Annotated in this window: 51 protein-coding genes and 1 rRNA gene (2 of these 52 running past the window's edge); 28 read left to right on the forward strand and 24 right to left on the reverse strand. The window is 62.1% G+C overall.

The features are described from left to right. Together N805_RS20055 and tyrS are read right to left on the reverse strand one after the other, a co-directional pair. Positions 1-766: ribosomal RNA gene (locus N805_RS20055) — 16S ribosomal RNA — on the reverse strand; it reaches 771 nt to the left of the window's first position. Positions 767-1,458: 692 nt separating this feature from the next. Then, positions 1,459-2,658 (reverse strand): tyrosine--tRNA ligase, encoded by a 1,200-nt coding sequence (gene tyrS, locus N805_RS20060; RefSeq protein ID WP_019472956.1) that lies wholly within the window; start codon positions 2,656-2,658, stop codon positions 1,459-1,461. A gap of 212 nt (positions 2,659-2,870) precedes the next feature. Between tyrS and N805_RS20065 the strand changes: the two genes are divergently transcribed. Beyond that, the gene (locus tag N805_RS20065; protein WP_019472955.1) at positions 2,871-4,292 is read left to right on the forward strand and encodes a peptidoglycan DD-metalloendopeptidase family protein; all 1,422 of its coding nucleotides are present in this window, start codon (positions 2,871-2,873) and stop codon (positions 4,290-4,292) included. 4 nt (positions 4,293-4,296) lie between these two features. Beyond that, positions 4,297-5,388: an anhydro-N-acetylmuramic acid kinase gene (locus tag N805_RS20070; protein WP_019472954.1), complete on the forward strand. Its 1,092-nt coding sequence runs from the start codon at positions 4,297-4,299 to the stop codon at positions 5,386-5,388. 59 nt (positions 5,389-5,447) lie between these two features. On the opposite strand, the gene erpA is transcribed toward N805_RS20070, so the two are convergent. Then, entirely contained in the window at positions 5,448-5,798 is a 351-nt protein-coding gene (erpA, locus tag N805_RS20075; RefSeq protein ID WP_003255511.1) for an iron-sulfur cluster insertion protein ErpA, read from the reverse strand. A gap of 145 nt (positions 5,799-5,943) precedes the next feature. Beyond that, positions 5,944-6,978: an N-acetyl-gamma-glutamyl-phosphate reductase gene (gene argC, locus N805_RS20080; RefSeq protein ID WP_019472953.1), complete on the reverse strand. Its 1,035-nt coding sequence runs from the start codon at positions 6,976-6,978 to the stop codon at positions 5,944-5,946. 142 nt (positions 6,979-7,120) lie between these two features. On the opposite strand from argC, the gene hemJ reads away from it, so the two are divergent. From hemJ to N805_RS20110, 6 genes are all read left to right on the forward strand, one after another. Then, positions 7,121-7,546 carry a protoporphyrinogen oxidase HemJ gene (gene hemJ, locus N805_RS20085; RefSeq protein WP_019472952.1) on the forward strand — a complete coding sequence of 142 codons (426 nt, stop codon included), beginning with the start codon at positions 7,121-7,123 and terminating at the stop codon, positions 7,544-7,546. Between the two features lie 28 nt (positions 7,547-7,574). Next, positions 7,575-8,531, forward strand: coding sequence for an NAD(P)H-dependent flavin oxidoreductase (locus tag N805_RS20090; protein WP_019472951.1), 957 nt, complete (start codon positions 7,575-7,577; stop codon positions 8,529-8,531). Between the two features lie 67 nt (positions 8,532-8,598). Continuing rightward, the gene (locus N805_RS20095; RefSeq protein WP_019472950.1) at positions 8,599-9,381 is read left to right on the forward strand and encodes an SDR family NAD(P)-dependent oxidoreductase; all 783 of its coding nucleotides are present in this window, start codon (positions 8,599-8,601) and stop codon (positions 9,379-9,381) included. A gap of 63 nt (positions 9,382-9,444) precedes the next feature. Then, positions 9,445-9,783: a histidine triad nucleotide-binding protein gene (locus N805_RS20100; protein ID WP_003255518.1), complete on the forward strand. Its 339-nt coding sequence runs from the start codon at positions 9,445-9,447 to the stop codon at positions 9,781-9,783. Positions 9,784-9,848: 65 nt separating this feature from the next. Further along, positions 9,849-10,496, forward strand: coding sequence for a 2-polyprenyl-3-methyl-6-methoxy-1,4-benzoquinone monooxygenase (gene coq7, locus N805_RS20105; protein WP_019472949.1), 648 nt, complete (start codon positions 9,849-9,851; stop codon positions 10,494-10,496). A 10-nt stretch (positions 10,497-10,506) separates the two neighbouring features. Then, a complete protein-coding gene (locus N805_RS20110; protein WP_019472948.1) occupies positions 10,507-11,547 on the forward strand; it encodes a hypothetical protein in 1,041 nt (346 codons plus the stop codon). Positions 11,548-11,669: 122 nt separating this feature from the next. Here the strand turns inward: N805_RS20110 and N805_RS20115 are convergent, their stop codons facing one another. Beyond that, a complete protein-coding gene (locus tag N805_RS20115) occupies positions 11,670-12,092 on the reverse strand; it encodes an OsmC family protein (protein WP_004376171.1) in 423 nt (140 codons plus the stop codon). 190 nt (positions 12,093-12,282) lie between these two features. Here N805_RS20115 and crp point away from each other — a divergent pair, with 190 nt between their 5' ends. Continuing rightward, positions 12,283-12,927 carry a cAMP-activated global transcriptional regulator CRP gene (crp, locus tag N805_RS20120; RefSeq protein WP_019472947.1) on the forward strand — a complete coding sequence of 215 codons (645 nt, stop codon included), beginning with the start codon at positions 12,283-12,285 and terminating at the stop codon, positions 12,925-12,927. Here the strand turns inward: crp and N805_RS20125 are convergent. The 4 genes from N805_RS20125 to N805_RS20140 all read right to left on the reverse strand — a co-directional run bounded on the left by N805_RS20125 (position 12,924) and on the right by N805_RS20140 (position 16,260). Further along, on the reverse strand, positions 12,924-13,628 hold the full coding sequence (locus N805_RS20125) for a lipoate--protein ligase family protein (protein WP_026034623.1): 705 nt from the start codon (positions 13,626-13,628) through the stop codon (positions 12,924-12,926). The two genes, crp and N805_RS20125, sit on opposite strands and share 4 nt — an antisense overlap. A gap of 149 nt (positions 13,629-13,777) precedes the next feature. Continuing rightward, positions 13,778-14,611 carry an indole-3-glycerol phosphate synthase TrpC gene (trpC, locus tag N805_RS20130; protein WP_016497725.1) on the reverse strand — a complete coding sequence of 278 codons (834 nt, stop codon included), beginning with the start codon at positions 14,609-14,611 and terminating at the stop codon, positions 13,778-13,780. After that, positions 14,608-15,657 (reverse strand): anthranilate phosphoribosyltransferase, encoded by a 1,050-nt coding sequence (trpD, locus tag N805_RS20135; protein WP_019472945.1) that lies wholly within the window; start codon positions 15,655-15,657, stop codon positions 14,608-14,610. Before trpD ends, trpC begins: the two co-directional genes overlap by 4 nt. 9 nt (positions 15,658-15,666) lie before the next feature. Beyond that, a complete protein-coding gene (locus N805_RS20140; protein WP_019472944.1) occupies positions 15,667-16,260 on the reverse strand; it encodes an aminodeoxychorismate/anthranilate synthase component II in 594 nt (197 codons plus the stop codon). Positions 16,261-16,628: 368 nt separating this feature from the next. Between N805_RS20140 and estP the strand changes: the two genes are divergently transcribed. Beyond that, positions 16,629-18,518, forward strand: coding sequence for an esterase EstP (estP, locus tag N805_RS20145; RefSeq protein ID WP_019472943.1), 1,890 nt, complete (start codon positions 16,629-16,631; stop codon positions 18,516-18,518). A gap of 131 nt (positions 18,519-18,649) precedes the next feature. On the opposite strand, the gene trpE is transcribed toward estP, so the two are convergent. The 3 genes from trpE to rpe form a co-directional block, all read right to left on the reverse strand. After that, positions 18,650-20,131: an anthranilate synthase component I gene (trpE, locus tag N805_RS20150; RefSeq protein ID WP_019472942.1), complete on the reverse strand. Its 1,482-nt coding sequence runs from the start codon at positions 20,129-20,131 to the stop codon at positions 18,650-18,652. 69 nt (positions 20,132-20,200) lie between these two features. Next, entirely contained in the window at positions 20,201-21,019 is an 819-nt protein-coding gene (locus N805_RS20155; RefSeq protein ID WP_019472941.1) for a phosphoglycolate phosphatase, read from the reverse strand. Further along, entirely contained in the window at positions 21,016-21,690 is a 675-nt protein-coding gene (rpe, locus tag N805_RS20160) for a ribulose-phosphate 3-epimerase (RefSeq protein ID WP_019472940.1), read from the reverse strand. The genes N805_RS20155 and rpe overlap by 4 nt, the downstream gene beginning before the upstream one ends. A 333-nt stretch (positions 21,691-22,023) precedes the next feature. Here rpe and N805_RS20165 point away from each other — a divergent pair, with 333 nt between their 5' ends. Further along, positions 22,024-22,977 carry an IS110 family transposase gene (locus tag N805_RS20165; RefSeq protein WP_028614143.1) on the forward strand — a complete coding sequence of 318 codons (954 nt, stop codon included), beginning with the start codon at positions 22,024-22,026 and terminating at the stop codon, positions 22,975-22,977. 83 nt (positions 22,978-23,060) lie between these two features. Here N805_RS20165 and N805_RS20170 read toward each other — a convergent pair whose 3' ends face one another. From N805_RS20170 to N805_RS20195, 6 genes are all read right to left on the reverse strand, one after another. Continuing rightward, positions 23,061-23,888 (reverse strand): ABC transporter permease, encoded by an 828-nt coding sequence (locus N805_RS20170; protein ID WP_016497719.1) that lies wholly within the window; start codon positions 23,886-23,888, stop codon positions 23,061-23,063. A gap of 11 nt (positions 23,889-23,899) precedes the next feature. Further along, positions 23,900-25,147, reverse strand: a complete 1,248-nt coding sequence (locus N805_RS20175) for an ABC transporter permease (protein ID WP_019472254.1) — start codon at positions 25,145-25,147, stop codon at positions 23,900-23,902. A 288-nt stretch (positions 25,148-25,435) separates the two neighbouring features. Further along, positions 25,436-26,470: an ABC transporter substrate-binding protein gene (locus N805_RS20180; RefSeq protein WP_019472253.1), complete on the reverse strand. Its 1,035-nt coding sequence runs from the start codon at positions 26,468-26,470 to the stop codon at positions 25,436-25,438. Between the two features lie 40 nt (positions 26,471-26,510). Next, a complete protein-coding gene (locus N805_RS20185) occupies positions 26,511-27,635 on the reverse strand; it encodes an ABC transporter ATP-binding protein (RefSeq protein ID WP_019472252.1) in 1,125 nt (374 codons plus the stop codon). 306 nt (positions 27,636-27,941) lie between these two features. Next, entirely contained in the window at positions 27,942-28,574 is a 633-nt protein-coding gene (locus N805_RS20190) for a response regulator transcription factor (protein ID WP_177313735.1), read from the reverse strand. 7 nt (positions 28,575-28,581) lie between these two features. Continuing rightward, positions 28,582-30,969 (reverse strand): PAS domain-containing sensor histidine kinase, encoded by a 2,388-nt coding sequence (locus N805_RS20195; protein WP_019470219.1) that lies wholly within the window; start codon positions 30,967-30,969, stop codon positions 28,582-28,584. Between the two features lie 95 nt (positions 30,970-31,064). Between N805_RS20195 and N805_RS20200 the strand changes: the two genes are divergently transcribed. Beyond that, entirely contained in the window at positions 31,065-32,063 is a 999-nt protein-coding gene (locus N805_RS20200; protein WP_019470218.1) for an alpha/beta hydrolase family protein, read from the forward strand. A gap of 136 nt (positions 32,064-32,199) precedes the next feature. Here N805_RS20200 and N805_RS20205 read toward each other — a convergent pair whose 3' ends face one another. The 3 genes from N805_RS20205 to N805_RS20215 are packed head-to-tail and all read right to left on the reverse strand — an operon-like array spanning position 32,200 to position 34,656. Continuing rightward, complete coding sequence (locus N805_RS20205; RefSeq protein ID WP_019470217.1) at positions 32,200-32,967, reverse strand: TerB family tellurite resistance protein; 768 nt, start codon at positions 32,965-32,967, stop codon at positions 32,200-32,202. Position 32,968: 1 nt separating this feature from the next. Next, positions 32,969-33,640: an N-acetylmuramate alpha-1-phosphate uridylyltransferase MurU gene (gene murU, locus N805_RS20210; protein WP_019470216.1), complete on the reverse strand. Its 672-nt coding sequence runs from the start codon at positions 33,638-33,640 to the stop codon at positions 32,969-32,971. After that, the gene (locus tag N805_RS20215; protein WP_019470215.1) at positions 33,637-34,656 is read right to left on the reverse strand and encodes an aminoglycoside phosphotransferase family protein; all 1,020 of its coding nucleotides are present in this window, start codon (positions 34,654-34,656) and stop codon (positions 33,637-33,639) included. Before N805_RS20215 ends, murU begins: the two co-directional genes overlap by 4 nt. Before the next feature lie 130 nt (positions 34,657-34,786). Between N805_RS20215 and N805_RS20220 the strand changes: the two genes are divergently transcribed. The 11 genes from N805_RS20220 to N805_RS20270 all read left to right on the forward strand — a co-directional run bounded on the left by N805_RS20220 (position 34,787) and on the right by N805_RS20270 (position 48,807). Continuing rightward, the gene (locus N805_RS20220) at positions 34,787-37,588 is read left to right on the forward strand and encodes an LPS-assembly protein LptD (protein ID WP_026034336.1); all 2,802 of its coding nucleotides are present in this window, start codon (positions 34,787-34,789) and stop codon (positions 37,586-37,588) included. Next, positions 37,569-38,888 (forward strand): peptidylprolyl isomerase SurA, encoded by a 1,320-nt coding sequence (gene surA, locus N805_RS20225; protein WP_033691800.1) that lies wholly within the window; start codon positions 37,569-37,571, stop codon positions 38,886-38,888. Before N805_RS20220 ends, surA begins: the two co-directional genes overlap by 20 nt. After that, on the forward strand, positions 38,885-39,874 hold the full coding sequence (pdxA, locus tag N805_RS20230) for a 4-hydroxythreonine-4-phosphate dehydrogenase PdxA (RefSeq protein WP_019470212.1): 990 nt from the start codon (positions 38,885-38,887) through the stop codon (positions 39,872-39,874). The genes surA and pdxA overlap by 4 nt, the downstream gene beginning before the upstream one ends. After that, a complete protein-coding gene (gene rsmA, locus N805_RS20235) occupies positions 39,871-40,674 on the forward strand; it encodes a 16S rRNA (adenine(1518)-N(6)/adenine(1519)-N(6))-dimethyltransferase RsmA (protein ID WP_019470211.1) in 804 nt (267 codons plus the stop codon). The genes pdxA and rsmA overlap by 4 nt, the downstream gene beginning before the upstream one ends. Positions 40,675-40,873: 199 nt before the next feature. Continuing rightward, complete coding sequence (gene apaG / locus N805_RS20240; RefSeq protein WP_019470210.1) at positions 40,874-41,254, forward strand: Co2+/Mg2+ efflux protein ApaG; 381 nt, start codon at positions 40,874-40,876, stop codon at positions 41,252-41,254. Further along, positions 41,254-42,120, forward strand: a complete 867-nt coding sequence (locus N805_RS20245; RefSeq protein WP_019470209.1) for a symmetrical bis(5'-nucleosyl)-tetraphosphatase — start codon at positions 41,254-41,256, stop codon at positions 42,118-42,120. The genes apaG and N805_RS20245 overlap by 1 nt, the downstream gene beginning before the upstream one ends. Before the next feature lie 14 nt (positions 42,121-42,134). Continuing rightward, positions 42,135-42,467, forward strand: a complete 333-nt coding sequence (glpE, locus tag N805_RS20250) for a thiosulfate sulfurtransferase GlpE (protein ID WP_019470208.1) — start codon at positions 42,135-42,137, stop codon at positions 42,465-42,467. 284 nt (positions 42,468-42,751) lie between these two features. Beyond that, complete coding sequence (locus tag N805_RS20255) at positions 42,752-44,674, forward strand: PrkA family serine protein kinase (RefSeq protein ID WP_016497703.1); 1,923 nt, start codon at positions 42,752-42,754, stop codon at positions 44,672-44,674. 131 nt (positions 44,675-44,805) lie between these two features. Beyond that, a complete protein-coding gene (locus tag N805_RS20260; RefSeq protein ID WP_019470207.1) occupies positions 44,806-46,080 on the forward strand; it encodes a YeaH/YhbH family protein in 1,275 nt (424 codons plus the stop codon). Beyond that, positions 46,077-47,645 carry a SpoVR family protein gene (locus tag N805_RS20265; RefSeq protein WP_019470206.1) on the forward strand — a complete coding sequence of 523 codons (1,569 nt, stop codon included), beginning with the start codon at positions 46,077-46,079 and terminating at the stop codon, positions 47,643-47,645. Before N805_RS20260 ends, N805_RS20265 begins: the two co-directional genes overlap by 4 nt. Positions 47,646-47,700: 55 nt before the next feature. After that, a complete protein-coding gene (locus N805_RS20270; RefSeq protein WP_019470205.1) occupies positions 47,701-48,807 on the forward strand; it encodes a multifunctional CCA addition/repair protein in 1,107 nt (368 codons plus the stop codon). Between the two features lie 227 nt (positions 48,808-49,034). Here N805_RS20270 and folK read toward each other — a convergent pair whose 3' ends face one another. Both folK and folB read right to left on the reverse strand, forming a co-directional pair. Then, complete coding sequence (gene folK, locus N805_RS20275) at positions 49,035-49,544, reverse strand: 2-amino-4-hydroxy-6-hydroxymethyldihydropteridine diphosphokinase (protein ID WP_019471282.1); 510 nt, start codon at positions 49,542-49,544, stop codon at positions 49,035-49,037. Further along, the gene (folB, locus tag N805_RS20280) at positions 49,535-49,891 is read right to left on the reverse strand and encodes a dihydroneopterin aldolase (protein WP_019471281.1); all 357 of its coding nucleotides are present in this window, start codon (positions 49,889-49,891) and stop codon (positions 49,535-49,537) included. Before folB ends, folK begins: the two co-directional genes overlap by 10 nt. 74 nt (positions 49,892-49,965) lie before the next feature. Here folB and plsY point away from each other — a divergent pair, with 74 nt between their 5' ends. Next, positions 49,966-50,535: a glycerol-3-phosphate 1-O-acyltransferase PlsY gene (gene plsY, locus N805_RS20285; RefSeq protein ID WP_019471280.1), complete on the forward strand. Its 570-nt coding sequence runs from the start codon at positions 49,966-49,968 to the stop codon at positions 50,533-50,535. Between the two features lie 17 nt (positions 50,536-50,552). Here the strand turns inward: plsY and tsaD are convergent, their stop codons facing one another. Then, a complete protein-coding gene (gene tsaD, locus N805_RS20290) occupies positions 50,553-51,578 on the reverse strand; it encodes a tRNA (adenosine(37)-N6)-threonylcarbamoyltransferase complex transferase subunit TsaD (RefSeq protein WP_019471279.1) in 1,026 nt (341 codons plus the stop codon). Positions 51,579-51,782: 204 nt separating this feature from the next. Here tsaD and rpsU point away from each other — a divergent pair, with 204 nt between their 5' ends. The 4 genes from rpsU to N805_RS20310 all read left to right on the forward strand — a co-directional run. Further along, positions 51,783-51,998 carry a 30S ribosomal protein S21 gene (gene rpsU / locus N805_RS20295; RefSeq protein ID WP_003255575.1) on the forward strand — a complete coding sequence of 72 codons (216 nt, stop codon included), beginning with the start codon at positions 51,783-51,785 and terminating at the stop codon, positions 51,996-51,998. Positions 51,999-52,301: 303 nt separating this feature from the next. Further along, positions 52,302-54,284, forward strand: a complete 1,983-nt coding sequence (gene dnaG / locus N805_RS20300) for a DNA primase (protein WP_019471278.1) — start codon at positions 52,302-52,304, stop codon at positions 54,282-54,284. Between the two features lie 67 nt (positions 54,285-54,351). Beyond that, positions 54,352-56,202, forward strand: coding sequence for an RNA polymerase sigma factor RpoD (gene rpoD / locus N805_RS20305; protein ID WP_019471277.1), 1,851 nt, complete (start codon positions 54,352-54,354; stop codon positions 56,200-56,202). A gap of 166 nt (positions 56,203-56,368) precedes the next feature. Then, positions 56,369-57,382 carry the beginning of a bifunctional diguanylate cyclase/phosphodiesterase gene (locus N805_RS20310; protein ID WP_019471276.1) on the forward strand. It continues 2,730 nt past the right edge of the window, so 1,014 of the gene's 3,744 nt are visible here — the first part of the coding sequence; the start codon lies at positions 56,369-56,371; its stop codon lies beyond the right edge, outside the window.

Below are 57,382 nucleotides of genomic sequence, written 5' to 3' on the forward strand. Positions count from 1 at the left end.
ACGCTTTCGCACCTCAGTGTCAGTATCAGTCCAGGTGGTCGCCTTCGCCACTGGTGTTCCTTCCTATATCTACGCATTTCACCGCTACACAGGAAATTCCACCACCCTCTACCGTACTCTAGCTTGCCAGTTTTGGATGCAGTTCCCAGGTTGAGCCCGGGGCTTTCACATTCAACTTAACAAACCACCTACGCGCGCTTTACGCCCAGTAATTCCGATTAACGCTTGCACCCTCTGTATTACCGCGGCTGCTGGCACAGAGTTAGCCGGTGCTTATTCTGTCGGTAACGTCAAAACACTAACGTATTAGGTTAATGCCCTTCCTCCCAACTTAAAGTGCTTTACAATCCGAAGACCTTCTTCACACACGCGGCATGGCTGGATCAGGCTTTCGCCCATTGTCCAATATTCCCCACTGCTGCCTCCCGTAGGAGTCTGGACCGTGTCTCAGTTCCAGTGTGACTGATCATCCTCTCAGACCAGTTACGGATCGTCGCCTTGGTGAGCCATTACCTCACCAACTAGCTAATCCGACCTAGGCTCATCTGATAGCGCAAGGCCCGAAGGTCCCCTGCTTTCTCCCGTAGGACGTATGCGGTATTAGCGTTCCTTTCGAAACGTTGTCCCCCACTACCAGGCAGATTCCTAGGCATTACTCACCCGTCCGCCGCTGAATCGAAGAGCAAGCTCTTCTCATCCGCTCGACTTGCATGTGTTAGGCCTGCCGCCAGCGTTCAATCTGAGCCATGATCAAACTCTTCAGTTCAATACTGCTTGGGTTTTTAAGAAACCCTAAACTTGGCTCAGCAATCTCAAATGACTATGTGATTTCTCGCATGGTCACTTGTGATGCTGATAATCTTTTTGACTATCAGTCCGTACTCACAAGCACCCACACGAATTGCTTGATTCGATTTGTTAAAGAGCGTTTGGTTAAGAGCTTTTCGTCTCAACCGAGGCGCGCATTCTACGCTTTCCTCAGAGCCTGTCAAGCGTTTATTTTGAAGTTTTTTGCGAGAAACTCGTTTAGCTTCAAACACTTAACTCGCTGCGATCTCTCGTAGCGGGAGGTGAATCATACAGCGTTTAGAAGCGCTGTCAACCACCGTTTCAACCGCTTGCGATCATTTGATCGTAGCCCTTCCAGCATCACCTTAACTACCTAACTCATTGAATCTCAAGGAGTTTGTCGTTCCGATGTCGCTGGAAGTGGGGCGCATTATAAGGGGATTCGAGAGGGCGTCAACCTTTAATTTCAAGAAACTGAAATATGAGGGAAAAAGACCCTATGAAGGCCACCAGATGTCCGCCACAACACATGCAGCGCCTGGGAGATCGAGCGCCGCGCGGGCGGCGCTCGATCTCCCAGGCGTTGCAAGCCTCAAGGCGCCCCCCCAAAAAACAAAGCGGGGAGGCCTTTCGGCCTCCCCGCTTCTATATAGCTACACCTACAAGCGCTCACTCAGCCTTGAGGGTAACCCGCGCAAATGACTTTTTGCCCGCCTGGCACACATGGGTCGCACCCAGCGCAAACACGAAGTCACGATCCACTACCGCACCATCGACTTTAACAGCGCCGCCACTCAGCAGGTCCCGCGCCTGAGCCGAGTTCTTTACCAGGCCAGCCCGGTTCAGTACGGCAGCAATCGGCAAGTCTTCCGCTGCTGCCACTTCGACTTCCGGCAGGTCTTCCGGCAACTCGCCTTCTTTCATGCGGTTACCTGCACCACGGTGAGCGTTGGCCGCAGCCTCCTCACCATGGAAGCGCGCAACGATCTCTTCGGCCAGCTTGATCTTGATGTCGCGCGGGTTGACACCCTTGGCGACATCAGCACGGAACTGCTCGATCTCTTCCATCGAACGGAAGCTCAACAGCTCGAAGTAACGCCACATCAAGGTATCCGGGATAGAGACCAGCTTGCTGTACATCACCCCCGGCGCTTCCTGGATACCTACATAGTTGCCCAGCGACTTGGACATCTTCTTCACGCCATCGAGCCCTTCGAGCAACGGCATGGTCACGATGTTCTGCGCTTCCTGGCCATAGGCGCGCTGCAGCTCACGCCCCATCAGCAGGTTGAACTTCTGATCGGTACCACCCAGCTCGACGTCCGCCTTCAGCGCCACCGAGTCATAGCCCTGCACCAGCGGGTAGAGGAACTCGTGAATGGCGATCGGCTGGTTGGTGGTGTAGCGCTTGTCAAAGTCATCGCGTTCAAGCATGCGCGCCACGGTGTACTGCGACGCCAGGCGAATGAAGTCAGCCGGGGTCAGCTTGTCCATCCAGGTGGAGTTGAACGCAACCTCGGTCTTGGCCGGGTCGAGAATCTTGAACACCTGCTGCTTATAGGTCTCGGCGTTGTCCAGCACCTGCTCACGGGTCAGCGGCGGGCGCGTGGCGCTCTTGCCGCTGGGGTCACCGATCATGCCGGTGAAGTCACCGATCAGGAAGATGACCTGGTGGCCCAGTTCCTGGAACTGACGCAGCTTGTTGATCAGCACCGTGTGGCCAAGGTGCAGGTCAGGCGCGGTCGGGTCGAAGCCGGCCTTGATGCGCAGAGGCTGGCCGCGCTTGAGCTTCTCCACCAGTTCCGACTCGACCAGTACTTCTTCCGCGCCGCGCTTTATAAGCGCCAGCTGCTCTTCAACCGACTTCATAGACAAACCCGCAAGGCTCAGATTCAGGGGGAGCCAACCATACAAGATCGGCCGCCAAATACAAGTTTCGCAAAGGAATGTGACCCGGGCACGGGCTTGCGGCGTCTACGCGCCCTTGCGTGAAAATGGATTTGGTTATATTTTATACAGTTATTTCATCTTCATCATGTCATTCATCTTTTCCATTTCACTTTTTCAAAGTCACCTTACCCATGACCAACCAACCGCCTAAAGCGCCCCCGCTTTATCCGAAAAGCCATCTGTTGGCGGCCAGCGGCATTGCCGCCCTGCTGAGTCTGGCTTTGCTGGTATTCCCCTCCAGCGAAGTGGAAGCCAAGAAAACCACCCTCAACCTCGAGCTGGAGAGCCCTGCCGAGCAGCTGAAAGACGAATCTCGCGCTGCGCCCCTGGTGCACGCCGAAGGTGAGCAAGGCTCGCCATTCGCCCAGATCGAAGAAGCCGCCCCCAAGACCCAGGCGGCCGAGCAACCCGCCCCTGCCGCCGAACCCGTCGCCGAAGCCGCCAAGGAGCCTGGCCACCGCGAGGTCACCGTGGCCCGTGGCGACACCCTGTCCACCCTGTTCGCAAAGGTCGGCCTGCCGAGCAATGCCGTGCACGATCTGCTGGCCAGCAACAAGCAGGCCAAGCAGTTCAGTCAGCTCAAGCACGGCCAGGTACTGCAGTTCGAGCTCGACAAAGACGGCCAACTGGCCAGCCTGCACAGCAAGGTCAGCAACCTCGAAACCATTCGCCTGACCAAGTCCGCCAAGGGCTACACCTTCAACCGTGAAATCAGCAAGCCCGTGGTGCGCACTGCCTACGCCCATGGCGTGATCAAGAGCTCGCTGTCGGCTTCGGCCCAGCGCGCCGGCCTGTCCCACAGCATGACCATGGACATGGCCCGGGTACTGGGTTACGACATCGACTTCGCTCAGGATATTCGCCCGGGCGACGAGTTCGATGTGGTCTACGAGCAAAAGGTGATGGACGGCAAGGTCGTCGGCACCGGCAACATTCTGTCCGCCCGCTTCACCAACCGCGGCAAGACCTACACTGCCGTGCGCTACACCAACAAGCAGGGCAACACCACCTACTACACCGCCGACGGCAACAGCCTGCGCAAGGCCTTCATCCGTACCCCGGTGGACTTTGCCCGTATCAGCTCGCGGTTTTCCGCTGGCCGCAAACACCCGATCCTGAACAAGATCCGCGCCCACAAAGGCGTCGACTACGCCGCCCCGCGCGGCACGCCAATCAAGGCTGCCGGTGACGGCCGCATCGAGCTGGCCGGGCGCCGTGGCGGTTACGGCAACACCGTGATCATCCAGCACGGCAACCGCTACAAGACGCTGTACGGCCACATGCAGGGCTTTGCCAAAGGCATCAAGACTGGCAGCTCGGTGAAACAAGGCCAGATCATCGGCTACATCGGCACCACCGGCCTGTCCACCGGGCCGCACCTGCATTACGAGTTCCAGGTCAACGGTGTGCACGTGGACCCGCTGAGCCAGAAAGTGCCTATGGCCGACCCGATCACCAAGGCCGAACGCCAGCGCTTCCTGCAGCAGAGCCAGCCGCTGATCGCCCGTATGGATCAGGAAAAGGCCACCCTGCTCGCAGCGAACAAGCGCTAAGGCCATGGCGCTCTACCTGGGGGTGATGTCCGGCACCAGCCTCGATGGCCTGGACATTGCCTTGATCGAACAAGGCGAGCAGCTTGAACTGCTCGCCACCCATTACCTGCCCATGCCCGGCGATCTGCGTCAGGACCTGCTTGCACTGTGCAGTAGCGGCCCTGACGAGATCGCGCGCGCGGCGCTGGCAGAAAACCGCTGGGCCAGCCTGGCAGCCGAAGGTATCCGTGAACTGCTGGCCCGTCAGGGGCTGCAGGCCGATGCCATCCGCGCCATCGGCAGCCACGGCCAGACCATCCGCCACGAACCCGCACGCGGTTTTACCGTGCAGATCGGCAACCCGGCGCTGCTCGCCGAGCTTACCGGCATCAGCGTGGTTGCCGACTTCCGCCGCCGCGATGTGGCTGCCGGAGGCCAAGGTGCACCGCTGGTACCGGCCTTTCACGAAACCCTGTTCGGTCACCTGGGCCAGCGCCTGGCAATCCTGAATGTGGGCGGCTTCAGCAACCTCAGCCTGATCGAGCAGGACAAACCGGTCCACGGCTTCGACTGCGGCCCGGGTAATGTGCTGCTGGATGCCTGGATAGAGCGCAAGCGCGGCCAGGCCTACGATGCAGATGGTGCCTGGGCGGCCTCGGGCGTGGTGCAGGCGGGCTTGCTCAGTGCATTGCTGGCCGACCCGTTCTTTGCTGGCAGCGGCCCGAAGAGTACCGGCCGCGAGGTGTTCAACTTGCCTTGGCTGGATGGCCACCTGGCGGGCCTGCCCGCTTACCGGGACGAGGACGTACAGGCGACATTGCTGGAGCTTACCGCGCGCAGCATCATCGATTCGCTGAGCACTGCCCAGCAGGGCACCGAAGCGTTGCTGGTGTGCGGCGGTGGCGCACGTAATGGCGCCCTCATGGCCCGCCTCGGCCAACTGCTGCCCAAGGCACGTGTCGCCAGTACCGGCGCCCATGGCGTAGACCCTGACTGGGTCGAGGCCATGGCCTTTGCCTGGCTGGCTCATTGCTGCCTCGAAGGCATCAGCGCCAACCGCCCAAGCGTGACGGCGGCCAAGGGCCTGCGGGTGCTGGGCGCAATCTACCCGGCATAACTGCTACGCCAGAAAGCAAAACGCCGCGCAATTGCGCGGCGTTTTCGTACGGCCAGTTCTCAGATCGAGAACGAGGACCCGCAACCGCACGTAGTGGCAGCGTTCGGGTTCTTGATCACAAAGCGCGATCCCTCCAGGCCTTCCTGATAGTCCACCTCAGCGCCAGCCAGATACTGGAAGCTCATCGGGTCGACCACCAGCGACACGCCTTCGCGCTCGACGATGGTGTCGTCTTCGGCCACATCCTCATCGAAAGTGAAGCCGTACTGGAAGCCCGAGCAGCCACCACCGGTCACGAACACCCGCAGTTTCAGACGTTCATTGCCTTCCTCATTGACCAGGTTCTTCACTTTCTGGGCTGCCCCATGGGTGAATTCCAGACCGGTAGGGGTGAAGGTTTCGACGCTCATGTTGACTCTCCCGGCGCAGTTGCCGCCTTAAAACTCGATGACGCGCATTATCCGCTTTCCCGAGAAAATTGGTCAAGAATTGTGCGGCTTTAGTCGCGACTGACAAAAAGGCCCGCGCAAGGCGGGCCTTTCGATCGCTGCTCGCTTACGGCAGCAAGCCCGCGTGGGACAGGCCCATACGCTCGTCCAGGCCGAACAGGATGTTCAGGTTCTGCACCGCCTGGCCGGAGGCACCTTTCACCAGGTTGTCGATTACCGACAGCACCACCACCAGGTCACCGCCTTGCGGGCGATGAACGGCAATGCGGCAGACGTTGGCGCCGCGCACGCTGCGGGTTTCCGGGTGGCTGCCAGCGGGCATCACATCGACGAACGGTTCGTCGGCGTAGCGTTTCTCGAACAGCGCCTGCAAGTCGACCGAGGTATCGACAACATTCGCGTACAGGGTGGCGTGGATGCCACGGATCATTGGCGTCAGGTGCGGCACGAAGGTCAAGCCAATGTCCTTGCCAGCGGCCAGGCGCAGGCCCTGGCTGATTTCCGGCAGGTGACGATGGCCCTTGACCGCATAGGCCTTCATGCTTTCGCCGGCCTCGCAGAACAACGAGCCCACTGCCGCGCCACGACCAGCGCCGCTGACCCCCGACTTGCAGTCGGCAATCAGGCGCGAGGGGTCGGCAAGGCCCGCTTCCAGCAGCGGCAGGAAGCCCAGCTGGGTGGCAGTGGGGTAGCAACCCGGCACAGCGATCAGGCGCGCCTGGCGAATCTTCTCGCGGTTGACTTCAGGCAAGCCATACACCGCGTCCTTGAGCAGCTCTGGCGCACCGTGCGGCTGGCCATACCACTTGCCCCACTCGGTGGCATCCTGCAGGCGGAAGTCAGCCGAAAGGTCGATCACCTTGGTGCCAGCCGCCAGCAGTTCGCCGGCCAGGGCATGAGCAACACCGTGCGGGGTGGCGAAGAACACCACATCGCAGGCAGCCAGCGCTTTGCTGTCCGGCACGCTGAACGCCAGCCCGTCATAGTGGCCGCGCAGGTTCGGGTACATGTCCGCCACCGCCACGCCCGCCTCGGAGCGCGAAGTGATGACCGCCACTTCGGCCTGTGGATGCTGTGCCAGCAGACGCAACAGTTCGACGCCGGTGTAACCCGTGCCGCCGACGATACCGACCTTGATCATAACGCTTGCCCCTTATCAACGAGCCGTCTGGAAAGCGCACGATAATAGGGGCGCGAAGCGCCTGTAACAACTCTTCGGGTGACCCTTCGGGCGCTTGACCACTACTATCTGACGACCGTGAATACCTGAAGGAACTCCCTCCATGCTTTACCTATGGATCAAAGCGCTGCATATCGTCAGCGTGGTCTGCTGGTTCGCCGGCCTGTTCTACCTGCCCCGGCTGTTCGTCTACCACGCCCAGAGCGAGGACAGCGTCAGCCAGGAACGCTTCGTGACCATGGAACGCAAGCTGTACCGCGGCATCATGAACCCGGCGATGATCGCCACCTACGTGTTCGGCGCGTGGATGCTCTACCTAACCCCCGGCTGGCTCAGCCAGGGCTGGCTGCATGCCAAGCTGACCCTGGTCATCCTGCTGACCGGCTACCATCACATGTGCGGTGCCCAGCGCAAACGCTTCGCCGGCGGCAACAACACCCGCAGCCACGTCTACTATCGGTGGTTCAACGAAGTGCCCGTGCTGTTCCTGCTGGGCATCGTCATTCTGGTGGTGGTCAAACCGTTCTGACATAGCCACCCGTTCAAGGAGCCTTGCCATGTCGCTACCTGCCTCGCTCGATCAACGCCTGCGCCTGCCTGTGGTCGCAGCGCCGATGTTCCTCATCTCCAACCCCAAACTGGTACTGGCGTGCTGCGCCAGCGGCGTGGTCGGCAGTTTCCCGGCCCTTAACCAGCGCGACAGCGCCGGCTTCAAGGCCTGGCTGGAGGAGATCGAGGCGGGCCTTGCGCAATTGCAGGCGCCAGCCCCCTATGCAGTCAACCTGATCGTTCACCCGACCAACCCACGCCTGCAGGCCGACCTGGCGTTGTGCGTGGAACATCGCGTGCCGATCGTCATCACCAGCCTGGGGGCGGTCAAGGAAGTGGTCGATGCCGTGCATGGCTACGGGGGCCTGGTGTTCCACGATGTCACCACTCGCCGCCATGCCGAGAAAGCCGCGCAAGCGGGTGTCGACGGCCTGATCGCCGTGGCTGCCGGCGCTGGCGGCCATGCAGGCACCTGGAGCCCGTTCGCCCTGGCCGCAGAGATTCGCCAGTTCTTCGACAAGACCCTGTTGCTGGCCGGCTGCCTAAACCACGGCCACGAAATCCTCGCCGCACAATTGCTGGGCGCCGACCTGGCCTACATGGGCACGCGTTTTATCGCTACTACAGAAAGCCAGGCTCAGGATGCCTACAAGCAGATGCTGCTCGATGCCCACGCCGCCGACATCATTCACACCCCGGCAGTGTCCGGCATACCTGCAAGCTTCCTGCGTTCGAGCCTGGAGCAGGCTGGCTACGACATGAACGCCCTCAAAGGCGGCCACGAGCAAGGCAAGCTCAAACCTATCGACGACGAAGCCAAAGCCTGGAAGACCGTATGGTCGGCAGGCCAGGGTGTCGGCGAAATCCATGACCTTCCCAGCGCCAGTGCGTTGATCGAACGGCTCCACAGCGAGTACCGGGAAGCCCTGGAACGCTGCCAGATTCTGCGCGCCCGCACCTTGTAGCAAAACGCAACACCTTGCCCGGCCAAGCTGTACACTAGGCGCCCTCTTCCGCCCCCAGGAGCCTTGCATGACCCGTTACGCCATGATCACTGGTGCTTCCAGCGGCCTGGGCCTGGCCCTGGCGGAAGCGCTGGCACGGCGCGGGCGCAACCTGATCCTGGTGGCACGTCAGCGGGAAACGCTGGAACCCGTGGCCATCGAGCTGACCCAGCGCTTTGGTGTCGAGGTGCTGTTCCGCGCCTGCGACCTCAGCCAGCCGCTGCGCCTGTCTGGCTTCGTACTCGAACTGGAAGAAGGCGAACGGCGTATCGACCTGCTGGTCAACTGTGCCGGCTTGCGCACCTACGGGCCGTTCCTGGCCCATGAGTGGGCCGACGAACAGGACCTGCTGGAGGTCAACGTTCTGGCCCTGAGCCGCCTGTGCCACGCCATCGGCAACCTGATGGCCGTGCAGGGTGGCGGGCAAATCCTCAACGTCGCTGGCCTGGCCGGGGTGGCACCCGGCCCGTGGATGGCGGCCTATGCCGCCAGCAAGGCGTACGTGCTGAGCTTTTCCCAGGCACTGCGCGAAGAGCTCAAGCGTGCCGGCATCAAGGTCTCGGTGCTGTGCCCGGGCCCAGTACGCTCCCCGCGCCGGCGCATTGCGGGGCTCGATGGCAAACCCCGCTGCCTCAGCCCCGAGGAAGTAGCGCTATACACCGTGCGTGCGCTGGACAAGAACCGCGCACTGATCGTGCCCGGCCGGCGCAACCGCTGGCTGGCGTTTGCCCCGCGCCTGCTGCCGCGCTGGCTGGTGTGCAAACTGGCCGGGGCCATTCACCGCCGCTATTGCCCGGCCGGTATGGAATAGCCACTGGGCGAGCGGCGCTCGGCTGAGTACACTCGGCCCGACCCTCACCATGGAGCAAGTGCTGTGGACGATCTATTCCTCAAAATCATCAACCGGGAAATCCCGGCGGATATCATCTACGAAGACGACCAGATCCTGGCCTTCAAGGACATTGCACCCGCGGCACCGGTACATTTTCTGGTCATCCCGAAAAAGCACATCCGCACGCTCAATGACCTGACCGAAGAAGACAAGGCCCTGGCTGGCCACATCCTGTTCACCGCCCAGCGCCTGGCTGTCGAGCAAGGCTGCGAGGAAGGGTTCCGCGTGGTCATGAACTGCAACCCGAAAGGCGGCCAGACCGTCTACCACATCCATATGCACGTGCTTGGCCAGCGCCAGATGAACTGGCCACCGGGCTGATCCACGGCAAGCGACCCCGCCGCTATTGCGGTAAACTGTCGGGCACATTCTTGCGGAGGTGCCCGATGGCTACCGAACGTCACTACTCGCCGCTCGACCGCTTGTTGCTGCAGGCCGATACCGCCATGCGCACCTTGCTGCCCTTCAGCGGCCAACCCGCCCGCCCATCGCCGGCCATCGTCCAGCCGGACGTCGACCTGGACGAGCAGCAGGCCCGCCACATCGCCGGGCTTATGCGTATCAACCACACCGGTGAAGTGTGTGCCCAGGCGCTGTACCAGGGCCAGGCACTGACCGCCAAGCTGCCCGAAGTACGCAAGGCCATGGAGCATGCCGCCGAGGAAGAAGTGGACCACCTGGCCTGGTGCGAACAGCGCATTCGCCAGCTGAACAGCCACCCAAGCGTACTCAACCCCCTGTTCTACGGCATGTCGTTCGGCATTGGCGCACTCGCCGGGCTGGTCAGCGACAAGGTCAGCCTGGGCTTCGTCGCCGCCACCGAGCACCAGGTGTGCAAGCACCTCGACGAGCATCTCGAGCAGATTCCGCACGAAGATGAAAAGTCCCGGGCCATTCTCGAGCAGATGCGCGTCGACGAAGAGCAGCACGCCGAGTCCGCCCTGGAAGCCGGTGGTTATCGCTTCCCGGCCCCCGTCCGCTTTGGCATGAGCTTGCTGGCCAAGGTCATGACCAAGAGCACCTACCGCATCTGAAGGCATCGCCATGACGGACCGTTTCGACGCCAAGGACCTGGCGCGCGCCGTGCAAGCCGGCATTCTCCAGCCGGGCCAGGACCAGGCCCTGCTGGTATTCCTGCGCCAGCAACCGGCACACCGGGGGAGCTTCCAGCTGGCCCATGTCGCGTTCTATTTTGGCGCCATGCTGATCATGGCGGCCATGGGCTGGTTGCTCACCGAAGCCTGGATGAGCATCGGTGACAGCGCGCTGTTGGTCATCGCCAGCCTCTATATCCTGCTGATCACCTTGTTCGCCCTCAACCTGCAGCGCCGCGGCCAGCCCGTGGCTGCCGGGGTGCTGGCGGCCGTCGCGGTCAGCATCGTGCCACTGGCAGTGTTCGCCATCGAACGCCTGGCCGGCTGGTGGCCACTGGATGACGCGCAAGCCAACTACCACCAGTACTACACCTACGTGCAGGGTGGCTGGCTGGCGATGGAAGCGGCCACGGTACTTGCCGGGTTGCTGATGCTGCGGCTGATTCCCTACCCGTTCGTCGTCATGCCGATAGCCGTGGCCCTGTGGTTCATGTCGATGGACCTGAGCGAATGGTTGTTCGGTTCGCCGTTCAGCTGGGAACAGCGCCGTGAGGTTTCGCTGTGGTTCGGGTTGGCTTTGCTGGTGGTGTTCCTGGTGATAGACGGCCGCACGCGCGAGGACTACGCCCGGTGGGGCTACCTGGCCGGGCTGGCGGCGTTCTGGGGCGGGTTGACACTGGTGGACAGCGGCAGTGAATTGGGCAAGGCCCTGTACTGCCTGATCAACATTGCGCTGATGGGCATGGCGGTGCTGCTGCGCCGGCCGGTGTTCATGGTGTTTGGTGCGCTGGGGGTGGCGGCTTACCTGGGATACCTGTCGTACGAGGTGTTTGCCGAGTCGCTGCTGTTCCCGGTGGTGGTGACCTTGGTCGGGCTGGGGGTTATCTGGCTGGGGCTGGTCTACCAGAAGCGGCGGGAGCGGTTGAGCCAAGTAATGCGAGGATGGCTGCCAGGGTGGGTGCAAGCTGCACTGCCCGCCCTTCGAAGCTGATATTGTCGGGGCTGCTTCGCAGCCCATCGCGACACAAGGCCGCTCCTACAAGGGAGCGCGTACTTCCTGCAGGAGCGGCCTTGCGTCGCGATGGGCCGCGAAGCGGCCCCAAAATCTTGGCTTTAACCCAGCTCTACAATCTCGTACCCATGGGTAATCTCCACCCCGGCACGCTCGAGCATGATCGAAGCCGAGCAGTACTTCTCTGCCGACAGCTCCACCGCCCGCTTTACCTGCGCTTCTTTCAGCCCACGCCCTTTCACCACGAAGTTCATGTGGATCTTGGTGAACACCTTCGGGTCTTCGCTGGCGCGCTCGGCTTCCAGAAACGCCTCGCAGCTTTCCACCGCCTGGCGCGATTTCTTCAGAATGCTCACCACATCAAAGCTGCTGCAGCCACCCAGGCCCAACAGCAACATTTCCATAGGGCGCACACCCAGGTTGCGGCCGCCGGCCTCGGGCGGGCCGTCCATCACGACGACATGGCCACTCCCCGATTCGCCGAGGAACATGGCCTCACCGGCCCACTGGATACGTGCCTTCATCTACCCGGACTCCTGATATTCGGAAAAGGCTGTCAGCTTAGACCTTGTGCGGCTGTGGGAAAAGCACGAGACGTGTCGGTTTAGTACCGAAACATCCGGTGACGTCTGATAAGCTGGCGCCAAATGAATGGCGCTCGCCGCCAGACAGCCTTATAAAAAGCCTCTGCGTCGTATCGAACAGGATTTCGTGATGGTTGCCTCCGCCCTACCCGCCAAGATCAAGAACATCGACAAACTGTTGGTACACTGCCAGCGCCGCCGCTATACCGCCAAAAGCAACATCATCTGCGCCGGCGACCGGGCCGAGACACTGTCGTTCATCATCAAGGGTTCGGTGACCATCCTCATCGAAGACGACGACGGCCGTGAAATGATCATTGCCTATCTCAACAATGGCGATTTCTTTGGCGAGCTGGGGCTGTTCGAGCCGGTTGACGGCCAGCAGCAGCGCAGTGCCTGGGTGCGAGCCAAGACCGAGTGCGAAGTGGCGGAAATCAGCTACGAGAAGTTTCGCGAACTGGCGCGCCAGGACCCGGAAATCCTCTATGCCCTGGGCAGCCAGATGGCCCAGCGCCTGCGTAACACCACACGCAAGGTCGGTGACCTGGCATTTTTCGACGTCACTGGGCGGGTTGCCCGTTGCCTGCTGGAATTGTGCAAGCAACCCGATGCCATGACCCACCCCGACGGCATGCAGATCAAGATCACCCGCCAGGAAATCGGGCGAATCGTCGGTTGCTCCCGAGAAATGGTCGGCCGCGTCCTCAAGGACCTTGAAGAGCGCAGCCTGGTGCAGGTCAAAGGTAAGACCATGGTGGTCTACGGCACCCGCTAGTCCCTGGGCAGGTCTGCAAGCACCTTGGCATAGGCCTGCGACAAGCGCTCGAACCAGGGTGCCGCAGGCGCCACTTCATGCAAGGCGATATGTGCATCGGCGCGGCAGCGCTGCTCCAGCTCGCAGCACTCGTTGAACCGGTTGACCGCCGCCACCATCGACTCACGCTCGTTGTCCAGCAGCAACGCACCGTGCACCAGCACCACCGGGCGCTTGCCACCCAGGCCCTGACGCCAGCGCTGGGCGGTACCTACCAGCTTGCGGCCATTGAGGTTGACGTTGTAGCGGCCATCGCAGAACGCCCCGTCGATTTCACCCACCGACGCCACGCCACCCCACTCGCGCAGTACATCGCACAGCGGCAGGCACAGGCGCTCGTAGGCGCTTTCGATACGGCCGTGATCGCCTTCGCTGCGCGGGGCAACGTAGACCAGTGCGACGTTGACGGTGGAATGGGACTGGGGCACCGGCTCACCGCCAGTCTCGCGCAGCAGCACCGGCCAGCCGGCAATCGCCAGCTCCGCGCAGGCGGCTTCGAAGTTGTCCAGGCGGCTCATGCGCCGGGGCATGACCAGGGCATGGTCAGTAGGGCGCCAGAACAGCACGCCACTTTCGCGTTCGCCGCGGCACACCGCGGCCAGCAGGTCCTGTTCGGCGTGCAGGCCTTGCTCGACAGTCAGGGCCAGGGGTTGATCGGTCATTGATCCACCTTTGATGTTGTTTTTGATGGCCTCTTCGCGGGCATGGCGATCCCACAAGGGGACTCACATCCACTGTAGGCGCGGGCTTGCCCGCGAAGAGGCCCTGGCAGGCATACAAAAAAGCCGGCAAAAACGCCGGCTTCATTTGATCAGTCGAGATGCTGAACAGTCTTCTTCACCTGTTCCGGGAAGAATAACCGCTGCAACTCCAGCCCAGGCTGCTCAGCGCGCATGAACGCCTCGCCCACCAGGAACGAGTAGACCTCGTTGATTGCCATCAGCTCGACATCGGCCCGGTTGAGAATACCGCTCTCGGTAATCGCCAGGCGATCACGCGGAATGCGCGGCAGCAGGTCAAGGGTGGTTTCCAGGCTGACCTCGAAGGTGTGCAGGTTGCGGTTGTTCACCCCCACCAGCGGCGTATCCAGGGTTTTCAACGCGCGCTCCAGCTCATCGCCATCGTGCACTTCCACCAGCACGTCGAGGCCGACGTCTTTTGCGGTCGCGGCCAGTTCGGCCATCTTCACGTCATCCAGCGCCGAGACGATCAGCAGCACGCAGTCCGCGCCCAAGGCCCGGGCTTCGACGATCTGGTAAGGGTCGACCATGAAGTCTTTGCGGATCACCGGCAGCGAAACTGCTGCGCGTGCCTGCTGCAGGTACTCATCGGCACCCTGGAAGTAATCGACATCGGTCAGCACCGAGAGGCAGGTAGCGCCGCCCTTCTCGTAGCTGACAGCGATTTCCGCCGGCACGAAGTGCTCGCGGATCACGCCCTTGCTCGGCGAAGCCTTCTTGATCTCGGCGATCACCGCTGGCTGCTTGCGCTTGGCCTGCTCGATCAGCGCGTTGGCGAAGCCACGCGGGGCATCGGCAACCTTGGCCAGGCCTTCCAGCTCGGCGAGGCTGACGCGCGCGCTGCGCTCGGCCACTTCCTGGAACTTGCGGGCAATGATCCTTTCCAGCACCGTCGGCACACTCATGCTTCGTTCTCCACCTTGAATACTGCAGTAAAGGCGCCCAGTTCCTGCAGCTTCTCCCAGGCCAGGCCGGTGTGCAGTACATCGTGGGCCAGTTCCACACCTTGAGCCAGGGTCATTGCATGATCGGCGGCATAGAGTGCCGCGCCTGCGTTGAGCACGATCATTTCCGCGGCCTTCTGGCCGTTTTCGGTCTTGCGGCGGCCCAGCGCATCGCGGATCAACTCCAGCGACGCCTGCGGGTTCTCGACGGCAAGGCCATGCAAGCTCTGGCTCTTCATGCCGAGGTCTTCCGGTTCGACCCAGTATTCGGTAATTGCGTCGTTCTTCAGTTCGGCAACGAAGGTGGGGGCGGCCAGGCTGAACTCATCCAGGCCATCCTTCGAGTGCACCACCAGCACATGCTTGCTACCCAGGCGTTGCAGTACCTCAGCCAACGGGCGGCACAGGGCCTGGGCGAACACGCCGACCACCTGATGCTTCACTCCGGCCGGATTCGTAAGCGGGCCGAGCATGTTGAACAGGGTACGCAACCCCAGATCGCGGCGCGGGCCGGCAGCATATTTCATGGCCGAGTGATGGCTTTGCGCGAACATGAAGCCGATGCCCAGGCTGTCAATGCAGCGGGCCACCTGAACTGGCGTCAGGTTCAGATAGATGCCGGCAGCTTCCAACAGGTCGGCACTGCCGCTCTTGCCCGACACTGCGCGGTTGCCGTGCTTGGCCACGGTGCAGCCCGCCGCCGCCAGGACGAACGAAGACGCGGTGGACACGTTGAAAATATTGGCCCCATCACCGCCGGTGCCGACGATATCGACCACGCCATCCAGGCTGTTCAGTTCAACCTTGTCGGCCAGCTCACGCATCACCGACACCGCACCGACGATTTCGTCGATGCTTTCACTCTTCATGCGCATGCCCATCAGGAAGGCGCCGATCTGCGCCTCGCTGCACTGGCCGGTCATTATCTGGCGCATGACGTCGCGCATTTCTTCAGTGGAAAGGTCTAGCTGGCCGACGATACGGCTCAACGCGCTCTTGATATCCATGTTCGATCCTTAGCGGCGGCCGCCGGTCTGCTTGAGGAAGTTGGCGAACAGCTCGTGGCCCTGCTCGGTCAGGATCGACTCGGGGTGGAACTGCACCCCTTCGATATTCAGCGTTTTGTGGCGCAGGCCCATGATTTCGTCGACCGAACCGTCTGCATGAGCGGTCCAGGCAGTGACTTCCAGGCAATCGGGCAAGGTGTCGCGCTTGACCACCAGCGAATGGTAGCGGGTCACGGTCAGCGGGTTGTTGAGGCCGGCGAACACGCCCAGGTCACGGTGGTGTACCGGGCTGGTCTTGCCGTGCATCACCTGGCGGGCACGCACCACGTCACCGCCAAAGGCCTGGCCGATAGACTGGTGCCCCAGGCACACGCCCAGGATCGGCAACTTGCCGGCAAAATGCAGGATGGCCTCGATGGACACACCCGCTTCGCTGGGCGTGCACGGGCCTGGGGATACGACGATGCGCTCGGGGTTGAGGGCTTCTATCTGGGCGATGGTCATTTCGTCGTTGCGAATGACCTTGACCTCGGCACCCAGCTCGCCAAGGTACTGAACGACGTTGTAAGTGAATGAGTCGTAATTGTCGATCATCAGTAACATGGTGTTAAACCTCTTGAATTTACTGACTTCAAAATTCGAACCTTCTTGCAGCCGCCACAGGCACGGCTTCGCCACAGGGGGCAGTAAAGAAGAAGGCAAACGGGGGCGGGCCGGGCGGGCCGGCAGGGGATAAAGTCAGGCGCGCCAACGCCAGCGGGCGTGGGCCTTGATTACGCGCATCAAGAGTTTACTGACGATCAACACAGGATAGGTCTCGCTCATACGTTCCCGCACAGTAGCTTACCGGGGCGGCGGGCGCAATATGCCTGTAAACACGGGGAAACGAATGGACTTGGGAGGGATGCACTGCGATTTGCTAAGGTCGATTGCGCAGCCCTTCATAAAAACAAAGAAAAGGATGTTCCCTGATGCGAAAAGCCCCGTTATTGCGCTTTACCTTCGCTTCACTGGCCCTGGCCTGCAGCCAGGCGTTCGCCGCACCCTCGCCCTACTCCACCCTGATCGTGTTTGGCGACAGCCTCGCCGATGCTGGGCAGTTTCCCGACCTGAGTGGCGGTACCTCAGGCCTGCGGTCCACCAACCGCGATGCCGACGGCAACTTCGCCCCGGTGTCGCCGATGATCCTCGGTGGCCGACTGGGGGTCACACCAGACGACCTGAACCCATCAACATCGATAGGCATCCGCCCCGATGGCAACAACTGGGCTGTCGGCGGCTATACCACCCAGCAGATCCTGGATTCGATCACGACCACGTCCAAGACCGTCATCCCGCCAGGGAACCCCGGCGGCGGGCAGGTACTGCGAGAAAAACCCGGCTACCTGGCCAACGGCCTGCGCGCTGACCCCAATGCGTTGTACTACCTGACCGGCGGCGGCAACGACTTCCTGCAAGGCCTGGTGAACAGCCCGACCGACGCCGTGGCCGCCGGTGCCCGCCTGGCTGCCAGCGCCCAGGCTCTTCAGCAGGGTGGCGCCCGCTACATCATGGTCTGGCTGCTGCCCGACCTCGGCCAAACGCCCAACTTCAGCGGCACGCCACAACAAAACCCGCTGTCATTGCTGTCTGGCGCTTTCAACCAGTCGCTGCTCAGCCAACTGGGCCAGATCGATGCCGAGATCATCCCGCTGAACGTCCCCGTGCTGCTGAGCGAGGCACTGGCCAGCCCCAGCCAGTTCGGCCTGGCCGGCGACCAGAACCTGGTCGGCACCTGCTATAGCGGTGATAGCTGCGTGGAAAACCCGGTGTACGGTATCAATGGCACAACCCCAGACCCGACAAAACTGCTGTTCAACGACTCGGTACACCCGACCATCGCTGGCCAGCAACTGATTGCCGACTATGCCTATTCGATCATCTCCGCCCCCTGGGAGCTTACGCTGCTCCCGGAAATGGCCCACGCCAGCCTGCGCGCCCACCAGGACGAACTGCGCAACCAATGGCAGACACCTTGGCAGGCAGTAGGCCAGTGGCAGGCCTTCGTCGCCGCCGGTGCCCAGGATCTGGACTTCGATGGCCAGCGCAGCGCAGCCAGCGGCGATGGCCGCGGCTATAACCTGACACTGGGCGGCAGCTACCGTTTGAACGACGCCTGGCGCCTGGGCCTGGCTGGCGGCGCGTACCGGCAAAAGCTGGAGGCCGGCGCCAATGATTCGGACTACAAACTGAACAGCTACCTGGCCAGCGCCTTCGCCCAGTACCGCCAGGACCGCTGGTGGGCCGATGCTGCGCTGACCGCCGGGCACCTGGACTACAGCGACCTCAAGCGCACATTTGCCCTTGGCGTGAACGAGCGCAGCGAAAAGGGCGACACCGACGGCGAGGCCTGGGCAATGTCCGGGCGGCTGGGCTACAACCTGGCGGCAGACAGCAGCAATTGGCAGCTGGCGCCATTCATCAGTGCCGACTATGCACGAGTGAAAGTGGATGGCTACGACGAGAAGAGCGGGCGCTCGACAGCACTGGGCTTCGACGACCAGGAACGCACGTCACGCCGCTTGGGCCTGGGGTTGCTGGGCAGTGTGCAGGTGCTGCCAGGTACCCGGCTGTTCGCCGAGGTGGCACAGGAGCATGAATTCGAGGATGACCAGCAGGATGTGACGATGCACCTGACCAGCTTGCCCGCCAATGACTTCACCCTCACCGGTTATACGCCGCACAGCGACCTGACCCGGGCGAGCCTGGGGGTGAGCCATGAAGTGGTCGCAGGGGTGCATTTGCGCGGGAACTACAACTGGCGCAAGAGTGATGAGTTGACGCAGCAGGGGGTGAGCCTGGGGGTAAGCGTGGACTTTTGAATTGATGAGGCCGCTTTGCGGCCCTTCGCGGGCTCGCCCGCTCCCACAGGTGCTACACAAACCTTGAAGGATGTGATTTCCCTGTGGGAGCGGGCGAGCCCGCGAAGGGCTGCAAAGCAGCCCCAATCTGTTTATTTAGCCAACGTCTGCTCTGCAAGCGCCACCGCACGGAACATCGCCCGGCGCTTGTTGATGGTTTCTTCCCACTCCAGCGCCGGTACCGAATCGGCAACGATGCCGCCCCCGGCCTGCACATGCAATTCACCGTCCTTGATCACGGCAGTACGGATGGCAATCGCGGTGTCCATGTTGCCGTTCCAGGCAAAGTAGCCGACTGCACCACCGTAAACCCCACGCTTGACCGGCTCCAGCTCGTCGATGATCTCCATCGCGCGAATCTTCGGCGCACCCGACAGGGTGCCAGCCGGCAGGATCGCCCGCAGTGCATCCATCGCCGTCAGCCCTTCACGCAGCTGGCCGGTGACGTTGGACACAATGTGCATCACGTTGGAATAACGCTCGATCACCATTTTCTCGGTCAGGCGCACGCTGCCGGTCGCGGACACACGGCCGACGTCGTTGCGGCCCAGGTCGATCAGCATCAGGTGCTCGGCAATTTCCTTGTCGTCCGACAGCAGGTCGTCTTCCAGCGCGCGGTCGGCTTCTTCGGTCGCGCCACGCGGGCGGGTACCGGCAATCGGGCGCACAGTGACCAGGTTGTCCTCGACCCGTACCAGCACCTCGGGCGAGCTGCCAACCACATGGAAGTCGCCAAAGTTGAAGAAGTACATGTACGGCGTCGGGTTGAAGCAGCGCAGCGCGCGGTACAGGTCGATAGGTGCAGCCTTGAAGTCGATCGACATGCGCTGCGACGGCACCACCTGCATGCAGTCACCGGCCAGGATGTACTCCTTGATACGGCCGACCGCGTTCTCGTAGTCGTCGCGGGTATAGCTGGAGCGGAATTCCGGCTCGGCAGCCTGCGGGCCGCTCAGGTCCAGGCCACGGCGCGGGGTGATTGGCTGACGCAGGGTTTCCAGCAGGCCCTGCAGGCGTGCCTGGCCCTGTTCGAAGGCCTGCTCTTCAGCCGGGTCGACCAGCACGATGGCGTGCATCTTGCCCGCCAGGTTGTCGAACACCACCACCGCGTCGGACACCATCAGCAGGATATCCGGCACCCCCAGCGGGTCCGGGTTGGGGCTGGCGCCCAGGCGCTTTTCCACATAGCGCACGCAGTCGTAGCCGAAGTAGCCTACCAGGCCGCCATTGAAGCGCGGCAGGCCGGGGATGTCGGCAACCTTGTAGCGGTCCTTGAAGGTTTCAACGAACGCCAGCGGGTCTTCGACATCATGGCTTTCCACCTCGATGCCATCTTGCAGGATGCTGACATGGTAGCCGTGCACACGCATCACCGTGCGCGACGGCAGGCCGATCATGGAGTAACGGCCCCATTTCTCGCCGCCCTGCACCGATTCGAGCAAGTACGAGTTGGGCTGGTCAGCCAGTTTCAGGTAAATCGACAGCGGCGTGTCGAAGTCGGCCAGGGTTTCGCAGGCCAGTGGAATGCGGTTGTAGCCGGCAGCGGCCAGGCGCAGGAATTCTTCGCGGTTCATGAGTAGCCTCGTGGCAAGCAGCAATAGGTCAGGCAAACGGACGGGCCGGCACGCGCCGGCAGGCTGAAGTCAGGCGCGCCAACGCCAACGGGCCAGGGCCTTGATGACTTTCATCCAGAATTTGCCAGTAACCACCACGGTGGGCTCTCTGTCTTGTGAGGCTTGAAGGTTGGCCAACGTTATCCCAGTGGCCGGGTCTGCGCAACCGGGCAGCAAAGCGCGCAGGTCGTCGATCACCAGGTTGGGGGATTCGTCGTGTATCGGCCGGCCATGGTTGTAGCCGTAGGTCAGCCCCACGCACTGCACGCCAGCCGCCTTGGCCGCCAGCACGTCACTGCGCGAATCACCGACAAACAGCGACTGCTGCGGGGTAACGCTGGCCATCTGCATGACAAACAGCAAAGCCGCCGGGTCGGGCTTTTTCTGCGGCAGGGTGTCGCCGCCAATGATCCAGCGGAAGTAGTTGCCGATTTTCATCTGGTCCAGCAGCGGGCCGACGAAGCGTTCGGGCTTGTTGGTGATCAGCGCCATTTCCACACCCTGCTTGCGCAGCCAGCGCAGGGTGTCCTGCACACCGGGGTAGACCACGGTCAGCTCATGGCTTTCAGCATAGGCGTCCATGAACAGCGCCAGCGCCTGGTCGGCCAGCGCATCGTCCACGGCGGCGTGGTCAATGCCACCCGCCAGGGCCCGGCGCACCAGCACCTGGGCGCCGTTACCGACCCAGTGGCGTACTGCCTCAAGGCCTGCGGGCGGGCGCCCCAGTTCGAGCAGCATGCGGTCCACGGCGGCAGCCAGGTCTGGCACGGAGTCGATCAGGGTACCGTCCAGATCGAACATCACCAGCCTGGGCAGCGTCCCCGGGAACAGCTGCTCGAAGCCACTCATGGGCGGGCCTGAGCCAGCTCGGCGCGCATCTTGGCGATGACTTCCTGATAGTCCGGTGCGTTGAAAATCGCCGAACCGGCCACGAAGGTGTCGGCGCCAGCGGCAGCGATCTCGCGGATGTTGTTGACGTTGACGCCACCGTCGATTTCCAGGCGGATATCGCGGCCACTGGCGTCGATCAGCGCACGCGCCTCACGCAGTTTGTCGAGGGTGCCAGGGATGAACTTCTGCCCGCCAAAGCCTGGGTTGACGCTCATCAGCAGCACCATGTCGATCTTGTCCATCACGTACTTCAAGGCGTCCAGGCTGGTGGCCGGGTTGAACACCAGGCCGGCCTTGCAGCCGCCGTCCTTGATCAGTTGCAGCGAACGGTCGACGTGCTGCGAGGCTTCCGGGTGGAAGGTGATATAGGTGGCGCCGGCTTCGATGAAGTCACCGATGATGCGGTCGACCGGGCTGACCATCAGGTGCACGTCGATCGGCGCGGTAACACCGTACTTGCGCAGAGCGGTGCAGACCATCGGGCCAATGGTCAGGTTGGGAACGTAGTGGTTATCCATGACATCGAAGTGGACGATGTCGGCACCCGCAGCCAATACCTTGTCGACGTCCTCACCCAGGCGGGCGAAATCGGCGGAGAGGATGGAGGGGGCAATAGCGTAGGGCTGCATGGCGCACCTGTTGGCAGAATCACGGTGGCGCGCATTGTAACTCAGACGAACGGGTAGAGGCTGATTGGTATCAATTGGTGTCGACCAGCTGTTTCAACCTGTGCCGGCCTCTTCGCGGCTAAAGCCGCTTGTATGGTTAGACTTGAAGGGGTGGTGGGACTAAATGCCCGATTCTGACTGTTCACAGCAGTACAGACCGTGGGAGACATCGCCCCACCCCTTCCACCAAAGCGCCGATAAAGAATGCATCGTTTGCAAACGACGATAGAAGCAAGCCAGCGCCTCTTGGTGAAACCCCTTCAAGCCAAAAAACCATAACGTGAGGAGGCTCCCGTGGCAATGCAGGCTGGCAAATTGATCGTGGGTGCGGATGTCGCGAAAGCAGAGTTAGTGATTCATCACGATGATCGCGATGAGATCATCAAGGTGAAAAATACCAAACCGGAAATCGAGAAATGGCTGAAGCAACAGCCTCTCAACACGGCAATTGCTGTTGAGGCGACCAATGTTTACCACCTGGACTTGGTTGAGCTGGCCCATAGCCTGGGTTTCGAGGTCTATGTCATTGATGGGTTCCAACTGAGCAACTACCGCAAAAGCGTGGGTGTGCGGGTAAAAACGGACCCCTCTGATGCTCGGTTGTTATCCCGATTTTTGAAAAACGAGGGGGAAGACCTCCGCCCTTGGACTCCCCCTCCCGCCGTCTACGGCAAGCTTCAGAGCCTTCTGCGACGCCGAGCGGCCTTGGTGACTGCCCGCACGGCGATGACTCAGAGCTGGGCTAATGAAGCCCTCTTGAAAGCCGCCTTCCAAACCTTTGTAAAATCGATAGACCGGCTGGATTTGTTGATCCAAAAGAAAATTAAAGAAGTGCTGCGCGAAGCTGGGCTGCACGAGCAAGTTGCTCGCTGCCAAGCGGTAGAGGGCATTGGGTTTCTCACCGCCACTGCCTTGGTAATGGCCTTTATGCGGGGCGAGTTCAAGAGCAGTGATTCGTACATTGCATTCCTGGGAATGGATCTACGAGTGATTGATTCTGGGCAGAAGAATGGACGTCGCCGCCTGACCAAGCGAGGCTGCTCAGAAATCCGTCGTCTGTTGCATAACGCGGCGATGTCAGCCAGCCGGACGGCCACTTGGAAAGGGATCTACGAACAACATCGCAATGCGGGTAAAGCAACAACCCAGGCGTTGGTAATCCTGGCCAGAAAGCTTGCGCGAGTGGCATTCGCCCTGATGAAGAATCAGGACGAATATGTCTCCAAAGGTGGGAAACCGGCTTGCTGAAAACCATAGAATCTCCCACAGGGGCCGCACAATCCTGTGGGAGCGGCTTTAGCCGCGAAGAGGCCGGCGCAGGCGACCCATCATCAGGCCGGTTGCTGGGTTCTCAGCTTCTCGCTACGCCCACGCAACCACTCCAGGGTCAGCAGCAGCACTACCGAGAAGGCAATCAGCAAAGTCGCCGCCGCAGCAATGGTCGGGCTCAGGTTTTCGCGGATACCGCTGAACATCTGTCTCGGCAGGGTCGCCTGCTCCGGCCCGGCCAGGAACAGCGTCACCACCACCTCGTCAAACGACGTCGCAAAGGCGAACAGCGCCCCCGAGATCACCCCGGGCGCAATCAGCGGCAAGGTCACCCGACGGAAGGCCAGCAACGGCGACGCACCCAGGCTGGCTGCCGCCCGCACCAGGTTGTAGTTGAAACCCTGCAAGGTTGCCGACACGGTAATGATGACGAACGGCACACCCAGCACCGCATGCACCAGAATCAACGAGGTGAAGCTGTTACCCATCCCCAGCGGAGCGAAGAACAGGTAGCTGGCCACACCGATGATCACCACCGGCACCACCATCGGTGAAATCACCAGCGCCATCACCAGCGACTTGCCGGGAAAATCGCCACGGGTCAGGCCAATGGCCGCCAGGGTGCCGAACACCATGGCCAATACCGTGGCCGCCGGGGCGACGATGATGCTGTTTTTCAGCGCCCGCATCCACTCGGCCGAGCCGAAGAAGTCCTGGTACCACTGCAGCGAAAAGCCCTGCAGCGGGTACACCAGGAAGCTGCCACTGTTGAACGACAGCGGCACGATCACCAGCACCGGCAAGATCAGGAACAGCAGAACCAGGCCGCAAAGAATGCGCAGGCTGTAGAACCAGACCCGCTCCACGGGCGACATGTATGGGCTCAGCATGACAAAGCTCCTCAGCTCAGGCGCAGGCGGCTGGCGCCGACCAGCCAGCTATAGATCAGGTACAACAGCACGGTAGCCAGCAGCAACAGCCCGCCCAGTGCGGTGGCCATGCCCCAGTTGATGCTGGTGTTGGTGTAGAAGGCGACGAAGTAGCTGACCATCTGGTCGTTCGGGCTACCCAGCAGCGCCGGGGTGATGTAGTAGCCGATGGCCAGGATGAACACCAGCAGGCAGCCCGCGCCAACACCGGCGTAGGTCTGCGGGAAGTACACCCGCCAGAAGCTGGCGAACGGGTGGCAGCCCAGCGAGATCGCGGCACGCATATAGCTGGGCGAAATGCCCTTCATCACGCTGTACAGCGGCAGGATCATGAACGGCAGCAGAATGTGCACCATGGAGATGTACACACCGGTGCGGTTGAACACCAGTTCCAGCGGCTGGTCGATGATGCCCATGGCCATCAGTGCACTGTTGATCAGGCCACCCGATTGCAGCAGCACGATCCACGCCGCCACCCGCACCAGGATCGAGGTCCAGAACGGCAGCAGCACCAGAATCATCAGCAGGTTGCTCTGCCGGGTCGGCAGGTTGGCCAAGAGGTAGGCCAGCGGGTAAGCCAGCACCAGGCAGATGGCGGTAATCACCACACCCATCCACAAGGTGCGGGCAAAGATATCCAGGTAAATGGCCTGGTCCGGCGTGGCCTTGGCCAACTCGCCCAGGTCGTCGATGCGGTGGTCCACAGAAGCCAGCAGGTAGAACGAGGTCACCGTACTGGTATTGCGGCGTATCGCCTGCCAGTAGGCCGGGTCGCCCCAACGCTCGTCGACGGCCTGCAGGGCGTCTTTATAAGAAGCAGGCTCTGCCTTGAATGGCAGTGCGCGGGCGGTCTTGGTCAACAAGCTGCGGTAGCCGGCCAGTTCCATGTTCAGGCGCTTGGAAAGGTCGCCAAGGGTCTGGTTCTTGCGCGACTCGGCCAGGTCCTGGCTCAGCGCCTTGTACACATCCTCGCCGGGCAGGCTCTTGCCATCCCACTGGGTGATGATGTCGACCGTGCGCGGGAGGCCGGCGACCACTTCCGGGTTGCCGACGCTCTTGTACAGCAGCGCCGCGATCGGCACCAGAAACACCAGCAGAAGAAACAGCGCCAGCGGCGCGATCAACGCCTGCGCCTTCCAGCGGTTGACCCGCTCGGCGTGTTTCAGGCGCTGCTTGAGACTTGGACCTGCGCCTTCGTTGAGGGGCACTGCAATGGCCATGGCGAACTCCGCGATACGAACTGAAAATGGGGCTGCTGTGCAGCCCATCGCCGGCAAGCCAGCTCCCACAGGTACTGCACCGGCTTCGAGATTTCTGATCCCTGTCCCTTACAGCCATTGCACTGGCTTCGAGACTTCTGATCCCTGTTCCTTACAGCCACTGCACTGGCTTCGAGACTTCTGATCCCCGGGCCTTACAGGTACTGCACAGGCTTGCGGGATTACGTGCTCCCTGTGGGAGCTGGCTTGCCGGCGATGGGCCGCATGGCGGCCCTGCTTTGCGGTTTGTTACTTCTTCGCCGCCCAGGCGTTGAAGCGTTGCTCCAGCTGCTCGCTGTTGTCAGCCCAGAAGGCCACGTCGATCTGCACCTGGTTGGCGATGTTCTCAGGGGTGGTCGGCATGTCCTTCTTCACCTCCTCCGACAGCAGGCTCACGGCCTTGGCGTTGGCCGGGCCATAGGCGATGTTCTCGGAGTAGATCTTCTGCTGCTCGGGCTTGACGCTGTAGGCGATGAACTTCTTCGCCTCTTCGACGTTCTTGGCACCTTTAGGGATCGCCCAGGCGTCAAAGTCGTAGATACCGCCGTTCCACACCACCTTGAGGTTGCTCTCTTTCTGCACAGCGGCAATACGGCCGTTGTAGGCAGAACTCATAACCACGTCGCCAGAGGCCAGGAACTGTGGCGGCTGTGCACCCGCTTCCCACCACTGGATACTGGGCTTGAGCTCATCGAGTTTCTTGAAGGCGCGGTCCTGACCTTCTTTGGTTGCCAGCACTTTGTAGACGTCCTTGGGCGCAACGCCATCGGCCATCAGTGCGAATTCCATCGTGTACTTGGCACCTTTGCGCAGGCCACGCTTGCCCGGGAACTGCTTGGTGTCCCAGAAATCGGCCCAGCTGGTAGGTGCAGTCTTGAGCTTGTCGGCGTTGTAGGCCATGACCGTGGACCAGACGAAGAAGCCCACGCCGCAAGGCTGGATGGCACCCGGCACGTAATCGGCCTCGCTGCCGAACAGGGCTGGGTCGAGCTCTTCGAACATGCCCTCATCGCACCCGCGCGCCAGCTCTGGCGACTCAACCTCTACCAGGTTCCACGAGACGCTCTTGGTGTCGACCATCGCCTTCACCTTGGCCATTTCGCCGTTGTACTCACCGGCGACGATCTTGCCATTGCCCGCCTTCTCCCATGGTTCGTAGAACGCCTTTACCTGGGCAGCCTTGTTGGCGCCCCCGAACGAGATCACGGTGAGGTCTGCGGCCATGGCCTGGCCAGCGGCGAACAGCCCCAGGGCCAGGGCGGTCAGTTTCAACTGCTTGCGCATTCTTATTCTCTCCACAGTACAGGGTTGGTGAAGCAATCCATCAATGGGCTTCGGCAATCGGATCGAGCGCGCGGGCGTGCTCCACCTCCCAGCCCAGCGGTACCACATCGCCCACGGCCAGGGCCGGGTCGAGCTCGGCAATCGGCTGTTTCACGAAGAAATCGGCCTTGCCGCAAACTTCCAGGCGCACCCGCACGTGGTCGCCCAGGTAAATGAATTCGGCCACCCGGCCAGAGAAGCGGTTGACGCAGCTTTCGCTGTGGCCATTCAGGCGCACACGTTCCGGGCGGATAGACAGGGTTACCGGCTCGCCGGCCTGGCCGACGTTCACCGCCAGCGCCTCGACCCGTTCGCCGCGCGGCAACTGCACCTGGCAGCGCTTGCCGTCGCTGGCAAGCAGGGTGCCGTTGATACGGTTGTTCTCACCGATAAAGTTGGCGACGAAGGTATTGCAGGGTTCTTCGTACAGCGTGCGCGGGTCGGCGATCTGCTGGATCTCGCCCTGGTGGAACACCGCCACGCGGTCGGACATGGTCAGCGCTTCGCCCTGATCGTGGGTCACGTACACCACGGTCACGCCAAGGCGCTGGTGGATGTGCTTGATCTCCATCTGCATGTGTTCACGCAGCTGCTTGTCCAGCGCGCCGAGCGGTTCGTCCATCAGCACCAGCTGCGGCTCGAACACCAGTGCACGGGCCAGGGCCACCCGCTGCTGCTGGCCACCGGAAAGCTGGCCGGGGTAGCGCTTGGCGAAAGTATCGAGCTGGACCATGTTCAGCACGCGTTTGACCCGCTCGCTGACGTCGGTCTTGCTCAGGTTGCGCACGGTCAGCGGAAAGGCCAGGTTCTCGGCCACGGTCATGTGCGGGAACAGCGCGTAGTTCTGGAACACCATGCCGATGTCGCGCTTGTGCGGCGGCACGTTGTTGATCGAACGCCCGGCCAACTGAATTTCACCGGCAGTAGGGGTTTCGAAGCCGGCCAGCATCATCAGGCTGGTGGTCTTGCCCGAGCCGGATGGGCCAAGCAGCGTGAGGAACTCGCCCTTGCGGATGTCCAGGTTGAGGTCTTTGACGATCAGCGACTCGCCGTCGTAGCTCTTCTGCACACCACGGAAGCTGACCAGCGTTTCGCTGGTTGCAGCGTTCGACTTCGCCTCGCTCATGCCTGCACCTTCTTGTTGGATGACTGCGTAGGCCAAAGAGTAGAAGAGGCGCAAGCGCCCGAAAATCGGGGGCACTGAGAGAATGCCATCATCCAGATGGAAGATTTGTTGTAGGGATTGCCCTACAAGGATGACGCATTCAGGACAAACACATTCCTGTGTAGGAGCGGACTTGTGTCGCGATGGGCTGCAAAGCAGCCCCAGGGTTTCAGCTTAAATGCACAAATTAACGGGGCTGCTCTGCAGCCCTATCGCGACACAAGGCCGCTCCTACAAAAGACCGTGCACGCCAGACTTATGTCGCAATCAGACCAGCTTGTGCTCCATGGCGTACTTCACCAGCTCCGCCAGCGAGTTCACTTTCAGCTTTTGCATCAAGCGCGCCTTGTGGGTGCTGATGGTTTTGCTCGACAGCGCCAGCTGCTGGGCAATGTCGTTGACGTTGGCCCCCTGGGCCAGGCGCTCGAACACCGAAAACTCCCGCTCCGACAGCAGCGTGTGCAATGGCCGGGACTCAGTCAGGCCCACTTCGAACACCATGCGGTCGGCCAGCGATGGGTCGATATAACGCCCGCCACCTGCCACCCGGCGAATCGCCGTCAGTAGCAGCGCCGGGTCACTGTCCTTGGTGGCGTAACCCGCCGCCCCAGCCTTCAGCGCCCGCGCTGCCATCTGTGCCTCGTCGTGCATCGACAGCATCAGAATTGCCGGGGCATCGTGCAACGCACGGATCCGCGGGATCGCCTCCAGGCCATTCACACCTGGCATCGAGATATCCAGCAGCACCACTTCGCACGGCGTGTGGCGCAGGGTTTCCAGCAGTTGCTCGCCATTCCCGGCCTCCCCCACCACCTGCATGTCCTTGGCCAAGCCAATCAACTGCTTGATACCTTCACGGACAATGGTGTGGTCTTCGGCCACCAGTACTCGAATCACGATTGCTCTCCTACTCCAACGGAATGGCCACACTCAGGCTGGTGCCTTCGCCTGGTTCACTGTCCAGCGCCATGCTGCCCCCCAGCATTAGCACCCGCTCGCGTACACCCACCAGGCCAAATGAAGTGGGCCGGGTCTGCTCGTGGCAAAAGCCTTGGCCATCATCGCTGACCGTCATGCGCAATTGCCCGTCTTCACGCACCAGTTCGATCTCCACGCTGTGCGCCTGGGCGTGACGCATCACGTTGGTCAGCGCCTCCTGCAGGATACGAAACAGGCCAGTGGCCTTGGCATCGCTCAATGCAGGCAGATTATCCGGCACTTGCACCAGGCAGGGGATCTGCGTGCGGGCTTCGAAGCGCCGCGCCTGCCATTCGATGGCCGAGGCAATGCCGGCATCGAGGATCGGCGGACGCAAGGCAGTGGCAACATCACGCACCAGCTGGAACAGCTGGGCAATCAGGCGCTTCATGCTTGCCAGGCGCTCATTCAGGCCAGGGTCCAGCTCGGCAAACGCAAGCTCGCACATCGACACCTCCAGCTTGAGCACGGTCAGCATCTGCCCCAGCTCATCATGTACTTCCCGGGCGATGCGCGCTTTTTCTTCCTCGCGTACGCTCTCCAGATGGGCCGACAGATCGCGCAGCTGCTCCTGGGATCGGGCCAGTGCCAATTCTGCCCGCTTACCCTGGGTGATGTCCCATACCACACCGTCCCATACCACCTGGCCGTTGGCCAGGCGCCGGGTGCTGGCCTTGATGTCAGCCCAGCGTTGCTCACCCTGACGGGTCAGGATGCGCCCCTGCCAGGACCAGTCCTGGTCGCTGGCCAAGGCCAGGTCCTGGACCCGGTGGTAGTCGGCGCGGTCTTCGGGGTGAACCAGGTTGCGCAAGCCCATCTGTGGGTGCTGGATCTCCGCCGGTGCATACCCCACCAGCGCCTCGCTGCCCTCACTGATGTAGGGGAATTCCAGCTCGCCTTCGGCCGGGTCACGCTCCAGGCGAAACACCAGCCCCGGCACGTTGCCGGCAATGCCTTTGAGCCGCGCCTCGCTTTCGCGCAGTGCCGCCAGGGCTCGGTGGCGTTCGGTGACATCGGCGAGGTAGACCACCAGGTATTCGGAATCACGAAAGCGCAAAAAACTCAGTGATAGCTCGACCGGCAGCAGGCTGTGGTCGGCCCGCCGGCACTGCGCCTCAAACTGGCCGACACCGCCCTCCCCCGTGCGGGCGCCTTTCCACAACTCCAGCCAGCGGTCCATGGTCAGGCTTGGCTCGAAAGCGCTCAACGGCCGCTCCAGCAGTTCGCCGTCGCCATACCCCAGCATGCGCTCGGCAGCATGGTTGGCGTAGCGTACGTGGCTGTCCCAGTTGACCCAGAGAATGCCCACCGTGCTCTGGTCGATGGCGAACTGGCTCAGGCGCAAGGCCTCTTCACGCACTTGTCGCTCCACCAGGCTTTCCCGTGTGGTCAGCAGGCTGCGCTCCAGCTGGCGCTGCTGCCGGCGCTGCCACACCAGCGTGGCCAAGGCACACAACAGCAACAAACCGAACAGCAAGGCCAGGTTCTGCCAAAAGCCTGGCGACTCGCTAAGGCGTGGGTATTTGGGCTGCAACCAACGTTGGTGCAGCTGCTCCAGCTCCTTGGCCGGCAGCGCCTGCAGGCCGCGTTCGAGCACATCGGCCAGCAGCGGCCAGTCGCGTCGCGAGCCGAGGCGCAGCAGCTGCGGCAGGCCGATATCGCCGACCACCGCCAGCTCACTGAATTCGCTCTCGCGTGACAAGCGGCTGAGCTGGGCTTCATCCAGCACCGCGAAACTGGCCTGGCCACCTACCACCAGTTGCAAGGCCTCACGTTCGTTGGGCACCCCCTGCAGGTTGAGGTTGCCGTAGTTGCCGCGCAGGTAATCGGCCAGCTGGCTGGGCATGCGCACTGCCACCCGCTGCTCGGCTTCAAGCTTTTCCAGCTCCACGGCCATGGCCCCGGTGCGCGGCCCCACCACCAGTTGCGGCACGCGCATGTACGGGTCGCTGAACAACCACAGCCGCAGGCTGGACGGCGTCTGGGTCAGGCCAGGGGCAAAGTCGATTTCACCGCTCTGCAAGGCATGTTCCAGGCTGGCCTGGTCGCTGAAGTTGCGCCAGGTAAGGTCCAGGCGCAGTGCCTGCGCCAGGCTGTTCACCAGTTCTACGTTGGCCCCGTACAGTTGCTGCAGGCGCCGGTCGAACTGGGCATAGGGTGCCTGCAGCACCAGGCCGACGCGCAAGCTGCGGTGCGCGTCCAGCCACTGCTGTTGCGCAGGCTCCAGCGTAACGGTGGGCACCGCCTCGGGCCGGGCCAATGCAATCAAGGGCAGCCACAAGCAGCCGATAACCAACAGGCGACGCACTCGCTTCATCTAAACGCTCGTCTTGGCAAAGGCGGCCATGCAGCATGGCCGTCACGGGCAAATACTATTAGGCTGCCGGTATCATTCTGGCCCTGGGTTGACTCATGTCCACACTTTATCGCACGACGCTGGCAATGTGCTGCCTGGCCTCGATCCTTCCACTCGGCGCCTTGGCCGCCGATGCCGAAAAACCACCCACCTCCACCGAAGCTCCGGCCGCCCAAGCCCCGCGCCCGCCCCTGCTGGAGCGCAGCCAGGAAGATGCCCAGGCGCTGGAACGGCTTGTACCCAAGGCCGAGCAGCAGACCCTGCAGGCCGGTGCCGACAGCTTCCTGGCACTTTGGAAACCCGCCAACGACAACGACCCGCAAGGGGCAGTCATCATTATTCCCGGTGCAGGCGAGACCGCCGACTGGCCAAATGCGGTCGGCCCACTGCGGCAGAAATTCCCGAATGTCGGCTGGCACAGCCTGAGCGTCAGCCTGCCCGACCTGCTCGCCGACAGCCCGCAAGCACGGGTCGAAGCCACACCGCCTGCCGAGCCTGCGAAAGACCAAGGCGAAAGCGCCCCGGCCAAGGATGTGCCGGCCGATGCCAATGCCAACGTCGCCCAGGCCACGGCGGCCGATGCCGATGCGGCAGAAAGCACTGACGCCGAACAGGCCAGCGAGCAGGCGGACCCGGCAGATGCCGAGCGTATCTTCGCCCGCCTGGATGCCGCCGTGGCGTACGCCCAGCAACACAACGCCCGCAGCATCGTGCTGATCGGCCATGGTAGCGGTGCGTATTGGGCGGCCCGCTACCTGAGCGAGAAGCAGCCACCCCAGGTACAAAAGCTGGTGATGGTCGCCGCACAGACACCGGCGCGGGTTGAGCATGACCTGGAAAGCCTGGCGCCGACCTTGAAGGTGCCGACAGCGGATATCTATTACGTCACCCGCAGCAGCGACCGCAACGCGGCCGAGCAGCGCCTGCAGGCCAGCAAGCGGCAGAAGGACAGCCAGTACCGGCAGTTGTCGTTGATTGCCATGCCGGGGAACAAGGCCGCGGAACAAGAGCAGTTGTTCCGCCGGGTACGGGGATGGATGAGCCCTCAGGGTTGAGCTGAAATCGATGGGGTGCCGGGCACCCCCATCGCGACACAAGGCCGCTCCCACAAGTACTGCGCCCCCTCGGGCTTTGCGCGAACGTGTAGGAGCGGCCTTGCGTCGCGATGGGCCGCACAGCGGCCCCATTTTGTTACAGGCCCCGCCGCTTACGAATCATGGCATAGGCCTGATGCAATTCACGGGTACGCTCGGTCGCCTCACGCACCTGCGCCTCGCTGGCACCGGTACCCGCCAGCTTGTCCGGGTGATGCCGGCTCACCAGCCGGCGATACGCCTGCTTGACCTTGTCCGTCTCGGTGTCCGCCTCAACTGCCAGCAAGCGCAACGCTGCGGCATAGGTCATGGCCACCCCTTCCGTTCCGGCGGCCTTGCGTGGCTCGTACTCCAGCGACATCGCCTGCACCTGGCGCCGGCTCAGGCCCAGCTTCTGCCCCCAGTCCAGCAGCAGCTCACGCTCCTTGTTGCCCATCTTGCCGTCGGCCCAGACCATGCGCCAACAGGCGCGCAGGGTGCCTTCAGCCGCATGCGGCTGCTGGCGAATGCGGCGCAAATGGCTGCCCAGCCGGTCCTTGCCCGCCTTGCCGCGGTTGAACGCGGCTATCGCGCGCAGCCGGGCCGCTTCAGCCAAGTCCAGGCGCACCATCTCCTGGCGCGCCTGGCGGATATGCTGCTCGGCCACCCGGCCATCGCACTTGGCCAGGCGCCCGAGCATCACGAACAGCAACTCGTCGTCGCGCAAGGCCGAGCGACCGCCCAGGCGTTCGCGCATGTCTTCCCAGCCTTGCAAGCGCAGGCGGCGGTCCATGGCCTGCCCAAGCAACCCGCCGAGCAAGGCCCCCGGAATGCTGGCAACAGCAAAACCGGCACTCACACCAATCAGCGTGCCTGGCCACCACATGTCAGGCGCGCTCGCCAATCAAGCGCTCAGCCTCGGCCAGGCGCTCAGGCGTACCAACATCCACCCAGTGCCCACGGTAATGCTCGCCAGTGACCTTGCCGTCTGCCATGGCCTGACGCAGCAGCGGCGCCAGCTTGAAGGCGCCGGCCTGGCAACCGTCGAACAGTGCCGGGTGCAGCACCGAAAGGCCACTGAAGGTCAGCGTGCCCGGAGCATCATCGCCATCGACGACCTGCTCGCCCACCAGGCGAAAGTCACCGCGGCCGTGATGGCCAGGGTTGTCGACCAGTACCAGGTGAGCAAGGCCTTGCAAAGGGGCCTGCAGGCATGTGAAGTCGTAGTCGCTCCAGACATCGCCGTTAACCAGCAGGAACGGCGCGTCACCCAGCAATGGCAGGGCCTTGAAGATGCCACCACCGGTTTCCAGCGGCTCGCCCTCGGGTGAATAACGAATGCTCAGCCCGAAGCGGCTGCCATCGCCCAGGTGATCTTCGATCTGCTGGCCCAGCCAGGCATGGTTGATCACCACCTCGGTAACACCCGCCGTCGCCAGGGCGTGCAGGTGGTACTCGATCAGCGGCTGGCCGGCGACCGGGATCAGTGGCTTGGGGGTATGCAGGGTCAGCGGGCGCATGCGCTCGCCTTTGCCCGCTGCCAGGATCATTGCCTTCATGCACGCGCTCCGGCCTGCAACTCGGCAATCAGCTCACCCAGCTCCGCCAATTCGGGCCGGCGGCCGATCACTTCTTCTATATAGGCGAAGAAACGCGGCACGTCGCCCAGGTAGCGCGGCTTGCCATCACGGTGGCAAATGCGGGCGAAAATGCCGATGACTTTCAGGTGGCGCTGCACCCCCATCAGGTCGCTGGCACGCTGGAATGCTTCGAAGTCGCCCTGTACCGGGATGCCGGCCGCCTTTGCCCGCTGCCAGTAGTCTCGCAGCCAGGCTTCGACCCGTGCCTGCGGCCAGCTGAGGAAGGCGTCCTTGAACAGGCAGGTGATGTCGTAGGTGACCGGGCCATACACCGCATCCTGGAAGTCCAGCACACCGGGGTTGGGGGTGCTCTGCATCAGGTTGCGCGGCATGTAGTCGCGGTGCACCAGCACCTTGGGCTGCGCCAGGGCGCTGTCGATCAGCAGTTGGCTGACGCGCTGCCAGGTGGCTTTCTGCGCTTCACTCAAGGCCAGACCAAGCTCACGCCCCACGTACCACTCGGGGAACAGCTCTACTTCACGGCGCAGCAGGGCGTCGTCGTAGCTGGGCAGCGGCGCATCCATTGGCAGACGCTGGAAGGCCAGCAAGGCCTCGATGGCGTCGGCAAACAGGCCATCGGCGTTATCCGCATCAATAATATCAAGGTATGTCTGGTGGCCCAGATCCCCCAGCAGCAAGAAGCCCCGCTCCAGGTCCTGGGCATGGATCAGCGGCACATGCACACCAGCGCTGGCCAGCAGGTGGTCGATGGCGACGAACGGTCGGCAGTTTTCCTGCGGAGGGGGTGCGTCCATGATCACGAAGCTGTGGCCCGCGCCCTGCCAGCGGAAGTAGCGGCGGAAGCTGGCGTCGCTGCTGGCCGCGGTCAGGCTGCCCGCGGGCACTTCGCCCCAGGCGTTGTTGCGGAAAAGATCATTGAGCTGCTCATCGAGCCAGACCGTCAGTTGTTGCAGGCGTACATCGTGTTCAGGCATTACAAGGGTCTCCGACGGCCCTAGCCGTCAAGCGGGTCATGCTTTATTATCCAGCATCTTTTTCAGACCATCGAGAGGCGTGCGGCCCCACACGCGGGCAGATGGCACGCAGGAAGCCCGGACTAATAAGATGGCATTGAAATCCCCCGCGTTTCGTAGAAAGTTTCCGTTGCTGGTAACCGGCGGTCTGCTGGCCCTGCAACCTCTGGCCACCTCATACGTAGTGGCAGCCGAACAGTTCGACTGCCAAGTGTCCGCCTCCGGTGGTTGGGACTGCAAGCCCAAAGCGCCAGTCAACAACCTGCCGCCGCGCCCGGTGCACGACGGTGCGGCCGTCAGCTCTGGCACAGAAGCCGCGAGCGAAGCCGACACCGCAGACCGGCCGATGCTGGTCACCGAGGCCAAAGGCCGTGGCCTGAAATCGCGCAGCGAAGACTACAGCCACCTGGACTGGGTGCCGCGTGAAAAGCTCACCGCCGCGCAGCTGGCCGAAACCGGCCCGTACTGCGGCGGCGCCTATATCGAGCCTACCCGCCCGGGCATGGCCGATACCACGCCGAAGGATGAGTCGCCGACTTACATCAACGCCAAGGTATCCAAGTACCAGCAGGAGCAGCAAATCGCGACTCTCGCCGGTGACGTGGTAATGCGCCAGGGCAGCATGCAGGCCGAGGCCGACGAGGCCAACCTCTACCAGACCGAAAACCGTGGCGAGCTCAAGGGCAACGTCAAGATCCGTGACAACGGTTCGCTGGTGGTCGGTGACGAGGCACAGATCCAGCTCGACACCGGCGAAGCCCAGGTCGACAACGCCGAATACGTGATGCACAAGTCGCACATCCGCGGCAGTGCCCTGTACGCCAAACGTGGCGAAAACGCCATCATCCGCCTCAAGGACGGTACGTACACCACCTGCGAACCGGGCAGCAACGCCTGGCAGTTGAAGGGCAACAACATCACCCTGAACCCGGCCACCGGTTTCGGCACCGCGACCAACGTTACGCTGCGGGTCAAGGATTTCCCGGTGTTCTATACACCGTACATCTACTTCCCGATCGACGACCGTCGCCAGTCCGGCTTCCTGCCGCCATCGTTCAGCACCAGCAGCGACACCGGCTTCATGCTGGTCACGCCGTACTACTTCAACCTGGCGCCCAACTACGACGCCACGTTGTACCCGCGTTACATGACCAAACGCGGCCTGTTGATGGAAGGCGAGTTCCGCTACCTGACGCCTTCGAGCGAAGGCCAGTTTGGCGGCGCGTACCTGAACGACAAGGACGACGACCGCAAAGACCAGACTGACTACAAAGAACAGCGCTGGATGGTCAACTGGCAGCACAAGGGTGGCCTGGACGAGCGCCTGATGACCGAGGTGAACTACACCGACATCAGCGACCCGTTCTACTTCCAGGACCTGGAATCCGACCAGATCGGCGTTGAAAGCAAGGACCTCCTTGACCAGCAAGGTGCGTTGACGTGGCGTGGCGACAGCTACACGGCACGCTTGAACGTGCACGCCTACGAGATGGCCACCATTTCGCAGATCACGCCGTACGATCGCCTGCCGCAGCTCACGCTCAATGGCACGCTGCCTTACCAGCCAGGCGGTTTGAACTTTGGTTACGAAACTGAAGCCGTTCGCTTTGATCGTGACCTGAAAGACGACTTCGTCCTGGACAAAGACGGCAACCCTGACTTCTCTGCCGGTGCTGCAGGCCGTCGCCTGGACCAGAACGTCAGCGGCATTGCCCGCGCCAACGGCAACCGCTTCAACGTTGCGCCGTCGATCAGCTTGCCGATGGAAGCCAGCTACGGTTACCTCACGCCCAAGCTGAAGTATGCGTACACCCACTACGACCTGGACCTGGACAGCGAGGGCAAAGCCCAGGCAATCGCGCAGTCGGCAAACCCGGCGTATGGCAGCTACAACAGCTCGCTGAACCGCGATGTACCCATCTTCAGCGTGGACAGTGGTCTCTACTTCGACCGCAATACTTCGTTGTTCGGCACCGACTACAAACAAACCCTCGAGCCGCGCCTGTTCTATCTGTATGTCCCGAACAAGGACCAGAAGGACATTCCGCTGTTCGATACGGGCGAAACCCTGTTCAGCTACGACTCGCTGTTCCGAGACAACCGCTTCAGCGGTAGCGACCGTATCGGCGACGAGAACAAGCTTTCGCTGGGTGTGACCACCCGCTGGATCGAAGACAACGGTTTCGAGCGTCAGAACTTCAGCATCGGCCAGGCCTACTACTTCAAGGACCGCAAGGTCCAGCTGCCGGGCATCGACTACCGCGACCGCAAGGATGCACAGTCCGATGTGTCGCCATACGCGCTGGTGTACAACTATTACTTCAACCGCGACTGGCGCTTCAATTCGGACTTCAACTGGGACCCGGACAGCCGCAGCACCCGCTCGGGCAGCGCGATGTTCCACTACCAGCCTGAAGACAACCCGAACAAGGTGGTCAACCTTGGCTATCGCTACCGCAATGACACCATTGCCTACGACTCGACCACGGGCACGTGGAAAGTGGGCGGTGGCGACTACGGTACACCGGGCGACCCGAACTACATCAAGGACTACTACAAGATCCAGCAGCATGACTTCTCGGTCATCTGGCCGATCGTTCCGCAGTGGAGCGTCATCGCCCGCTGGCAGCATGACTACAACCGCAACCGCACCCTGGAAGCCATGGGTGGTTTCGAATACGACAACTGCTGCTGGAAGCTGCGCCTGATCAACCGCTACTGGATCGATTACGACGATTTCAGCCAGGCGCTTCCGCAGAACGAAAAAGGCGACCACGGCATCTTCCTTCAGATCGTTCTGAAAGGCCTAGGTGGCGTAGTGGGCAACAAGGTCGAATCTTTCCTCGACCAAGGCATTCAAGGTTACCGTGAACGTGAAGACCAAGCTTATTGATCGTCTGCGCCCAGTGTTGCTGGGCGCCGCTTTGCTGAGTGGCGCGGTGCATGCCGCGGTACAACCTCTTGATCGCGTGGTGGCCATCGTCGACAACGACGTGGTCATGCAAAGCCAGCTGAACCAGCGCGTGCATGAGGTGCAGCAAACCATCGCCAAGCGCGGCGGCGGCGTGCCGCCGACCAGCGCTCTGGAACAGCAGGTGCTGGAACGCCTGATCGTCGAGAACCTGCAGCTGCAGATCGGCGAGCGTTCGGGCATCCGCATCACCGACGAAGAGCTGAACCAGGCCATCGGTACCATTGCCCAGCGCAATGGCATGTCCCTGGACCAGTTCCGCGCCGCCCTGGCCCGTGACGGCCTGTCGTTCGATGACGCTCGCGAGCAGGTCAAGCGCGAGATGATCATCAGCCGCGTGCGTCAGCGTCGCGTGGCCGAACGCATCCAGGTGTCGGAGCAGGAAGTGAAGAACTTCCTCAACTCCGACATGGGCAAGATGCAGATGTCGGAAGAGTACCGCTTGGCCAACATCCTCATCCCGACCCCGGAAGCCGCCAGCTCGGATGATATCCAGAAGGCAGCGCGCAAGGTCGGAGACGTGTACCAGCAGCTGCGCCAGGGCGCCGACTTCGGCCAGATGGCGATTGCCAACTCGGCTAGCGAAAACGCCCTGGAAGGCGGCGAGATGGGCTGGCGTAAAGCCGGCCAGCTGCCACCAGACTTCGCCAAGATGCTCAGCAGCATGCCGGTCGGTGAAATCACCCAGCCTATTCGCATCCCAAACGGCTTCATCATCCTCAAGCTCGAGGAGAAGCGCGGTGGCAGCGAGAACGTGCTGCGTGACGAAGTGCATGTACGCCACATCCTGATCAAGCCAAGTGAAATCCGCAGCGAAGCGGCCACCGAGCAACTGGCCGAGCGCCTGTACGATCGCATCAAGAACGGCGAAGACTTCGGCGAGCTGGCGAAGAGCTTCTCGGAAGACCCGGGTTCGGCGCTCAACGGCGGCGACCTCAACTGGGTAGACCCGAACAGCCTGGTACCGGAGTTCCGCGAACAGATGGCCAACGCCCAGCAAGGCGAAGTGACCAAACCGTTCAAGACCCAGTACGGCTGGCACGTTCTGGAAGTGCTGGGCCGCCGCGCCACCGACAGCACCGAACAGGCACGTGAGCAACAGGCCCAGAGCGTCCTGCGCAACCGCAAGTACGACGAAGAGCTGCAAACCTGGCTGCGCCAGATTCGCGACGAAGCCTACGTTGAAATCAAGCTGCCTGGCGCTGACCAGGCCGCCCAGTGAAGCCCCAGCGCTTCGCCGTCACCCCTGGCGAGCCTGCCGGCATAGGTCCCGACCTGTGCCTGCTGCTCGCCGCAGACGCCCAGCCCCACCCCCTGATCGCCATCACCAGCCGTGACCTGCTCGCCGAGCGGGCCACGCAGCTGGGGCTAGCCGTCAGCCTGCTGCCAGTCGCCCCGGGCCAATGGCCCGACCGGCCGGCACCCGCGGGCAGCCTGTACGTGTGGGATACCCCGCTTGCAGCCCCGGTAGTGCCAGGCCAGCTCGACAAAGCCAACGCGGCGTTCGTGCTGGAAACCCTGACCCGCGCCGGGCAAGGCTGCCTCGATGGGCATTTTGCCGGGATGATCACCGCCCCTGTGCACAAGGGCGTGATCAACGAAAGCGGTATCGCCTTCTCCGGGCATACCGAGTTCCTTGCCGAGCTGACCCAGACCGCGCAGGTGGTAATGATGCTGGCCACCCGCGGCCTGCGCGTGGCCCTTGTAACCACGCACCTGCCGCTGCGTGATATTGCCGACGCCATCACTGCCGAGCGCGTCGAACGTGTAACCCGTATCCTGCATGCCGACATGCGCGACAAGTTCGGCATTGCCAACCCGCGCATACTGGTGTGCGGCCTCAACCCGCACGCGGGCGAGGGCGGCCACCTGGGCCGCGAGGAAATCGACATCATCGAGCCGACCTTGGCCCGCCTGCGCACCGAAGGCATGGACCTGCGCGGGCCGCTGCCGGCCGATACCCTGTTTACCCCCAAATATCTGGAGCACTGCGACGCGGTGCTGGCGATGTACCACGACCAAGGCCTGCCTGTACTCAAGTACAAAGGTTTCGGCGCTGCAGTCAACGTGACCCTGGGCCTGCCGATCATCCGCACGTCGGTCGACCACGGCACCGCCCTGGACCTCGCCGGCACCGGCAACGTCGACACCGGCAGCCTGCGCGTCGCGCTGGAAACCGCCTACCAGATGGCCGAGAACCGAACATGAACGAGCAATACCAACACCGGGCACGCAAGCGCTTCGGCCAGAACTTCCTGCACGACGCCGGCATCATCGACCGCATCCTGCGTGCCATCAACGCTAAGGCCGGCGAACACCTGCTGGAAATCGGCCCGGGCCAGGGCGCCCTGACCGAAGGCCTGCTGGGCAGCGGTGCACAACTGGACGTGGTGGAGCTGGACAAGGACCTGGTGCCGATCCTGCAGCACAAGTTTGCTAACCGCTCCAATTTCCGCCTGCACCAGGGCGACGCCCTGAAGTTCGACTTCAACCAGCTGGGCGTGCCACCGCGCAGCCTCAAGGTGGTGGGCAACCTGCCCTACAACATTTCCACCCCGCTGATCTTCCACCTGCTCAGCCATGCCGGGCTGATCCGCGACATGCACTTCATGCTGCAAAAGGAAGTGGTCGAGCGCATGGCCGCTGGCCCTGGCGGTGGGGACTGGGGGCGTTTGTCGATCATGGTGCAGTACCACTGCCGCGTCGAACACCTGTTCAACGTGGGCCCTGGCGCCTTCAACCCGCCGCCGAAAGTGGACTCGGCCATCGTCCGCCTGGTGCCGCACGAAGTGCTGCCGTTCCCGGCCAAGGACCACCTGCTGCTGGAGCGCGTCGTTCGCGAAGCCTTCAACCAGCGGCGCAAGACACTGCGCAATACCCTGAAAGGCCTGCTCGACAGCGCGGCCATCGAGGCAGCCGGCGTGGATGGCAGCCTGCGGCCCGAACAGCTGGACCTGGCGGCCTTTGTGCGCCTGGCTGACCAGCTGGCTGATCAGCAACCAGCCTGATCCAGCCTGTACTGGCCTCTTCGCGGGCTTGCCCGCTCCCACAGGTAAATCACCCCCTGCAAATGTGGTGAAAACCTGTGGGAGCGGGCATGCCCGCGAAGAGGCCAGTACATGCACCCCCAAGTCCCCACACCGCTGGCCCTCCCCCCTCCCAATGGCCTAGACTGCATTATTGCGTCAGCTCGCCCAAGGCCATTGCATGTCCGATCCTCGCTATCTGATCGACGTCAGCGTCGTGACCCGCTACCTGAAAGAACAATCCGACCCCGAAAACAGTCGTTTCGCTTTCGCCTACACCATTACCGTGCAGAACAATGGCTCGCTCAAGGCGAAGCTGCTGTCACGCCACTGGCTGATCACCAATGGTGATGGCGAGGTGGAGGAAGTACGCGGCTCCGGCGTGGTTGGCCAGCAACCCAACATCGACCCGGGCCAGAGCCACACCTATAGCAGCGGTGCGGTAATCACCACCCGCGTTGGCACCATGCAGGGCAGTTACCAGATGTTCGCCGAAGACGGTAAGCGCTTCGACGCCGAGATCGCCCCCTTCCGCCTCGCGGTGCCCGGGGCGCTGCACTGATGGCAACCTACGCCGTCGGTGACCTGCAGGGTTGCCTGCAACCCCTCAAGTGCCTGCTCGACCGTGTCGGTTTCAACCCGGCCGTCGACCGCCTGTGGCTGGTCGGCGACCTGGTCAACCGCGGCCCCGAATCACTGGAAACCCTGCGCTTCCTGTATTCGATCCGCCAGTCGCTGGTCTGCGTGCTGGGCAACCATGACCTGCACCTGCTGGCTGCCTGGCACAACGTCGAGCGCCTGAAGAAAAGCGACACGCTGCGCGAGGTTATCGAAGCACCGGACGCCGATCAGCTGTTCCACTGGCTGCGCCAGCAAAAACTGCTGCATTACGACGAGGCACGCGGCATTGCCATGGCGCACGCCGGCATCCCGCCACAGTGGACGCTCGGCCAGGCCCTTGGTCTTGCGGCCGAGGTGGAAGAAGTACTGCGCGACGATGGCCGCCTGAAGCTGTACCTCGACGGCATGTACGGCAACGAGCCGAACAAGTGGAGCAAGAACCTTACCGGCATCGAACGCCTGCGGGTCATTACCAACTACTTCACACGCATGCGCTTCTGCACCGCCGAGGGCAAACTCGACCTCAAGAGCAAGGAAGGCCTGGGCACCGCGCCCAAGGGTTACAAGCCCTGGTTTGCTCACAAGGACCGCCGCTCGCGGCATGTAAAGATCATCTTCGGCCACTGGGCCGCCCTCGAAGGCCGCGTCAGCGAGCCAGGCGTCATCGCCCTGGACACCGGCTGCGTGTGGGGCGGCGCCATGACCCTGTACAACGTCGACAGCGGCGAATACCACCGCTGTGACTGCGCCGACGACGGCACCCTGCGCCAGCCGGCACAACCCACTACACTCAACGTCCACACCTGAAGGAAGTAGTACCCATGAGCGAATTCAAGCGCATCCCTCCCGAGCAGGCCTTGGAGCTTCGCAAGCAAGAAGGTGCGGTCGTCGTCGACATTCGCGACTCGCAAGCCTTCGCCGCCGGCCACATCACCGGTGCCCGGCACCTGGATAACCATTCGGTTGCCGATTTCATCCGCAGCGCCGACCTCGACGCACCTACCCTGGTGGTCTGCTACCACGGCAACTCCAGCCAGAGCGCTGCCGCCTACCTGGTCGGCCAGGGCTTTTCCGACGTGTACAGCGTGGACGGCGGCTTTGAACTGTGGCGCGCCACCTACCCGGCCGAGACCGCCCAAGGCGCCGCCGAATAAATATTTTCATTTTTACTGCAGCCCGCGCCCTGTGCGGGCTTGCGGCTTATCTGACGAACGGTCGTTCGCAACTTCTCCGCCCCGCCGCCTTGAACTTACCGATAACCAACTATTCTTAAGCGCAGGCCATCCAGAAAAAGGGGAGAGCCGGTACACCGGCGTGCGGGTCATCGGTAGCGTTACAGGGTGTTCTGGGGGGTATACAGCAGCCGGCAAAACCGGTTGCATGCCAGCATCAGCTGACTGATCCGGCGTCGTCTCCACGTATCGAGCGAGGTGACGTCATGAGTATTTTTAGCCACTTCCAACAACGTTTCGAGTCCACGCGCCAGGAAGAACTCTCGCTGCAGGAGTACCTCGAGCTGTGCAAAGGGGATCGCAGTGCCTACGCATCGGCGGCCGAACGGCTGTTGCTGGCCATAGGTGAGCCAGAGCTGATCGACACCTCTACCAACTCCAGGCTGTCGCGCATCTTCTCCAACAAGGTTATCCGCCGCTATCCGGCCTTTGCCGACTTCCATGGCATGGAAGAGTGCATCGACCAGATCGTTTCTTATTTCCGCCACGCCGCCCAAGGCCTGGAAGAAAAGAAACAGATCCTCTATCTGCTGGGCCCGGTGGGCGGCGGTAAATCGTCGCTGGCCGAAAAACTCAAGCAGCTGATGGAAAAGGTCCCGTTTTATGCCATCAAGGGCTCGCCGGTATTCGAGTCGCCCCTGGGGTTGTTCAACGCCACCGAAGACGGGGCCATCCTCGAGGAGGAGTACGGCATCTCGCGGCGCTACCTGAACACCATCATGTCGCCCTGGGCCACCAAACGCCTGCAGGAGTTCGGCGGCGACATCAGCAAGTTCAAAGTGGTCAAGCTGTACCCGTCGATCCTCAACCAGATTGCCATCGCCAAGACCGAGCCGGGCGACGAGAACAACCAGGACATTTCCGCCCTGGTGGGCAAGGTCGATATTCGCAAACTTGAGGAATTCCCGCAGAACGACGCCGATGCCTACAGCTATTCGGGCGCGCTCTGCCGGGCCAACCAGGGCCTGATGGAATTCGTCGAGATGTTCAAGGCGCCGATCAAGGTCCTGCACCCACTGCTCACGGCCACTCAGGAAGGCAACTACAACAGTACCGAGGGGCTTGGTGCCATTCCCTACACCGGCATCCTGTTGGCCCACTCCAACGAATCGGAGTGGCACACCTTCCGCAACAACAAGAACAACGAGGCGTTCATCGACCGGATCTACATCGTCAAGGTGCCGTACTGCCTGCGCGTCAGCGATGAGATCAAGATCTACGACAAGTTGCTGATCAACAGCTCGCTGGCCAAGGCCCATTGCGCGCCCGACACCCTCAAGATGCTGGCCCAGTTCACCGTACTTTCGCGCCTCAAGGAGCCAGAGAACTCCAACATCTACTCGAAGATGCGCGTCTACGACGGCGAAAACCTCAAGGACACCGACCCCAAGGCCAAGTCGATCCAGGAGTACCGCGACTCGGCAGGCGTCGACGAGGGCATGAACGGCCTGTCGACCCGCTTCGCCTTCAAGATCCTTTCCAAAGTCTTCAACTTCGACCCACACGAGATTGCGGCCAACCCCGTGCACCTGCTGTATGTGCTTGAGCAGCAGATCGAACAGGAACAGTTCCCTGCCGAAGTGCGCGAGCGTTACCTGCGCTACCTGAAGGAGTACCTGGCACCGCGCTATATCGAGTTCATCGGCAAGGAAATCCAGACCGCCTACCTGGAGTCCTACAGCGAATACGGCCAGAACATTTTCGACCGCTACGTGCTGTACGCCGACTTCTGGATCCAGGACCAGGAATACCGCGACCCGGAGACCGGCGAAATCCTCAACCGCATCGCCCTCAACGAAGAGCTGGAGAAGATCGAGAAACCGGCTGGCATCAGCAACCCGAAAGATTTCCGCAACGAAATCGTCAACTTCGTGCTGCGTGCCCGTGCCAACAACAATGGCAAGAACCCGAGCTGGCTGAGCTATGAAAAGCTGCGGGTGGTGATCGAGAAGAAAATGTTCTCCAACACCGAAGACCTGCTGCCAGTCATCAGCTTCAACGCCAAGGCCAGCAAGGAAGACCAACAGAAGCACAACGACTTCGTCACGCGCATGGTGGAGCGTGGCTACACCGACAAACAGGTTCGTCTGCTGTCGGAATGGTACCTGCGGGTCAGGAAATCGCAATAAAGCGACAAGCTACACACTGCGCGCCCAACGCTGGCAAGCCAGCCTTGGGCGGCAGCAGCTGCCTTGCTGCCTTTAGGTGCAGCGAGCCCGTAGCTTGAAGCGTGCAGCTGTTCCCAGCTACCGGAGGGACCATGAGCTACGTTATAGACCGACGCCTGAACGGCAAGAACAAGAGCACGGTCAACCGCCAGCGCTTCCTGCGGCGGTACCGTGAACACATCAAGAAAGCCGTCGAAGAGGCGGTAAGCCGCCGTTCCATCATGGACATGGAACATGGCGAGCAAATCAGCATTCCGGGGCGCGACATCGACGAACCCGTGCTCCACCACGGTCGCGGCGGCAAACAGACCGTCGTGCACCCTGGCAACAAGGAGTTCACTGCCGGCGAACATATCCCCAGGCCGCAAGGTGGTGGCGGGGGTGGCGGAGGCCGCGGCAAGGCGGGCAACTCCGGCGACGGCATGGACGATTTCGTCTTCCAGATCACCCAGGAAGAATTCCTCGAATTCATGTTCGAGGATCTCGAACTGCCCAACCTGGTCAAACGTCACCTGACCGGCACCGACACCTTCAAGACCGTACGCGCAGGTATCGCCAACGAGGGCAACCCGTCACGCATCAACATCGTGCGCACCTTGCGCTCGGCGCATGCCCGCCGTATCGCCCTGACCGGCAGCAGCCGCGCACTGCTGCGCGAAGCACAAAAGGAACTCGACCGCCTGCGGGTCGAGGAGCCGGACAACTTCACCGATATCCAGGAAGTCGAACAGGAAATCGAACGCCTGAAGGCACGCATCAATCGGCTGCCCTTCCTCGACACCTTCGACCTCAAGTACAACCTGCTGGTCAAGCAGCCCAACCCCAGTTCCAAGGCGGTGATGTTCTGCCTGATGGACGTGTCCGGCTCCATGACCCAGGCCACCAAGGACATCGCCAAGCGCTTCTTCATCCTGCTGTACCTGTTCCTCAAGCGTAACTACGACCGCATCGAGGTGGTGTTCATCCGCCACCACACCAGCGCCCGGGAAGTCGACGAGGAAGAGTTCTTCTACTCGCGGGAAACCGGCGGCACCATCGTTTCCAGCGCGCTAAAGCTGATGCAGGAGATCATGGCCGAACGCTACCCGGCCAGCGACTGGAACATCTACGCCGCCCAGGCTTCTGACGGCGACAACTGGAACGACGACTCGCCAATCTGCCGCGACATTCTGTCCAAGCAGATCATGCCGCACGTGCAGTACTACACTTACGTCGAGATCACCCCCCGTGAGCACCAGGCGCTGTGGTATGAATACGAACGCATCGGTGAAGCCTTCCCCGACACGTTCGCCCAGCAGCAGTTGGTATCGGCCGGCGATATCTACCCGGTCTTCCGTGAACTCTTCCAGCGCAGGTTAGCCACATGACCGCCAGAGCACAGAGACGCCAACCCATTTCCACCGGGTCCGAGTGGACGTTCGAGCTGATCCAGACCTACGACCGGGAAATCGGCCGCCTGGCCGAACGTTACGCCCTGGACACGTACCCCAACCAGATCGAGGTGATCACGGCCGAGCAGATGATGGACGCCTATGCCTCGGTCGGCATGCCACTGGGTTACCACCACTGGTCCTACGGCAAACAGTTCCTCAGCACAGAAAAGTCCTACAGCCGTGGCCAGATGGGCCTGGCCTACGAAATCGTGATCAACTCCGACCCCTGCATCGCCTACCTGATGGAAGAAAACACCATGTGCATGCAGGCACTGGTGATCGCCCATGCCTGCTATGGCCACAACAGCTTCTTCAAAGGCAACTACCTGTTCCGCACCTGGACCGACGCCAGCTCGATCATCGATTACCTGGTGTTTGCCAAGCAGTACATCGCCCAGTGCGAAGAGCGCCACGGCATAGATGCCGTGGAAGACCTGATCGACTCCTGCCATGCCCTGATGAACTACGGCGTGGACCGCTACAAGCGCCCCTACCCCATCTCCGCAGAAGAGGAACGGCGGCGCCAGAAGGAACGTGAGGAGCACCTGCAGCGCCAGATCAACGACCTGTGGCGCACCATCCCGAAAAGCGCCGAGAGGGGCAACGAACGCGATGAGGGGCGCTTCCCCGCCGAACCACAGGAGAACATCCTGTATTTCATCGAGAAGAATGCACCGCTGCTCGAACCCTGGCAGCGTGAAGTGGTGCGCATCGTGCGCAAGATCGCCCAGTACTTCTACCCGCAGCGCCAGACCCAGGTCATGAACGAAGGCTGGGCAACTTTCTGGCACTACACGCTGATGAACGACCTGTACGACGAGGGGCTGATCACCGAAGGCTTCATGATGGAGTTTTTGACGTCGCACACCAGCGTGGTGTTCCAGCCCGGCTTCGACAGCCCCTACTACAGCGGCATCAACCCTTACGCACTGGGCTTTGCGATGTATACCGACATACGGCGCATGTGCGAGAACCCGACCGAGGAAGATCGCCACTGGTTCCCCGACATTGCCGGCAGTGATTGGCTTTCTACCATCAAGTTTGCCATGAGCAGTTTCAAGGACGAGAGCTTCATCCTGCAGTACCTGTCGCCCAAGGTAATGCGTGACCTCAAGCTTTTCAGCATCCTCGATGACGACCAGCGCGACGACCTGTTGGTGCCCGCCATTCACGATGAAGCCGGCTACCGGGTGATTCGTGAACTGCTGGCCGCGCAGTACAACCTGGGTAACCGTGAACCGAACGTGCAAATCTGGAGCGTCGATCGTCGCGGCGACCGTTCGCTGACCCTGCGCCACCAGCAACACAACCGCAAACCGCTGGGCGACTCCACCGAGGAAGTGCTTAAGCACCTGCATCGCCTGTGGGGCTTCGATATCCACCTGGAAACCGTGCAGGGCGAGCAAGTGATGAAAACCCACCACATGCCACCCCGTGGCGAGCACGGCGAAAGCGCAGACTACGGGCGCATGGACCTGGCTGTCATTCACCACCTCTAGTGCACCGCCATAACGGCCGACGGGTTATCCTGTCGGCAGTTATGGAGAGCTGCACATGCACATCTACAAAGTCGGCGGCGCCGTGCGCGACCGCCTGCTCGGCCGCCCCGTCAGTGATATTGACTGGCTGGTGGTAGGCGCCACCGTCGAAGAAATGCACGCCAAAGGCTATAGGCCGGTGGGCGCCGACTTTCCGGTGTTCCTGCACCCGCAAACCGGCGAGGAATACGCCTTGGCTCGTACCGAGCGCAAGAGCGGGCGCGGTTATGGCGGGTTCACCTTTCACGCCAGCCCTGACGTCACCCTGGAAGAAGACCTGATCCGCCGTGACCTGACCATCAACGCGATGGCCGAGGACGAAGCGGGCACAGTGTACGATCCCCACCATGGCCAAGACGATCTAGATAATCGAATTTTGCGCCACGTTTCTCCGGCATTTGCCGAAGATCCCTTGCGTGTTTTGCGCGTAGCGCGCTTTGCAGCCCGGTATGCACCGCTGGGTTTTCGGGTTGCCGAAGAAACGCTGGAACTGATGCGCCAGATCAGCGCCTCTGGCGAGTTGCAGGCGTTGACTGCCGAGCGCAGCTGGAAGGAAATCGAGCGGGCGCTGATGGAGGCACAGCCCCAGGTGTTCTTCCAGGTGCTGCGCGATTGCGACGCCCTGCAGGCCCTGCTGCCTGAGCTAGTTGGCGATGCCCAGGCCTTGGCAGCGCTGGAGCAGGCAGCGGCGCATGAACAGCCCCTGCACGTGCGCTGGGCCTGCCTGCTGCGCGGGCTGGCTCCCGCATCGATCAAAGCCGTCAACCAGCGCCTGAAGGCGCCACGGGAATGCCAGGAACTGGCCCTGCTGACAGGCGAATGCCTGGCGCAGGCCAATCAGGCGCTGGAACTGCCTGCCACGGCACTGCTGGAGCTGTTGCAAAAGTTCGATGTGTACCGACGGCCGCAGCGGTTTGACGATTTTGTGGTCGTTTGCGAGATGGCGGCGCTGGGCGATGGCAAGCAGGGTTATCCACAGGCCGATTACCTGCGAGGCGCAGCAGCGGCCGCGCGAGCGGTGGAGGTGAAGCCGCTGGTGCAGGCCGGGCTGACGGGCCAGGCACTGGGCGAAGCACTCAAGGCTGAGCGGCTGAAAGCACTTGAGGCTTACCAACTCGGCTGACCATACCGGCCCCTTCGCGGCTAAAGCCGCTCCCACAGGTACAGCGTGGGCCCGATGTTGGCGCCGCACCTGTGGGAGCGGGCGCGCCCGCGAATACCCCAACCCGCTGTATGGCACCGGCTTCGCCGGTGTTCGCGGGCATGCCCGCTCCCACAGGTACAGCGTGGGCGCGAAACCTGCGCTGTCCTTGTGGGAGCGGCTTTAGCCGCGAAAGGGCCGGAACAGGCTTAAGCGGGAGTCAGCTGCAACCCGCGCCACTCAAAGGCGACCGGGGCCAGTACCTGGTCAATCTGTGCCTCTTGCCACAACTGGGCCATGGTCTTGCCCGCGCCCGGATGCATCAGCTGAGGGGCCAGCAACGACAGCGGCCACAGCACGAAAGCGTTCTTCAGGATCTCGGCCCTAGGCAGCACCAGCCCATCGAAGGTGCCGTGCAGATCGTCATACATCAGCACATCGATATCCAGCGGCAGCCCTTTGCGGTCCGGCGCGTAACGGCCATTGTCGGCCTCGATGAACTTCAGCCGACGGTCCAGTTCGATCAGCGGCAGTGCGGTTTGCCCGGTCACCACGAAATTGATGAACGGCCCGCTCTTGATCCCCACCGGCTGGCTTTCGAACACCGGCGAGCAACGCATGTCGGTGAGGATGCCCGCCAACGCATCGAGCCCGGCACACAAATGCGCCTCACGGTCGATGTTGCTGCCAAGGCCCAGGTAAACCGTGCTCAGAGACATCCGCGCTCGATCTCCACGCCAACACCGCCACGGGCCGCCGGAACCGCACCCGGCTTGGTCAGCTTCAACCGCACCCAAGGGATGTGGAATTCTTCCATCAAGGTCGCTACCAGGCGCTCGGCAAAGGTTTCCACCAACTCGAAACGCGCCTGCTCGGCAAACGCCTGGATGCGCGCCGAAACGCTGGCATAGTCCAGCGCCAGGCTCAGGTCGTCACCCGCTGCGGCCGGGCGGTTGTCCCAGGCAAAGCTCAGGTCCAGGCGCAAGCACTGGCGAATATCCCGCTCCCAGTCATAGGCACCGATGACGGTATCGACTTCCAGGCCTTCGATGAACACTCTGTCCAAGCACTTCTCTCCACAGCACGACAAGGGCGACTGGCGCCGTTAGAATCAGGGCGTCCTCGCCCGGAATAGTTAGCATGTTTTGGTTACTGGCGTTGTTCGCCTACCTGCTCGGCTCGCTGTCCTTCGCCATTCTCCTCAGCCGCCTCTCGGGCAGCCCGGACCCGCGTTCCAGCGGCTCAGGCAATGCCGGCGCCACCAACATGCTACGCCTGGCAGGCCGTAAACTGGCGATCCTGACCCTGCTTGGCGACCTGTGCAAGGGCCTTTTGCCGGTATTGCTCGCCCGCCTTGCCGAGCTGGACCTGCATGCGCAGGCCTGGGTGGGCGTATGCGCGGTGCTGGGCCACCTGTTCCCCCTGTACTTCCGCTTTCAGGGCGGCAAGGGCGTGGCGACGGCTGCCGGCATGCTCATGGGCCTGTATTTTCCGGCCGCACTGCTGGCTATCGGCGCCTGGCTGCTGACCTTCTACCTCACCCGCACCAGCTCGCTGGCAGCACTTGTTGCCACACCACTGACCTTGCCATTACTGGCCTGGCGCGAGCCCGAAGCCCTGCTGCCAATCACCGTGCTGACCGTGATGATCGTATGGCGCCACCGCAAAAACCTGCGCGACCTGTTCGCGGGGCGCGAACGGCACTTCTGACCGTTCGGCTTCAAACGCTACAGCGGCGGCAACTGCTCCATCGGCCAGCGCGCCTGCACGCTGATCGCCAGGTCCTGCTGCTGCCCGGCCAACAGGCGCTGGCAACCGGCGTACGCGATCATCGCGCCGTTGTCGGTACAGAACTGCGGGCGCGCGTAATACACGTTGCCCTTGATGCTGGCGAGCATGTCCTCGAGGGAGGCGCGCAAAGCCTTGTTGGCACTCACGCCACCCGCGATGACCAGGCGCTTGAGGCCGGTCTGCTTGAGCGCCCGCTTGCACTTGATGGTCAAAGTCTCCACCACCGCCTGCTGGAATGCCAGGGACAGGTCGCAACGGGTTTGCTCACTGTCGTCGCCAGCGTTCTTGCATTGCTGCCAGGTGTTGAGGGCAAAGGTCTTGAGGCCGCTGAAGCTGAATTCCAGCCCTGGGCGATCAGTCATTGGCCGCGGGAACACGAAGCGCCCAGGTACCCCCTGCTCGGCCAGGCGCGCGATTTCCGGGCCGCCGGGGTAGTTCAGGCCGATCAGCTTGGCGGTCTTGTCGAACGCTTCGCCCGCAGCATCGTCCAAGCTCTCGCCCAGCAGCTCGTACTGACCGATGCCATCGACGCGTACCAGCTGGGTGTGGCCGCCTGAAACCAACAAAGCGACGAACGGAAACTCAGGTGGGTTTTGTTCCAGCATGGGCGCCAGCAAGTGGCCTTCCATGTGGTGCACGCCAATCGCCGGAATGTCCCAGGCAAAGGCCAGCGCCTGGGCGCAGGAGGCGCCCACCAGCAATGCGCCGACCAGGCCAGGACCCGCGGTGTAGGCAATGGCGTCGATCTCGGTGGCGACGCAACCGGCCTCCTCCAGCACCTGGCGGATCAGCGGCAACATGCGCTTTACGTGGTCTCGCGAGGCAAGCTCGGGCACCACACCGCCAAACACGCGGTGCAGGTCAATCTGGCTGAACAGTGCGTCGGCCAAAAGACCGCGCTCGCTGTCGTATAATGCGACGCCAGTTTCGTCGCAGGATGTTTCCAATCCCAGTACTAGCATGGGTTCGTCCCTTGTGGGGGCTGAATTCGAAGGCGCGCATGATAGTCCCCGTGTTGCATGCCGACCAGCGGTTTTCGATCAGAGGCTTTGCATTCCGGCTTGCTAAGGGTTAACATCCGCAACCCTTGAAAACCGACGTTCTCCAGCACACCTTTGTTTTGCCAGGAGCACGTCTACCCCGGTAATGAATTAAGGTAGCCCTGGATGCCAGCCGTCAAAGTTAAAGAGAACGAACCCTTCGACGTAGCTCTGCGTCGTTTCAAGCGCTCCTGCGAAAAAGCCGGTGTACTGGCTGAAGTTCGTAGCCGCGAGTTTTACGAGAAGCCGACCGCCGAGCGTAAGCGCAAAGCAGCTGCTGCTGTTAAGCGTCACGCCAAGAAAGTTCAGCGCGAACAGCGCCGCGCCGTTCGTCTGTACTAATACAGGCGTTCTACGCAAAGCTTCTGCCCTGCCCGGTTAACCACCGGGCGATGGCAGCGGTCGTTTCAAACTTGAGCAGCTAGCTCAAGGCCCTGCACAAGCTTCATGCGAACTGCACATGGGCAACCTGCCTGAAACGTCAGAGCTGGTCCTTCTTGCTGTATGACCAGACGTGCACGTCCGACTGACGGGCCCTTAGGGGCTGGCGACGAGCACACATTCCCTCGCACTTCCCCAATCAGCACTCGCCCTATTCGGCGCGTGAGCGATTAGACTTGCCAGTTGCCAGATGACGAGACTGCCATGGCCGGGCTGATTCCCCAGAGTTTCATTGACGACCTGATCAACCGCCTCGACATCGTCGACGTGGTGAGTTCGCGCGTCCAGCTGAAAAAAACCGGCAAAAACTACTCCGCCTGCTGCCCGTTCCACAAGGAGAAGACCCCTTCCTTCACGGTCAGCCCCGACAAGCAGTTCTACTACTGCTTCGGCTGCGGTGCCGGCGGCAACGCCCTTGGCTTCGTCATGGACCACGACAACCTGGACTTCCCCCAGGCTGTCGAAGAACTGGCCCGCGCCGCAGGCATGGAAGTACCCCGCGAGCAAGGCCGCCGCGACCAGAAACCTCGCCAGCCAACCGACTCGCCGCTGTACCCGCTGCTGGACGCCGCCTCGGAATTTTATCGCCAGGCCCTACGCAGCCACCCGACCCGCAAGGCCGCAGTGGATTACCTAAAGGGCCGCGGCCTGTCCGGGGAGATCGCCCGCGATTTCTGCCTGGGCTTCGCCCCGCCCGGCTGGGACAACCTGCTCAAGCACCTGGGTGCCGACACCCTGCAGCAAAAGGTGATGATCGATGCCGGCCTGCTGATCGAGAACGCCGAAAGCGGCAAGCGCTACGACCGTTTCCGCGACCGGGTGATGTTCCCCATTCGCGACAGCCGCGGGCGTATCATCGCCTTCGGCGGCCGGGTACTGGGCGACGACAAGCCCAAGTACCTGAACTCCCCGGAAACCCCGGTGTTCCACAAGGGCCAGGAACTGTACGGGCTGTACGAGGCGCGCAAGCACAACCGCAACCTCGACGAGATCATCGTCGTCGAGGGCTACATGGACGTCATCGCCTTGGCTCAGCAGGGCCTGCGCAATGCCGTGGCCACCCTTGGCACCGCCACCAGCGAAGAGCACCTCAAGCGCCTGTTCCGGGTAGTGCCCAGCGTGCTGTTCTGCTTCGACGGCGACCAGGCCGGGCGCAAGGCCGCCTGGCGTGCGCTGGAATCGACGCTGCCCAACCTGCAGGACGGCCGCCGTGCGCGTTTCCTGTTCCTGCCCGAAGGCGAAGACCCGGACAGCCTGGTGCGTGCCGAAGGCACCGATGCCTTCAGGGCCCGCATCAACCAGCACGCCCAGCCGCTGGCCGACTACTTCTTCGAGCAACTGGGCGTTGAAGCCGACCCGCGATCACTGGAAGGCAAGGCGCACATGGCGACCCTGGCCGCACCGTTGATCGAAAAGATCCCCGGTGCCAACCTGCGCCAACTGATGCGCAACCGCCTGAAGGAAATCACCGGTCTGGACCCGCAGCAGGTCGAGCAACTGGCGCAACAAGCTCCGCCAGCCAGCAGTGTGCCGGACTACGACCCTGGCTACGACTACGACGCCATGGCCAGCTATACCCCTGACTACGGCGACATGCCGCAGCACGACTTCGCCCCCGTTCAGCAGGAACAGGCGTGGAAGCCGAACAAGGGCGGTGGCAAAAAGCAGTGGAGCGACAAACCCTGGGACAAGAACCGCAAGGGCGGCAAGCCCTGGCAGCAACGTGACGAAGCACCACCGCGTGTGCCAGCCCCGGTCGAACCGCCCACCCTGGCTGCCCTGCGCACCCTGCTGCATCACCCGTTGCTGGCCGGCAAGGTAGAAGATGCCAGCCACTTTGCCGACGAAGAACACCTGTACAGCCAGCTGTTGGTGGCATTGATCGAAGCCGCACAGAAAAATCCTGGGCTAAGCTCAATGCAGCTGATCGCACGTTGGCATGGCACCGAACAGGGCCGCCTGCTGCGGGCCCTGGCGGAAAAGGAATGGCTGATCGTGGCCGACAACCTTGAACAACAGTTTTTCGACACTATAACTAGCTTGTCCGCCCGCCAACGCGAGCGCAGCCTGGAACAACTGCTCAGGAAATCACGTCAAAGTGAATTGACCAGCGAGGAAAAAACCCAGCTTCTCGCCCTGCTGAGCCGGAATGTTCCCGCACAAACGCCGACCTCATCTGGCGCGTGAGGCCCATGCTCGGGTATAATCCTCGGCTTGTTTTTTGCCCGCCAAGACCTTCAGTGGATAGGGTGTTATGTCCGGAAAAGCGCAACAGCAGTCTCGTATCAAAGAGTTGATCACCCGCGGTCGTGAGCAGGGCTACCTGACTTACGCGGAGGTCAACGACCACCTGCCTGAGGATATTTCAGATCCTGAACAGGTGGAAGACATCATCCGCATGATCAACGACATGGGGATCAACGTATTCGAGAGTGCTCCGGATGCGGATGCCCTTCTGTTGGCGGAAGCCGACACCGACGAAGCCGCGGCCGAAGAAGCCGCTGCTGCGTTGGCGGCAGTTGAAACCGATATCGGCCGCACGACCGACCCGGTGCGCATGTACATGCGCGAAATGGGTACAGTCGAGCTTCTGACCCGCGAAGGCGAAATCGAAATCGCCAAGCGTATCGAGGAAGGCATCCGTGAGGTGATGGGCGCCATCGCCCATTTCCCGGGTACTGTCGATTACATTCTCGGCGAATATGACCGCGTCACCACCGAGGGTGGCCGTCTGTCCGACGTGCTCAGCGGTTACATCGACCCTGACGACAACATCGCCGCGCCGACCGAAGAGGTGCCGATTCCTGGCGCCAAGGCCGCAGCCGCGAAGGAAGAGTCCGACGACGAAGAGGAAGAGTCCGAAGGCAGTGACGACGAGGAAGAGACCGAGAGCGGTCCGGACCCGGTAGTCGCAGCCCAGCGTTTCGGTGCGGTATCCGACCAGCTTCAGGCGACCGTCAAGGTCGTGAAGAAGAACGGTCGTGGCCACAAGGAAAGCATCGAGGCCCTGCAAGCCCTCGCCGACCTGTTCATGCCGATCAAGCTGGTGCCCAAGCAGTTCGAGGTTCTGGTAGAGCGTGTTCGTGATGCACTGAACCGTCTGCGTCAGCAAGAACGCGCCATCATGCAGCTGTGCGTGCGTGATGCCCGCATGCCACGTGCCGACTTCCTGCGCATGTTCCCAAGCAACGAAACCGACCAGACCTGGAGCGGTGACCTGGCCAAGCGCAACACCAAATGGGCTGCCGCCCTGGGTGAAAAGGACGCCGCCATCGTTGCTTGCCAGCAGAAGCTGATCGACCTTGAGACCGAAACCGGCCTGACCGTTGCCGAGATCAAGGACATCAACCGTCGCATGTCGATCGGTGAAGCCAAGGCCCGCCGCGCCAAGAAAGAAATGGTCGAGGCGAACCTGCGTCTGGTGATCTCTATCGCCAAGAAGTACACCAACCGTGGCCTGCAGTTCCTCGACCTGATCCAGGAAGGCAACATCGGCTTGATGAAAGCGGTGGACAAGTTCGAATACCGTCGTGGTTACAAGTTCTCGACGTACGCCACCTGGTGGATCCGTCAGGCAATCACCCGTTCGATCGCCGACCAGGCACGCACCATCCGTATTCCGGTGCACATGATCGAGACGATCAACAAGCTCAACCGTATTTCCCGCCAGATGCTGCAGGAAATGGGTCGCGAACCGACCCCGGAAGAGCTGGGCGAGCGCATGGAAATGCCTGAGGACAAGATCCGCAAGGTACTGAAGATCGCCAAAGAGCCGATCTCCATGGAAACCCCGATCGGTGACGACGAAGATTCGCACTTGGGCGACTTCATCGAGGACTCGACCATGCAGTCCCCGATTGATGTGGCCACGGTCGAAAGCCTCAAGGAAGCCACCCGTGACGTGCTCTCGGGCCTGACTGCACGCGAAGCCAAGGTGCTGCGCATGCGTTTCGGTATCGACATGAACACCGACCACACCCTCGAAGAGGTGGGCAAGCAGTTTGACGTAACGCGTGAGCGGATCCGTCAGATCGAAGCGAAGGCGTTGCGCAAACTGCGCCACCCAACTCGCAGCGAGCATCTGCGCTCCTTCCTCGACGAGTGATGACAAAACCCCGGCCCAGGCCGGGGTTTTTCTTTTCTGCCTGTCGCGCTCTGCCGCCATCCCTGCAAGGCCCTGTTGTATTTGACAAAAGGGCCCATGTTTCCCCCTGCACCTGCCGCAATGCCCGTCTACACTCGACGTCAGACCCCAAGAATGCGAGGCTGCTATGCCACCTATGCCGGCCATTCTGTTGCTGCTCCTGGTTTTGTGGAACACGACGGCCGGCGCCCTGACCCTGACAGACGAGGAAAAAGCCTGGTTGGCTGCCCACCCGCAGCTGAGCCTGGGCATCGACGCCTCTTGGCCACCGTTCGAGTTTCGCGACCAGGAGGGCCGGTACCAGGGATTGGCCGCCGATTACATCGCTGCGATCCAGCAACGCCTGGGCGTGACGCTCAAACCGGTCGAACCCAGCAGCTGGACCGAGGTGCTGGCGCAGGCGCGCGAAAGCCACATCGACCTGCTGCCCGGCATCATGTCCACCCCCGAACGCCAGGGCTACCTGGCCTTCACACGTCCGTACCTCGACTTCCCTATTGTCATCCTCGCCCACAAAGGCGGCGCACAACCGCGCAAGCTGGATGACCTGTACGGGCTGAAAATCGCCGTGGTCGAGAATTACGCCCCGCACGAGCTGCTGCGTACCCACCACCCGGATCTCAACCTGGTGGCCATGCCCAACGTCAGCTCCACACTGCAGGCCCTGGCCACCGACCAGGTAGACGCCGTGGTCGGTGACCTGGCGTCCAGTATCTGGAGCCTGCGCCAACTCAAGCTCGACGGCCTTTACGTCAGCGGCGAAACGCCTTACCGCTACCAGCTGGCGATGGCCGTTCCCCGCGACAAGAACGTGCTGGTCGGCATTCTCGACAAAGTAATGGCTGACATGAGCAGCAGCGAAATCAGCCAGATCCAGCAGCGCTGGGTGGGCAATGTGGTCGACCAACGCATGTTCTGGTCCGACCTGCTGGTGTATGGCCTGCCAACGGTGCTGTTGCTGATGGCCGTTCTGGCCGTGGTCATCCGTATCAACCGCCGACTCAGCTCGGAAATTTCCCGGCGCATCGCCCTGGAGCAGGAGCTGCGCAGCAGCGAGTACCACTACCGCGGCCTGGTCGAGAGCCTGTCCGCCATCGCCTGGGAAGCCGACGCCAACGACTTCACCTACAGCTATGTCTCA

The sequence above is a fragment of the Pseudomonas putida S13.1.2 genome, assembly GCF_000498395.2.
Classification (GTDB): Bacteria; Pseudomonadota; Gammaproteobacteria; order Pseudomonadales; family Pseudomonadaceae; genus Aquipseudomonas; species Aquipseudomonas putida_Q.

Excerpts from the sequence above, each read along its gene's own strand:
- hemJ (WP_019472952.1), top strand. The coding sequence starts at position 7,121 with ATGCTTTACCTATGGATCAAAGCGCTGCATATCGTCAGCGTGGTCTGC.
- N805_RS20255 (WP_016497703.1), top strand. The coding sequence starts at position 42,752 with ATGAGTATTTTTAGCCACTTCCAACAACGTTTCGAGTCCACGCGCCAG.
- rsmA (WP_019470211.1), top strand. The coding sequence starts at position 39,871 with ATGAACGAGCAATACCAACACCGGGCACGCAAGCGCTTCGGCCAGAAC.
- rpoD (WP_019471277.1), top strand. The coding sequence starts at position 54,352 with ATGTCCGGAAAAGCGCAACAGCAGTCTCGTATCAAAGAGTTGATCACC.
- N805_RS20260 (WP_019470207.1), top strand. The coding sequence starts at position 44,806 with ATGAGCTACGTTATAGACCGACGCCTGAACGGCAAGAACAAGAGCACG.
- rpsU (WP_003255575.1), top strand. The coding sequence starts at position 51,783 with ATGCCAGCCGTCAAAGTTAAAGAGAACGAACCCTTCGACGTAGCTCTG.
- glpE (WP_019470208.1), top strand. The coding sequence starts at position 42,135 with ATGAGCGAATTCAAGCGCATCCCTCCCGAGCAGGCCTTGGAGCTTCGC.
- apaG (WP_019470210.1), top strand. The coding sequence starts at position 40,874 with ATGTCCGATCCTCGCTATCTGATCGACGTCAGCGTCGTGACCCGCTAC.
- N805_RS20270 (WP_019470205.1), top strand. The coding sequence starts at position 47,701 with ATGCACATCTACAAAGTCGGCGGCGCCGTGCGCGACCGCCTGCTCGGC.
- N805_RS20245 (WP_019470209.1), top strand. The coding sequence starts at position 41,254 with ATGGCAACCTACGCCGTCGGTGACCTGCAGGGTTGCCTGCAACCCCTC.
- rpe (WP_019472940.1), bottom strand. The coding sequence starts at position 21,690 with ATGCAGCCCTACGCTATTGCCCCCTCCATCCTCTCCGCCGATTTCGCC.
- argC (WP_019472953.1), bottom strand. The coding sequence starts at position 6,978 with ATGATCAAGGTCGGTATCGTCGGCGGCACGGGTTACACCGGCGTCGAA.
- N805_RS20170 (WP_016497719.1), bottom strand. The coding sequence starts at position 23,888 with ATGCTGAGCCCATACATGTCGCCCGTGGAGCGGGTCTGGTTCTACAGC.
- N805_RS20215 (WP_019470215.1), bottom strand. The coding sequence starts at position 34,656 with ATGCCTGAACACGATGTACGCCTGCAACAACTGACGGTCTGGCTCGAT.
- N805_RS20115 (WP_004376171.1), bottom strand. The coding sequence starts at position 12,092 with ATGAAGGCACGTATCCAGTGGGCCGGTGAGGCCATGTTCCTCGGCGAA.
- N805_RS20095 (WP_019472950.1), top strand. The coding sequence starts at position 8,599 with ATGACCCGTTACGCCATGATCACTGGTGCTTCCAGCGGCCTGGGCCTG.
- trpE (WP_019472942.1), bottom strand. The coding sequence starts at position 20,131 with ATGAACCGCGAAGAATTCCTGCGCCTGGCCGCTGCCGGCTACAACCGC.
- N805_RS20140 (WP_019472944.1), bottom strand. The coding sequence starts at position 16,260 with ATGTTACTGATGATCGACAATTACGACTCATTCACTTACAACGTCGTT.
- N805_RS20110 (WP_019472948.1), top strand. The coding sequence starts at position 10,507 with ATGACGGACCGTTTCGACGCCAAGGACCTGGCGCGCGCCGTGCAAGCC.
- tsaD (WP_019471279.1), bottom strand. The coding sequence starts at position 51,578 with ATGCTAGTACTGGGATTGGAAACATCCTGCGACGAAACTGGCGTCGCA.
- N805_RS20125 (WP_026034623.1), bottom strand. The coding sequence starts at position 13,628 with ATGACCGATCAACCCCTGGCCCTGACTGTCGAGCAAGGCCTGCACGCC.
- coq7 (WP_019472949.1), top strand. The coding sequence starts at position 9,849 with ATGGCTACCGAACGTCACTACTCGCCGCTCGACCGCTTGTTGCTGCAG.
- trpC (WP_016497725.1), bottom strand. The coding sequence starts at position 14,611 with ATGAGTGTGCCGACGGTGCTGGAAAGGATCATTGCCCGCAAGTTCCAG.
- N805_RS20065 (WP_019472955.1), top strand. The coding sequence starts at position 2,871 with ATGACCAACCAACCGCCTAAAGCGCCCCCGCTTTATCCGAAAAGCCAT.
- plsY (WP_019471280.1), top strand. The coding sequence starts at position 49,966 with ATGTTTTGGTTACTGGCGTTGTTCGCCTACCTGCTCGGCTCGCTGTCC.
- murU (WP_019470216.1), bottom strand. The coding sequence starts at position 33,640 with ATGAAGGCAATGATCCTGGCAGCGGGCAAAGGCGAGCGCATGCGCCCG.
- N805_RS20200 (WP_019470218.1), top strand. The coding sequence starts at position 31,065 with ATGTCCACACTTTATCGCACGACGCTGGCAATGTGCTGCCTGGCCTCG.
- N805_RS20185 (WP_019472252.1), bottom strand. The coding sequence starts at position 27,635 with ATGAGCGAGGCGAAGTCGAACGCTGCAACCAGCGAAACGCTGGTCAGC.
- N805_RS20180 (WP_019472253.1), bottom strand. The coding sequence starts at position 26,470 with ATGCGCAAGCAGTTGAAACTGACCGCCCTGGCCCTGGGGCTGTTCGCC.
- crp (WP_019472947.1), top strand. The coding sequence starts at position 12,283 with ATGGTTGCCTCCGCCCTACCCGCCAAGATCAAGAACATCGACAAACTG.
- N805_RS20175 (WP_019472254.1), bottom strand. The coding sequence starts at position 25,147 with ATGGCCATTGCAGTGCCCCTCAACGAAGGCGCAGGTCCAAGTCTCAAG.
- erpA (WP_003255511.1), bottom strand. The coding sequence starts at position 5,798 with ATGAGCGTCGAAACCTTCACCCCTACCGGTCTGGAATTCACCCATGGG.
- folK (WP_019471282.1), bottom strand. The coding sequence starts at position 49,544 with ATGTCTCTGAGCACGGTTTACCTGGGCCTTGGCAGCAACATCGACCGT.
- N805_RS20195 (WP_019470219.1), bottom strand. The coding sequence starts at position 30,969 with ATGAAGCGAGTGCGTCGCCTGTTGGTTATCGGCTGCTTGTGGCTGCCC.
- N805_RS20265 (WP_019470206.1), top strand. The coding sequence starts at position 46,077 with ATGACCGCCAGAGCACAGAGACGCCAACCCATTTCCACCGGGTCCGAG.
- N805_RS20090 (WP_019472951.1), top strand. The coding sequence starts at position 7,575 with ATGTCGCTACCTGCCTCGCTCGATCAACGCCTGCGCCTGCCTGTGGTC.
- N805_RS20070 (WP_019472954.1), top strand. The coding sequence starts at position 4,297 with ATGGCGCTCTACCTGGGGGTGATGTCCGGCACCAGCCTCGATGGCCTG.
- N805_RS20205 (WP_019470217.1), bottom strand. The coding sequence starts at position 32,967 with ATGTGGTGGCCAGGCACGCTGATTGGTGTGAGTGCCGGTTTTGCTGTT.
- N805_RS20155 (WP_019472941.1), bottom strand. The coding sequence starts at position 21,019 with ATGAGTGGCTTCGAGCAGCTGTTCCCGGGGACGCTGCCCAGGCTGGTG.
- estP (WP_019472943.1), top strand. The coding sequence starts at position 16,629 with ATGCGAAAAGCCCCGTTATTGCGCTTTACCTTCGCTTCACTGGCCCTG.
- trpD (WP_019472945.1), bottom strand. The coding sequence starts at position 15,657 with ATGGATATCAAGAGCGCGTTGAGCCGTATCGTCGGCCAGCTAGACCTT.
- dnaG (WP_019471278.1), top strand. The coding sequence starts at position 52,302 with ATGGCCGGGCTGATTCCCCAGAGTTTCATTGACGACCTGATCAACCGC.
- N805_RS20220 (WP_026034336.1), top strand. The coding sequence starts at position 34,787 with ATGGCATTGAAATCCCCCGCGTTTCGTAGAAAGTTTCCGTTGCTGGTA.
- tyrS (WP_019472956.1), bottom strand. The coding sequence starts at position 2,658 with ATGAAGTCGGTTGAAGAGCAGCTGGCGCTTATAAAGCGCGGCGCGGAA.